Origin of the sequence: Deinococcus malanensis (genome assembly GCF_014647655.1) — a bacterium.
Lineage (GTDB): Bacteria > Deinococcota > Deinococci > Deinococcales > Deinococcaceae > Deinococcus > Deinococcus malanensis.
The window spans coordinates 1-53,804 of sequence record NZ_BMPP01000009.1 but is presented as its reverse complement, the minus strand read 5'-3'; the positions used below and the strand labels follow the sequence as shown (position 1 = coordinate 53,804).

Genomic DNA, 53,804 nt, shown 5'->3' with positions numbered 1-53,804 from the left:
CCGGCTCGCCGTCCAGGCAGAACAGCAGGAATTTGCGGCCACCAGGGGCAATCCGTATAAATAGGTCTTGGCCCAGTTCGAGCTGTTGCGTGCGCTCCAGCCGGGCTGCGCGCTCCTGGGCATAGCGCAGGGCCTGACGGATCGGTACGGTGACCGTGGGATGGCTCATGGGTTTTCTCCGCGCTGGGGGGCCTGCAGGCCCCCCAGCAGCATATCGGCATACTGGTCGGCCACATCGCGCGGCGTCATCTGACCGCCAGGACGGTACCAGGTGTAGGCCCAGTTCACCGCCGACAGGATCAGGTTAGCGGTCATCTTGGGGTCCAGGTCCGCGCGGAACTGGCCCTGTGCTATGCCCTCGGTCACCAGGTCACGGTAGAAGTGATCGATGGTGTCACGCCAGCTGGTCACGCGGGCGTAGGCCTCGGGCGACAGGTGCTTCCACTCGTGGAAAAAGACGGTGGCGCTGTCCATGTTGTCGGCCACCACCCGGATGTGACGGTGCATCGCCTCACGCAGCTTGTCAGCGGCCGGGCGGGGGTCATCGCGCAGGTAAAACAGCGCCGTGTCAAACTGCGACGAGGCCTGATTGACGATCTCGATCAGCAGTTCTTCCTTGCCGCTGATGTGCGCGTACAGGCTGCCCCCCTGCATGCCCAGTTCGCCCGCCAGATCCCGCATGCTGGTGGCGTGATAGCCCCGCTCGGAAAACAGGCGGCTGGCGGAATCGAGAATCTGTTCGCGGCGGGGTTTGCTGGTGTCAGTCATGAGCGGGCTCTGGCCTCGGGCGCCCTGGAGCAGGCTGGAGAAGAGGAGCGCGCCGGGATGGCACGCAGGGTAGCACGATGCCTAACGCTCGTTTGGTGAAGCTGGACGCCTCCGGGCAGCGCTGCGAGCAGGAGTGGTACAACGGACAGCATGACCTCCACGCCTACTCCTCTGCCGGACACGGCTCTGCCCGGCGTGCGCCCGGCTGTGCGCGCCGTACCCGCCTATCCGTTTACCCCAGCTGACGTGCCGATCAAGCTCGACCAGAACGAGAACCCGTACGACTTTCCGGCCGAGCTGAAGGCCGAGGCGGTGCGCCGCATGCTGGAGCGTCCCTGGAACCGGTATCCGGACCTGCACGCCGATACCCTGCGTGCCCGCGTGGCGGCCTACGAGGACTGGGCAGCCGAGGGCGTGGTGCTCACACCCGGCAGCAACGTGCTGATCAAGATCCTGACCGAGCTGGCGGGCATCAACCAGACGGTACTGACGGTCGATCCCACCTTCAGCGTCTATACCCTGGAAGCCTCCCTGCTGGGCGCCAAGCTGGTGCAGGTGCCGCTCAACGAGGACTTTTCGCTGCCTGTCGAAGGGCTTAAAGCTGCCCTGGCCGCGAACCCGCCCGGCGTGTTGTATATCACCCAGCCCCACGCGCCGACCGGATTTGTCGATGGCGCGGACGCTGTGCAGGAACTGGTCGAGGCCGCCCGCGGCTGGGTGGTGGTGGTGGACGAGGCCTACCACGAATACAGCGACACCGACTACCGCACCCTGGTCCGCGCGCATCCCAATGCCCTGAGTCTGCGCACCTTCAGCAAGGCCTGGGGGCTGGCGGGCATCCGCGCCGGCTACGCGCTGACCAGTCCTGCGCTGGCCCAGAACCTCCAGAAGCTGGTCTCCGCCTTCACCATGAACACCCTGACTCAGTGCGCCCTGGAAGTTGCCCTGGAGCAGCCCGCTTACGTGCGTCAGCGCGTGCAGGAAGGCGTGCGCGAGCGCGTGAGGGTCCTGGACGCCCTGCAGGCTCACCCCACCTGTCAGGCGCTGCCCAGCCAGGGCAACTTTTTCCTGCTGCGCACCGCGGACCCGCAAGTAGCTTACGAGACGCTGCTCTCGCATGGCATCGTGATCCGCCGTCAGGACAACCTGCCTGGACTGCGGGGCTGCCTGCGCATTGCCATCGGTACACCGGCCGAGAACGACGCCCTGATCAGGGCCGTGCAGGCCCTGCACTAGGAAGCCATGTCCTGGCCCCAGCGCTTTACCGCCCCGCCGGAGTTTGCCCCGCGCAGCCTGGTTGTGGCGGAATGCACCGCGTGCGGGGCCTGCTGCTCGGCGCCGGACATTCACGCCCTGCAAAAGCCGCTGGGTATCCCGTGTACTCACCTGAGTCCGGAGTGCCTGTGCGCCGTCTATACCGCGCGCCCGGCCGTGTGCCGCAACTACCAGCCCGACTGGGTGTGCGGAGAGGTGGCGCCGCTTCCGACCCTTTCGGCCCGGATACGGCGCTTTCTGGAAATCTACGGTCTAGAAGATGAGTTCCGGGCCACGGAGCGCGCTTCTGAAAGAGCAAGCTGAACGCAGCGCCAAAAATAAGCCCCCGGCTGATACGCCGGGGGTTTTGATGTCAAAGATAGCTCCAGCCGCTCAGTCGTCAGCCGCGGCGCCCTCCCTGCGGGGCACCTCCGGGTTTTCCACGAACTCGGTGGGATCGTACTGGTCAAAGCCGATTTCCTTCTCGTAGTCCTGAATCTTGACGTGCAGGCGCCGCACGTCGCCCTCGACCATGCCGTAGTCGAAGGTGTCCCAGATGGCGGTGGTCTTGAAATTGCCGCCGTCGAAATCCGGGACCTCGCGGGTCTTGCGGATGCCTTCCTCCAGGGCCTTGCGGCTCTCGATGCCCAGATTGCGGAAGGCCACCTGCATTACGTCGCGCTGGAATTCACGGGGCCCATAGACACCAGCGCGGTAGACCGTCTCGAAGAACGCCTCCCAGTCCGGCACGAGATTCGCGGCCGGCATGGAGAACTGCGCGATCACATTCTTGATCGCATTCAGCGTCGCCTCGGGGTAGTAGTAAAGGTACATCCGCACTCCTTCCAGGAAGAAGTTGTAGTGCGCGGCCTCGTCCACCGCAATGATCTGGGACACCCGCGCCAGGACCGGGTCCTCCACGCCGCGCAGATGCGGCTTGTCACTTTTGCCCTGCGCAATTTTCATCATGTTCAGGTAGTTGAGCTGCGTGGCGCGTTCCTGAAACACGGTGTAGACCAGATTGTGGATGGCGTCGGGGAAGGGCAGTTCCCAGGTCTGGGACTTGAGGCGCTCCTTGTACTCGGCTATCCACTGGGGGCTGCGCTGGCCACTGAACAGCACGGCGTTTTCCCAGGTGTCGGCGTGCTTTTCCTCTTCGCTGCCCCACCTGAGCTGGAAGTGGCTGCGGCCGTGGCTGCGCCGGACCAGGTGCACCAGGTGACTGGTGAAGTCCGGGGCGTACTGCTCCACGGCGAAAAAGCCCTGAATCACCGTGATGACATCAGGCGGGAGGTTCTGGTTCATCTGGCGCCAGTCGAAGCTGCGGTCAGGGTTCCAGTTGCGGGTTTCCTGGCTGCGGGCAGTGTACCAGCGGTACAGGCCCAGGAAGCCTCGCTCGATCAGGCGGTCTTTCTCGGCGTTGCTCAGCAGGCCGGGCAACGTCCGGGAACGCTCCAGCATGTCGGGGGGCAGAATGTCGGCCATCAGGACTTCCTCCTTACGCGGTTGTGAACCGGGAGAGACTCCAGCCTACGCGCGATTACAGAGCATTCCGATGAATCTGGACTCAGTGCATGTTCATGCCGGAATGCTGACCAGTACTCGGTCAGCGGCAGGTCTGGTCATCTGGAAACAGCGCAGAGCATCGTTTCCGGGCCCAGACCATGGTGCTGTCCAGGTAGCATCGGCACCCGTGGATCATGGCCGGAGGGCTGGAGGTCGGGAACCCGTGAATCCGGTTGATCTCCTGTACTGGACCCGGCCAGGTTACGGTCGGCTGGCTGAGACACAGGGATCTTTTCCAGGGGGCATAGCCGCTAGACTGGGTCGCATGAGTTTGCTCGGTCAGCCTGCCCCGGACTTCACACTGCCTTCCTCGACGGGTGAGAACATCACGTTGGGCAGTTACCGTGGACACAAGCATGTGGTACTGGTGTTTTATCCCCTGGATTTCAGCCCGGTGTGCAGCATGCAGCTGCCGGAATATTCTGGCCGTCAGGACGATTTTGCCGATGCCGGCGCCGTCATTCTGGGCATTAACCGTGACAGCGTGCATGCCCACAAGGCCTGGGCTGCCGATTACGGCATTGAGGTGCCCCTGCTGGCCGACATGAAGCTGGACGTGGCCCGGCAATACGGTGTGGCTATCGACGAGCGCGGAATCAGTGGCCGGGCCGTCTTCCTGATCGACCGGGACGGTGTGGTCCGCTTTGAGCACGTGGAGGCTAAGCCCAGCGAATACACCATCCGCCCCGAAGTGGTGCTGGGCAAGATCAACGAACTCCAGGGCAGCCGGGTCCCGACCTGACCTTTACAGCGTAGTCGGGTCCACCAGCAGGGCGTCATCGCTTTCAAACGCCTCGGCGTAGCGCACCCGCGCCAGGGTACCCCAGTACATCAGGCGCGCGCGGCGCCGCTCGATCACTTCCGGCGTGACGGTTTCCGAGATGACCTGTCCCGAGAACTGGCTTTTGTGGGCCCGGATGGCCTCCTCCCACACTGGCAGTACCTCCTCGACATCTATCAGCACGCTGGCCTGAATGTCGGCGTTGCCCTGATACAGCAGTACCCGTCCGACCCGGTGCGGCGCGCCTGCCACGTCGGCCTTGCGTAGTCCGGCCAGATGCACCGCCCGCTTGGCCAGGTGATAGGCCCCGAAATGGTCGGGATGCCGATCGCGGTGGTGAGGCACTACCAGAACCCGGGGCCGCACCGCGCGCAGAACCTCAGCCAGGGCGCGGGCTTCGGCGGGGCTGTCCAGCAGGCCGCCGTCCGGTAGCCCCAGCTGGCCGCGCCAGCTCAACCCCATGACCTGCGCGGCAGCCACGCATTCGGCCATACGAACTGTTGCCGAGCCCAGGGTGCCGCCCTCACCCCTGGAAAGCTCTAGAATGCCTACCGCGTGTCCGGCACGGCTCAGGCGGATCAGGGTGCCGCCTGCTCCGATCTCTGCGTCGTCCGGATGCGGCGCGAGACATAACCACTCCAGCGGACCTGCCGTGCCGTACACCGTCTCAAAACTCATGGTGCAGAGCATAGGACCGATTCGCGGTGAAAAGCTCAGAGAGGTATCGGCTTGTGCTGGGAGCCGCCGCCAGGACGTCAAGCAAGGAAACAGGCTGAAGTAGAATCCGCGCCTCCTTACCTTGACACCCCTGGGGCCGCTCCTTATACTTTGCAAGCCTGTTGACGCATGGCAAAAACCAGCCAGTGTAGCTCAGTGGTAGAGCAGCTGATTCGTAATCAGCAGGTCGTCGGTTCAAGTCCGACCCCTGGCTCCAGAAAAAAGCCCCCGCCCAGCGCGGGGTTTTTTGTTTGATGCTTGGGGAACGATGTTCTAAAAGAAATTTCCCCTTCGCACTTTTTTGTAAGCACGAATGACCTGAAAGCCTCCTGCCTCACGGGTTCGTTTTACCGCTGGTCTGTCTGAAATGATGTCCATATTTTTTTAGATTCGGGCAATTTAGAATTTTTGCTGCTCGTAACTTTATGGATCAATCTGTCTGCTTCTCGATAATCTCTTGGGAAGATTCCCAGTTGCGCAATTCGCTATTTGGCCCCAGGATATACAAATACATAGGATAATATCGATGGCGACGCTATATTATTTGGGCAAAATAGTGTACAATAATTGTATGTTGATTTTGAATGGCAAATATCATGTGCAACAAAATAAGCGGCTGACAATTCTGGCAGAAGCAGGGCATCTGCCCAAGGGAACCCTGCAGTCGGACATTGACGCCCTCCACGACGACTGCCAGACGCACGGGCGGTGCGACGTTCAGGTCAATACCCAGCACGGCCTGATGCACGGGACACTGGTGGAGAAGAAGCCTCTGAAGTTCAGTCTGTGGCAGTTTGAAGGCCACCTGTCGTTTCCTGCCCGGGGCTGAAGGACAGTCCGGCCAGAGATCACTGAGTTGGGCCCCTCTTGATAGAAATATAGCCTGCAGCCTTCGGGCTGCTTTTTTGCTTCACGCAGGCTGGTGCGATCAGCTGTCGCCTTCAGGCGATGTGAACGCTGCAAGAGAGCGGACTCGGGATGGCCTGATACGGATTTCGGATGATCTGTTCCGCCCCCTGCGTCATGCCTCGGTGTCCCCACTCCTCTCCGTCACCGTTTTTCCTGCTCCCTTCGGTCAGATGAATCAGTTATGGGACAACCGATTCACCGGAATCCATATGACAGGCACAAGTTCAGCGCTTCGTCCAAAGGTTCTACAGCCGTCGACAGTGTATCGGTGTGCCGGGCCATTCAGCCTTCGTTTGAGGCAGAGCTTCTGATGATCGGCTGGCCTCAGTACGCCAGACCACCGCGTTTGAACATAAATCCCATCTTCTTGAATACCAGCATCACGGTCCGGCCGTCTGCTTTGAAGGTGATCGAGGAATTCAGGGGCCCGGATTTCGTGGAGATGCAACTCGCGTCGACCTGATAGGTTTTGCCCTTTTAAAACGTCGGAAAGCTCTTGACGGTCCCCCGGGGGTTGATGACGCCATTGGTCAGTACCGTGAACTCTCCAAGTTTCCTGGAGCCTTCGGCGAAACGCACCGCCACACCCTGACATGGCGTTGGTTCGTCCATCATGATCATCAGCTGATTAAGCTGCACAGAAGCCGACAATCCTGTTGACATACTTGCCAGTCCCAGGACCGCGAGCCAGCGCCGGCGCTTCGATTTGTGCATAGCTTACAGTTTCCGGGTCCGGCCCAGACAGAGTTCTGACACAGCGCTGCGGAGCAGTGGAGTTGTCTACCCTAACCCGGTCACGCTGCTGATTATTTTTACGGCCCGGGGGCTCCGAATGACGTCGGCATGGCAGCAAAAAAGCCCCGCAGGAAACGGGGCTCTTTGGATGCACTGTATAAGAGCCATTTGGAAGCACAGGTGTAGATCAGGAGGGCAGAGACTCAGGGAGGGCACTGGGCAGATCTCCAGTCCAGCGCAAAGGCGCGGCATGAAGCTGCCGGCGGGTGCGTTCTTCATTCCAGGCGTGAAAAATCAGAATGTCCTCGCCGGCGAGCCGGGTCACGCTGGCATGGCCGGGGCCGGTCAGGTGCCCGGCTGTCCGCAGCACGTTGGCGCCAGGTACCGGCTCGGTCCAGGGGCCCAGCGGATGATCGGCCGTGGCGTGCCCCACTCCATAGCTCTCGTTGGTCCAGGCTCCGCCCGAGTACAGCAGGTGGTAACGGCCGTTGCGGTACAGCACGAAGGGTCCTTCCAGGGTATGCCAGTCGTACACGGCGCCGTACATGGTACGGGCCCGCTGATACACCTGCCAGTCACCGCTGGCCCGCAGGATCGTCTGCGTCTCGCCCAGGCGGGTCATGTCGTGCAGCGGAGCGGCCGACAGCAGGGTGCCGGGGCGGTCTCCAGTCAGGTCATCGCGGGCATAGAACAGCCACCACGACCCGTCCGGAGCCTGAAAGGGGTGGGGGTCGATGGCAAAGGGCTCGTCCGGCGTCAGGTTCAGTCCCTGATCCACGAAGGGGCCCAGGGGATCGGTGGCGGTCGCCACCCGCAGATGATGCCCCGCGTCCCCGTGGCCTACCGAGTAGTACATGTACAGCGTATCGCCGGACCGTGCGACCTCAGGAGCCCAGTAATCCTGGCGCTCAGGACTGAGCGGCTCCAGCACGCCGCCGTGTGATGTCCAGGTCTGGAGGTCAGGTGAGGACAGCACCTCAAAGGCCCTCACGCCTTCCTGACCGTGCAAACCGGTGCCGTAAGCGTAGTACATGCCGCCGAACTCCAGAACAAAAGGGTCGGCGAAGTCCCCGGAGTACAAGGGATGCTGGGGGAGGGTACCGCGCGTGGTCGAATCACTCATCGCAGGAACCTTGCACAGGTCACAGAGGGCTGCCTGCCTGAACCGCCAACGCCACGTGTCATGGCGTGGGCGCCCGCTGGGGTGCCAGTGAGGGGGCAGCGACCTTTACCTTGCCCCCCGCGAAGGTGATGGGGGACAGGTGCAGACTGCGGTAACCCACCGCGTCCCCGATGCGCGCCTCGTCCCAGGCGTGATAGGCCAGCCACGTGCGTCCTGCGCCGTCCTGAACAATGGTCTGATGCCCGGGGCCGGCGACCTTGCCCTTGCTGACCAGAATGGGATTTTCCGGCGCCTTGCGGTAGGGGCCAGTGATCCGCTTCGCCGTGGCGTAGCCGACCGAATAGAGCGTGCTGTCAAACGGCCCGGCCGAGTACAGCAGGTAATACACGCCCCCGGCGCGGTGCAGGGACGGGGCCTCGATAACATTGCCCTCCCACAATTCGAAGTTCTGGATTAGCGAGGTGGCTTTGCCGGTCAGGCGCAGGCCGTCGCTGCTCATCTGCTGGATGTAGATGTTGGTCGCCTGGTTGCAGCAGTTCCCGTCGTTTTTCCAGAGCAGGTACCACTTCCCATCAGCATCCAGAAACGGGTTGGCATCGATACTGCCGCCTTCGCCGAGCTGGCAGACCAGGGGCTTGCTGGACGCGTCACGGAAGGGCCCGGCCGGTGACGTGGCACTGGCCGCGCCGATGCACTGACGTCCACTGTCAGCGTGCTGCGCGGTGTAATACAGCACGTACTTCTTGCCGACCTTAGCGACTTCCGGCGCCCACGTGCGCCCGCCCGCCGCCCAGGTGGGCAGGATGGGCATGGCATCCCCAGCCCGTTCCCACTGCAACAGGTTGCGGCTGGTCGCGTGCGGCACGTTGGCATTGGCGGTGTTGGTGGCGTAGGCGTGGTAGGTCTTGCCCACGCGCAGAATGTGTGGGTCAGGGAAGTTCTCGTCGATCACCGGGTTGCGGAAGGTGGCGGTGCGGGTGGCCGGGGACGCTGCGGGCCGGGCTGCGGGAGTGGGCCCGCCACCGCCAGCCAGGGTGGCCGAATCGGTGAGCAGGGCGCTGAGGGCCAGGGTCAGGGCCAGGCGCGGGGCCGAAAGAAACTGGGCCATGGTTACTCCTTGAGACCGGTGGTGGACAGACCGGCTTCCAGATATCGCTGGGCGATCAGGTAGGCGACCAGCACCGGAACGGCCGCGAGCGTGGTGGCGGCCATGAGCTTGCCGTATTCGGTGACGTAGCGCTGCGAGAAGGTGGTGATGCCGACCGGCAGCGTCATCTTGTCTACCTCGGTCACAGTAAACAGCGGCCACAGGAAGTTGTTCCACGAGCCCATGAACGAAAAGACCGCCAGCGTGATCAGCGAGGGAATGCTCAGTGGCAGAATGATGCGCCACAGAATCTGGAAACTGTTGGCACCGTCCAGACGGGCCGCTTCCTCCAGCTCACGGGGAATGGCGACAAAGAACTGACGCAGCAGAAACACGCCGAACACCCCGCTGATACCGGGCCAGATCAGCGCGTGGTAGCTGTTGATCCAGTTGAACTCCAGCATCATGATGTAGTGCGGAATCAGGGTCACGATGCCTGGGATCATCAGGCTCGACAGGATGAACCAGAACCACGCGTTGCGTCCCGGGAAACTCATGCGGGCCAGCGGGTATGCGGTCAGCGCGCACAGCAGCACATGACCGACCGTGAAGGTAAACGCCACGAACAGCGAGTTCCAGGTCCAGCGCAGGATGTTCCCGTCCGGGGAGGTCAGAACCTCCTTGTAGTTTTCCAGTGTGGGGTTCTTCGGCCACCACTGCACCGGTGAGGCAATGGCATCGGCCTCGAACTTCAGTGAGGTCGTGAGCATCCAGTACAGCGGGGCCAGGAACAGCACCGACAGCACACACAGAAGCAGGAAACGGCCCAGGTCGCGCGGCACCCGGCGGCGCTGGTAGGTGGCAGGGGTGGAAGTCTGAACGGTCATTTCTGCTCCCCGGCCTGTACGTCGCGCGCCATGATGCGGAACTGGGCGGCCGTCAGCACCAGCATGAACAGCCCGAATACGAAGCCCATGGCCGCGGCGCTGGAGTACTGCGAGTTGGTGAAGGCCTCTTCAGTGATGTACTGCGTCACGCTCTGGGTGCTGCGGCTGGGTCCACCGTTGGTGATGACCAGCGACTGGCCGAACAGCTGGAACGAGGCCAGCGCGGTCGTGACGGTCACGAACAGCGTAATCGGCCCCAGCATGGGCCAGGTGATGTACCGGAACTGCTGCCCGGACGTGGCGCCGTCGAGCGACGCGGCCTCGTACAGGCTCTGGGACACGTTGCTCAGCGCGGCCAGATACAGCGTCATATTGAAGCCCACGGTCCACCACACGGTCCCCACCACGATGGGAATCCAGGCCAGGCCCTCGGTGGACAACCAGGGGATCGGCCCGGCGCCGGTCATCAGGGCGCGCGCGGCATTGACCAGACCGATCTGGTTGTCGAACATCCAGCGCCACAGGATGCCCATCACCGAAACGGTCAGGATGCCGGGCATGAAAAAGACGGCCCGGAAAAAAGCCCGCCCGAAGATCGGGCGGTGCAGCAGGACAGCCAGCCCAAGAGAAGAGGCCACCAGCAGCGGCACCGTGACCACCGTAAAGAAGGCCGTGTTGATCAGGGTGCGCCAGAAAAATTCGAACTGTGGAGAGCCCGGGGTAAACAGGTTGCGGAAATACTCCGAGCCCACAAACGCCTGGGTCTCGGCCAGCAGATCCCAGCGGTGCGTGGCGATATAGATGCCGTAGCCCACCGGATAGACCGTGAAGACGAAGAACAGCAGAGCGTGCGGCAGCAGATACAGGTACGGTTCCAGATTAAGCCGGGGGCGCGGTGCAGGCGCCTGCGCGGTGGTGGTCTTACCTGGGGCTTGCGTGATGGTCATAGGTGGGGCACCTCGCGCGTCATGCCGGAAAAAACCGAAGGAAACTGAAATAAAGAGGAGCGGCCCGGCGTTCAGACCACGCCGGGGCGGAGGTCGGAAGCTCGGGCCGCTTGCCCCTCCGGGCCGCGGTTACCTGAAGTTCTTGCGGGCCTGCTCAATCTGCTTGTTGGACTCGCGGACCCCGTCGTTCAGGGCCTGCGAAACCGACTTCTTGCCCAGATAGGCCGCTTCCCAGGCCTGGTCGAAGGGCGCCATGACCTGGCCGACCCAGGGGTAGCCGCTGGTGGCATACACGCTGTTCAGGCGGTCAAAGATGCCGCTGATGGGCGCCTTGGCAAACTGCGTGTTCCTGGCCACGGCGGCCTGGGTGGGCAGGCTGCCAGTGCTGGTCCAGGTCAGGTTCTGTGCAGGCTGGGCCATCCAGGACATGAAGGCCAGGGCGGCGCGGCGCTTGTTGGCGTCATAGCCGGCGCGCTGCTTGGGCAGCGTCAGGTGGCTTGAACCGCCCCAGGCTGCGTCACGGACCGTGCCACCGATGCGCGGCATGAAGGTCACGCCGAAGTTCATCTTCTGCTTCTCAAAGCGGTCGAGATACCACTGGCCGCTGGGGAACATGCAGACCTTGCCCTGGCTGAAGGCCGCGAGCTCGGCTTCCTCGGTGCTGTTGGGGCGCGCCACGCGGTGCTTCTGGACCAGGTCCACCAGGAACTGCACGGCACTGACCGCCTGCGGCGTGTTGAAGGCAGCATTCTGGTTCTTGTCGACCATGGCTCCGCCGTTTTGCAGGATGGCGGCGTAGGCGGCGCGGGCGCCCACCCAGTTGTTGTAGAGGCTGACGCCCCAGGTATCCAGGTTCTTGGGATCAAATCCGGCCTGCGTGGCGTTCTTGCCGCTCTTATCCACGGTGCACAACTGCGCGGCCCGCAGGAACTCTTCGCGGGTGCGGGGAGGCTTGTTGGGATCAAGCCCGACCTTCTTCATCAGGTCCTTGTTGTAGAACATGGCGTAGGCCACGCTGGAAATCGGCAGGCCATAGGACTGGCCCTTGTAGTCGGCGGTCTGGAACAGCGGACCGAAGAAGCGGGTCTTGTCGATGCCTGCCGCCTTCATTTCGGCGGCGGTCAGCGGGGACACAGCGCCACGTGCAATAAAGCCGGTGATCTGGTCCTCGTTGATGACAACGACGTCAGCCGCGCGGCCCGAGGCCACCAGCGAGGGCAGCTGCTGCCAGGTGGTGCCCCAGGGCTGGGCCTGGGCGCGGACCTGAATATTGGGGTGGGTATCGTTGAACTTCTTGACCAGCGCTTCCATGACGGGCCGGTCAGGACCGGTAAAACCGTGAAGAAAGGTCAGGGCGACCTTGGGACCAGTGTAGGTCTGAGCCTCAGCCATGCCGAGGGTCAGAGAGGCCAGAAGTACGGTGGATGCCAGAAAAGACTTACGTGACATAGAAAACCTCCTGCGAAGAGCATTGATCACCCGGTCCATACAGCTGTTGGGGCAACTATAGATCGGAAGAAAGCGATGGACCTGCTGTGCTCATTGTTCGTTCAGAGACAGCCTACACCCGCACACGACAGCGTCAACCGGACCCGCACTACAGTTCGACCACGAAATTCTCACATTCTGATCTCGGTACAGCCTCCGGAAACGTATTGGTGTGGACAGCCGCTGTTCTCTGTATATATGAACAACTGTTCATATATACTGTGGCCATGCCATCTCGTGTGGAGCCGGGTGCCACGGAACTGTCCTACTTCGTGGAGGGCATGGACTGTGCCTCCTGCGTGCAGAAGGTGGAGCGCATGGTGGAGCGGCTGCCCGGCACCGCGGAGGTTAGAACCAGTTTTGCCCGGCAGAGCCTGCAGTTGCAGCTTGACGAGTCGCGCACGCCGCGTGGCACGCTGGAAGCCAGCCTGCGTTCGCTGGGGTACCAGCCCTCGGTTCTGAAGCCGGCCATGCCTGCCCAGCCTGGGATGGTGCACGATCATGGGCAGCCCCGCGAACCGCACAATCCAGATGCCGACCTGCACCGTGCCGCGGTGGCATCCAGCCCGGCGTGGTATGCCACCGGACAGGGCCGCGTCGTCGCGACGGCGGGTCTGCTGCTGCTGCTGGCCTGGGGGGTGGGGTTCGTGGCCCCGGCCTGGGGCACCGCTGGGTACATCGCCGCAACCCTGCTGGGGGTCTGGCCGCTGCTGCGCCGGGCCGTGGCCAGCGCGCACCTGGGTGACCCGTTCAGCATCTACACGCTGGTCAGCCTCGCGGCGCTGGGGGCCCTGGGCATCGGTGAGGCGGCCGAGGGGGCTGTGGTGGTGTTTCTGTTCGCGATCGGGGAACTGCTGGAGGGACTGGCTGCCGGACGGGCACGCGCCGGGATTGCGGCACTGGCCGCCCTGGCCCCCCGGACCGCTCTGCTGGTCAGCGCAGATGGCCTGCGTGAGGTGGCCGCTGCGACCCTTTCCCCCGGTCAGACAGTTCAGGTCAATCCCGGAGCGCGGGTACCGGCCGACGGCACCATCCTGGGTGGCCGTTCCAGCCTGGACGACAGCCCGGTCACGGGCGAAAGCGTCCCCATCGACAAGGAGGTGGGCGACCACGTCTATGCCGGCAGCATCAATACCAGCGGCACGCTGACCGTGCGGGTAGACCGCGAGGCCGCCGACAACACCATTGCCCGGATCATCCACCTGGTGCAGGAGGCTGAGGCTAGCCGGGCGCCCACCGCGCGTTTTATCGACCGCTTCAGCCGCGTGTATACGCCGGGTGTGGTGCTGGTCTCGGCCCTGGTGGCCACCGTGCCGCCGCTGCTGGGTCAGGCCTGGGAGCCGTGGTTGTACCGCGCAATCAGTCTGCTGCTGATCGGCTGCCCCTGCGCGCTGGTGCTCAGCGTGCCGGCGGCCATCACCAGCGGCATCAGCGCCGGGGCCCGCCGTGGTCTGCTGATCAAGGGCGGCGCGGCGCTGGAGGCCATCGGCCGGGTCAGGACCGTCGCGTTCGACAAGACTGGCACCCTCACTGTGGGGCGGCCCAGGGTGACCAACGTGCAAGGACACGGTCTTTCTGAACAGGAGGTTCTGCGTCTGGCGGCGGCCGTGGAATCGGGCAGCAGCCATCCGCTGGCACGCGCCATCCTCGACGCAGCCAGGGCGGGAGGGGTGAGCCTGCCCGACGCTGCGGACGGACGGGCCCTGGCTGGCCTGGGAGTCAGCGCCACGGTGGAAGGCCGCCTGATCACGGTCGCGTCACCACGCTTTGCCGCAGAGCAGCAGGACCTGCCCGAGGAGTTTATGCAGACGGTCGAGAGGTACGAGGCCCAGGGACAGACTGTGGTCGTGGTTCTGGACAGCACTGCCCCGGTGGGCGTCATCGCCCTGCGTGACGAGCCGCGCGCGGACGCCCAGCAGGCGATCGCAGGGCTGAGGCGCCTGGGGATAAGCCCGGTCATGTTGACTGGCGACAACGCCCGCGCTGCACAGGGGATCGCCAGGGAACTGGGCCTGGAAGTCCATGCGGCACTGCTGCCGGACGACAAACTTCGTCTGATCGGTCAGCTGCCAGGCCCGGTCGCCATGGTCGGTGACGGCATCAACGACGCGCCGGCGCTGGCCCGCGCCGACGTGGGGATCGCCATGAGCGGCGGCACCGACGTGGCTCTGGAAACAGCCGGTGCAGCGCTGCTGAATAACCGGGTAGGCGGTGTGGCCGATCTGGTCAGCCTGTCCCGGGCGACCCTGCGCAACATTCAGCAGAACGTTGCGTTTGCACTGGGCCTCAAGGCGATTTTTCTGGTCACCACCCTGCTGGGCTTTACCAGCCTGTGGATGGCGGTACTGGCAGATACCGGCGCCACTGTGCTGGTGACCGCCAATGCGCTGCGGCTGCTGCGCTGGAAGGGGAGGGGACAGTGAAGGCTGCCCTGCCTGCCTCCCTGCTGGAAGAGGGGGCCTGTGACGTCACCTGCGTGCACCCGCAGGCGGTGCAGGCCGCGCGCGAGGCGCTGCCGGACACCAGCTGTGTGGAGCGGGCCAGCGACTTTCTGAAACTGGTGGGCGACCCCACCCGGTTGCGGATTCTGAGTGCCCTGAGCGCCCGGGAACTGTGTGTGTGCGACCTGGCCGCTGCCGTGGGCAGCAGTGAGAGTGCCGTCAGCCATCAGCTGCGGCTGCTGCGAGCCGGACGGGTCGTGGCCTTCCGGAAGGTGGGCCGGGTGGCCTACTACCGTCTGCTGGACGCCCATGTCACCACACTGATCGACAATGCCCTGGCCCACGCCCGCGAGTAAATGTGGTCAGGGCTGGTGAGAGGGGGCTGGTTCGGGATACACTGTGGGGCTGAGAAGCCTGCGCTTAGGTGCGGCGAGGAGGGTCGTATGGCCGAGAAGGATATTGACAAGTTGCTTTCCATGACCGACAGCAAGTACCGCCTGTCGGTCGTGACGGCAAAACGTGCACTGCAGCTGCGCTCCGGCGCTCCCAGCGTCCTGCCGGTCGAAACGCGCGTGCGTACGCGCAATCTGGTAACCCAGGCGATGCGTGAACTGGCCACCGGCAAACTGACGGTGGGCACCAGCCTGCTCGACGAGCAGCGCTTTCATCAGGACTACGTGCGTCAGCGCCAGGCCCAGATTCAGGCTCAGCTCAACGCCGAGCGCGAACGCGAACGCGACTGAAGCAGGGCAGATCAGGAAGGGGGACAGCTGTTACGGCTGTTCCCCTTGCTTTTGGAGCGTGTGCGTTCAGGAGGGAGTTCAGCGGCCCTTCCCGTTGCCTTTGTTTTTGTCCTTCTTGCCTTTCTTGTTCTTGCCTTTGTCGTCGCGGTCGTCCTCATCTCTGTCGTCCGCCTGCTGGGCTGACCCGGAGACCGACGTCGGCCCCGAGACTGCTGTTCCGACCGAATACCGGTTGTCCTCTCCGGTGTTGCTGATCCTGGGAGCCTGCGTCTGCTGGCTGGCCGTGACTACATTGTCGTTACCCCTCAACCAGATGTCTTTCAGCGTGACGGCCATGACAGTATTGCTGTTGCCGTAAATCACGAGGTTCTCGCACACGCCCGTCAGGGTCACGATGTTGTTATAGCCCCGCACGGAAATAACGTCATTCGTGCCTGAGCAGGCAATCCGGTAGGTGCGGTTGTTGTCCTGGATGATCTGGCTCCCCTGCGTCTGGGCCGCAGCGACGCCACTGAACAGCAGGCCGATCAGAAGGAAACGTTTCATACTGGCCACTGTGCGCCTGCCGGCCTGACGGGGTGTGAGCATCCAGCAAACACCCAGCGGGCTGGCCTTGTCACAACGAAGAGCTGTCCTTCGGGGGCGCAGCTTCTGCGGGCAGCTCACCGTAGATGGCGCAGAGGCCTGGTTTTACATCACCCAGACACGCCAGCAATAGCGAGCCCCGGCCTGAACAGGCCGGGGCTCGCTTGAGGCACTGAGGGTGTGCCGATTCCCTTCCCGAGCTTACTTCTCGACCAGATACGCGGTTTCGATCACGTCAGGCGTGCCGCCCATGCCCGGCTGAATCCGGGTGATGCGGTCCAGCACATCCAGACCCTCGACCACTTTGCCGAACACGGTGTGACGGCCGTCCAGGTGCGGGGTGGCCACGAAGGTGATGAAAAACTGCGAGCCGTTGGTGTTCGGGCCGCGGTTGGCCATGCTCAGGACGCCCTTGCCGGTGTGGCGCTGGTTGTTGGGCTCGTCCTCGAAGTCATAGCCGGGGCCGCCGGCGCCGGTGCCGGTGGGGTCACCCGTCTGGGCCATGAACCCTTCGAGTACGCGGTGGAACTTGATGCCGTCGTAGTAGTGGTGACGCAGCAGGTAAGCGAACGAGTTCACGGTCATGGGGGCGTCGTCAGGGAACAGTTCCACCACGATCCGGCCCTTGCTGGTTTCCAGCACGGCGCGGTACTGCTTGCCGGGCTCGATGCCCGCACCCAGTTCCGGCGCCTGCGAGAAGCGGGTCTGGCGCTCGGCGCTCAGCTCAGGCGTGGGCGTGAAACCGTCATTGCTGTAAAGGTCGCTCATGGCCGGCATTCTACCCTCTGTGTCGGCAGGCGCCTTCTGAGTGAGGTGGGAATGGGGTCTGCCCTTCTCTGAGCCTTTTCAGATCACCCATTCACCACCGCGCATCAACGGCTCGCGCTCGCCGCTGGCCATGACACCATCCACGTCGGTTCCGGGCGTGCCGATCATCCAGTCCACGTGTATCAGGCTGTCGTTGCCACCCGCAGCGCGCAGTGCCTCGGGGTTCTCGCCGTGCTGCACGTTGGTGGGGTAGCAGCGTCCTAGGGCGATGTGCGAGGCGGCATTCTCGTCGAACAGCGTGTTCAGGAACAGGGTGCCGGTCCGGGCAACCGGCGCGGAGGCCTTGACCAGTGCCAGTTCGCCCAGGTGCGCGGCGCCCTCGTCGGTCTCGATCAGCTTGCGCAGCGTTTCCTCGCCCTGCCGGGCCGTGACTTCCACCGCCCGGCCGTTCTCGAAACGGACCCGGATGCCGTCCAGTAACTGGCCCCGCACACTCAGGGGTTTGCTGGCCACGGCCCAGCCGTCCACGCGGCCGCGGTGCGGAGCGGTGAAGACCTCGTCGGTGGGCAGGTTGGGCACGCCGCGAATACCGTTGCGCGCAGTCTCGGCGCCGCCCTGCCAGATGTGCCCGTCAGCCAGCCCCACCGTCAGATCGGTGCCCAGTTCAGACTTCAGGTGGATGGCGGCGTACTGTTTTTCGGTCAGCAGGGCCGTCAGGCGTTCCAGTTCGCCCAGGTGGGTGTTCCAGGCCGCCACCGGGTCCGGCTGGTCGGCGCGGGTGACCGTAAAGATGTCGTCCCACAGGCGCGAGACGGCTTCGTCCGGGCTCAGGTCCGGGTAGACCCGCGTGGCCCAGGCGGGCGTGCTCATGGCCGCCACGCACCAGTTCACCGCGAAGCCTCCCACGGCCTCGGACACGGCCTTCATGGCCTGGGCCTGCAGTTTGCTGCGCAGGGCCACCCGGTCCGGGTTGACCCCGGACAGCAGGTTGGGATCGTCCCCGGCGATGCTCAGGCGGGCGTAGCCGTCCTCGACAGCCTTCTCGGCCTCCAGCGCCACCCATTCGGGCAAGAAGGCCACCGCGGCGTCCGAGCCGTCCTCGAACAGGGCCAGCGACAGCATCTGGTCGGTGTAGTTGACCTTCACGTGCACGGCGCCGGCGCGGTAGGCGGCGCGTGTGACCCGCTGAACCAGCGCCGCCGCCTCCAGGGGGGCGGTGACCAGCAGCTTTCCACCCTCGGGAAGGTTCACGCCAGTGTGAACCAGCAGTTCGGCGTAGCGCGCGAGCTTCGTCTCAAAGTCAGAAGTTGTCATTCTCCTTACTCTACGCGCTGCCCTTTCTCTAGCAGTCGGGGCACAGCCTCCGGTTCTGCGGGCTCGCCAGCGCCCATCCCTGGCTGCCGAACCTCAAAGCAGGTGGCCCGTGCGGCTCAGCAGTTCCAGCAGGGCCGGCGCCGGCAGGGGACGCGCGAAGTGAAAGCCCTGCGCGTACCGGCACCCGATGGCCCGCAGCGCCTCCCGCTCCTCGGGGGTCTCCACTCCTTCTGCCACGCAGTTGAGGTTCAGGTGCTGTGCCAGTCCCAGGATCGCCTGGACCACCGACCGGGACGTCGTGTTCACCTCCAGGCCCTGCACGAACGCCCGGTCGATCTTGAGGACATTGAGCGGCAGGCGCTGCAGGTAACTGAGGCTGGAGTAGCCGGTTCCGAAATCGTCCACCGCGACCGACACGCCCAGCGCACGCAGGCGTTCCATACGCTCCACCGCGCCGTGAACGTCCTGCATCACGGCGCTCTCGGTGAGCTCCACCTCCAGCTGGTCGGCAGGCAGACCGGTGGCGTGCAGCGTGGCCGACACCGTGTCCACGAAATCGGGTCTGGCAAACTGCAGCGCGGAAACGTTCACGGCGACACGCAGCCCACTGTGTCCGTGTGCTGCCCAGTCGGCTGCCTGCCGGCACGCCTCGTTCAACACCCATATGCCCAGCGGCACGATCAGGCCGGTGCTCTCTGCCACTGGAATGAACTGCCCCGGGGGCACCAGACCCAGATGTGGGTGTCGCCAGCGCACCAGTGCCTCGGCGCCGACCACCTGCCCGTCTTCCAGGCGCACCTGCGGCTGGTAATGCAGCTCCAGTTGCGTATGGGGGGCCTCCAGCGCCAGCCGCAGGTCCGTGGCGAGCTGCAGGCGAAGCTGCGCCTGCTGATTCATGGCCGCTTCGAACACGGCAATACCGCTTTTCTGGTCCTTGGCGCGGTACATGGCCAGGTCTGCATGCCGGTGCAGGGTATCGCCGTCGTGCCCACCATGCGGGGAGACGCTGATCCCGATGGATGCTCCTAGATGGAAGGAGCGTCCCTGGACCTCGAACGGACGGGCCAGCTCGTTCAGAATGCGCTGCGCGACTGCGGTGGCATGCGCTTCCTCCGCGAACGGCAGAACCAGGGTGAACTCATCACCGCCCACGCGGGCGACCACGTCACCGCGCCGGGCACAGGCCTGCAGACGCCCGGCAACCGCCTGCAGCACCTGGTCGCCGATGTGATGTCCGACCGTATCGTTCACGCCCTTGAAATCGTCGAGATCCACGAACAGCAGCGCCGTGGAGGACCGGGCGCGTTCCGACTGACCCAGCGCGTCGGCGAGCCGCTCGGTAAACAGGGTCCGGTTCGGCAGGCCTGTGAGGGCGTCGTGATGCGCCTGGTGGCGAAGCTGCGCTGTCAGCTGATGGTGCTTGATCGCCAGAGCAGCCAGATCGCGGGCGTGGAACAGCGTGTCCAGGTGCCCGGTGGCTCCGCTGGCCACGCTGCGTTCGTACAGGGCAAGGGTGCCGAGCACATGTCCCTGCTCATCCAGGACCGGCAGGGACACACAGCTGCGCAGGCCGTGCAACTGCAGGATCCCCAGGTAAGGCGCGCAGCGCGGATCGTCGTTGATGTCATGCGCAACGACCGCCTGACGTGTGAAGGCCGCCGTACCGCAGGCGCCCTGCCCGGCACCGATCTGAAGCCCGTCAATCGCGCGGCTGTAGGTGTCCGGCAAGGAGGGTGCCGCCGCCGTGAACAGCCGATCGCCCTGCCTCAGCAGCACGGAGCACAGCACCCCGGGGCGCTGCTGCTCGACCAGCACGGCGACTTCATGCAGAAGCTGCTCCAGGGGGGTGCCCTGCAAGGTCAGTTCCAGAATGCGGCTGCGCTGCTGCTCGGCGCGCTCCGCCGCCTTGCGCGCGCCAATGTCCTGGAACGTCACTGACAGGCCGCGCGCAGAGGGGTACAGATGCGCTTCCGCCCACAGCTCCAGGGGTTCGTAGTACACCTCGAACTTCTGGGGAAGCCCGCTGCGCACGGCCTCGCGGTACTGCGTGCCCACCAGATTGTTGGTGGACTCCGGAAAGACGTCCCACTTCACCTGTCCGATCAGCTCGTCTGCGGATTTCCCCAGCAGGTGTTGCGCCTGGGCATTCACATACACGAAGCGCCAGTCGCGGTCCAGGACATAGAAGGCGTCAGTGATGCTCTCCAGGAGATCGGCGCGTTCCTGCGTCCGTGCCCGCAGCTCTGCCTGAATGCGCACCGCTTCCGTGACGTCCCTTACCGCCAGAAGATACGCACCCACGTCCGGGTGGTGCAGCAGATTGACAACCGTGCCCTCCAGCCACTGCCAGTGACCGTTCAGGTGCCGTACCCGGTAGGGCAGCAGGTCCGAGCGGCCATCGGGCGGGGTCTGCTGGACCTGCTGTTCCACGGCAGGCCAGTCTGCCGAGTGCACCAGATCCCGGACATGTCCAGGCACCTCACGACCGGGCGCGCCGCCGTATCCCAAGTGGGCATGGATCGACGGGCTGGAGTACAGCACCTGTCCATGCTCACCCAGCAGGGTGATCAGGTCCGTGCTGTGCTCGATCAGCAGGCGGTAGAAGTTTCCGTTCCTTTCAACCGGGTTGTTAACCGCAGACCCATTCTTGTCGGTCATGGCAGCATCCCTGGCGGGTGAGTGTGGGTGGCCATAGCGTTCGGACCACACGATATGGCAAGCGGCGTCACATGGCCCTGACAGCCGGTCGGCCCCGTGTTTCCGTGATCCACCCCCGGGCCTACCAGCCTTCGATCTGGCGCCCGGCCTCGAACGCCGCCACGCCAGCCGCAACCGCCAGATTCAGGCTGCGGCCTCCACCCGGCTGAGGCAACTTCAGCTTCGGCAGGGCGTCGCGCAGCCAGACCGGCAGCCCGCGTGACTCCGGGCCAAACAGCAGGTAGTCGCCCCGTTGAAAGCCGGCCCGGGTGTAGAGGTCGCTGGCGTGGGTGGAAAAGGCGAACACGCGGGCCTCGGCCCTCAGGCTGGTCTGAAACGCCGTCCAGCTGGCATGCTCGTGCAGCGTGACACCTTCCAGGTAGTCCATGACAGCGCGGCGGAACTCGCGGTCATGCAAGCGGAACCCAAAGGGGCGGATCAGATGCAACTCAGCGCCCAGGACCGAGCAGGTGCGCGCCACGTTGCCCACGTTGCCGGCCTTCTCGGGCTCAAACAGGACCAGATGCAGCATCGGTCCGGGAGCGGCGGCCCCACTCCCCCCTGTCTCAGTCACCGGTGCGCCCCAGCAGGACTGTCACGCGGGTCTGCACGTGGTCGGGCGCCAGCCCCTCGGAGGTCTTGAAGCTCACCCCGACCTCCGAGGCCGGCAGGTCCAGCAGCCCGGCCACCGTCCGGGCGATATCACTGCGCAGCGGCCCCAGCTTGGGGCGGTCCAGGGTCACGACCAGCGCCACGTTCACCGGCGCGTAGCTGCGTGCCCGGACCAGCACCAGGGCCCGGTCGAGGATGATGCGCGAGTCCATTTCCCTGTACTCGGTGGCCGTATCGGGAAAATAGTGCCCGATATCGCCCAGGGCCAGTCCCGAGAGCAGCGCGTCTGCCACGGCGTGCAGCACAGCGTCTCCATCGCTGTGGGCCACGGCGCCTTTTTCGGCGTTCGGAATGGGGACCCCGCCCAGGATCAGTGGAAGGCCGGGCGCCAGGCGGTGGGCGTCCTCACCGTACCCGATCCGGTAGGGCAGGGCAGAAGAAAGGGACTTGGCCGTCATCCCCGGAAGTCTAGAGGCTGGCCGGGACCCAGGGACAGTGCCCAGTTGAGGGCCCAGTTCAGGCTGGGGCAGCCCGGGTGCGCCGGCGGGTCACGGCCGGTTCGAGGCGCCAGTACATCAGCGCGGCCAGAAAGGCCAGGCCAGCCACGCTGATCCAGAGCGGTCCGGCGCCGAAGCGGGCCAGGATCACCCCACCCAGCAGCGGCGCCAGCAGGGTCGCCAGACCGGCCATGCTCCCCACCAGCCCGATGTAGCTGCCGCGCTGCTCGGGCGGGCCCAGTTCGGCAATGATGCTTTTGCTGATGCTGTAGGCCACGACCTCTCCCAGGGACCAGACGAAGATGGCGGCCAGATGCACCCCAAAGGTCTGGGCAAAGGCGTGGATCAGGAACCCGGCCCCCAGCAGCAGGGCACCGGCCGCCTGCCAGCGCGGATGGTTGCTCAGCGAAATCGCGTGCCCCAAAGGCAGGCCCAGCAGCACAACGATCAGGCCGTTGACCGACAGGGCCTGCCCGTACTGAACGGCACTGAACCCCTGCTGCGCGAACACCAGCGCCAGCAGCTTGTAGCTCTGGTAGGTCATCCCGAACAGCAGCGAGGCCAGGCAGAAACTCCACAGCAGCGGATCGCGCGGCAACAGGGTTGCTTTGTGTTCCCTGCTTCTGGCCGGCCGCCTGGTCTTGCGGTGCGCCAGTCCCAGCAGCAGGGCGTATACAGCCATGGTGGCCGCGTCCAGGTAGAACAGCAGCCGGAAGGATATGCCCGAGAGCCAGCCGCCCAGCGCCGGAGCGACCGACGCCCCGACGTTGATGGCCCAGTACAGCAGGTTGTAGGCCCGCGTGCGCTGGGCGCCCGACGTGAGTTCGGCCACGGCGCTGCTGGCGGCCGGCTTGTACAGCGCCGTGAACAGCGAGAACAGCAGCGTCCCCAGCAGGACACCCGGAAAGCTGGTGGCGGTCGAGAGGCCCAGCAGCATCACCGCGCCGCCACTCAGGGCCAGAATCATGGTCGCGCCGGTGCCCAGCCGGTCGCTGAGCGTGCCTCCCAGTCCCTCCGCCACGAAGCGCCCCACGCCCAGGACACCCAGGACCAGACTGACCTGAACGGTGCTCATGTCCAGCGCCGACACGAGGTAAAAGCCCAGCAGGGGCACCACGAACTCGCCCAGGCGGTTGATCAGTGTGCCCACCCACAGCACCCAGAACTGTGAGGGATAAGCGCGGTAGACGGCGCTCAGGTTGGCCATGGACAGCTGCACGGCGCTGAGTGTAGGGAAGAAAGGGGCGCGTGACCTGATGAGCGCGGGCTCACGCCGGGCTGACTTCCGCCACTTCCGCCGCGCCGCGCGTGGCGTCGCGCAGGGCCTGCGTGAAGGCCTGGACGTCCTCAGGGAACAGTTCCACCGGCAGCGTGACGCCCTGGGCGGTGTAGTCCTCCTCCCCGCGTACCGTGTCGAACAGGCCCAGCTGGTGGTACAGCGTGCTGAGGTGATCGAAGCCCACGCTGACCCGCAGCGCCTGCCGGGGCCGGACCTCGAACTTTGCCGCTGTCCGCAGGCATTCGGCCGCGCCGCCCCCGTAGGCGCGCACCAGCCCGCCGGTACCCAGCTTCACGCCGCCGTAGAAGCGCACGACGACCACCATGACGTGGTCCACGCCCTGGCCCTCGATGGCTTTCAGGATCGGGGCGCCCGCCGTGCCTCCGGGCTCGCCATCATCGTTGAAGCGGTACGCCGCCCCGATCCGGTAGGCCCAGCAGTGATGGGTCGCGTCCGGGTAGCGTGCCCGCAGCGCCGCAAGCTGGGCCACGGCCTGCTCGGGGGTATCGGCACGCTCCGCGAAGGTCAGGAACTCGCTGTTCTCGATGACCGCGTCATGGCGGTGGGGGCCAGCCAGGGTCGTGAAGGGGCGGGGAAGCTCACTCATCGGTGTCCTGGCACCTCACAGCAGCCCGCGCTCCTGCAAGGGCCGCCGGGCGTGCCACAGGGTCAGGCTGCTGGGACCGTCCTGAATCTCGCCGGCGTCGAGCATGCGGTAGGCCTCGGTGATCGGCAGGACACACCGCTCGATGGTCTCGGTCTCCTCGTGCGCCGTCTCGCCCAGCGTCACGCCCAGGGCCAGCAGCGGATAGAAGGTTACGCCGCTGATGCTGGGTTGCGGGTAGAAGCCGGGCAGCGCCTGCCACTCACGCGCCGTGCCGCCCACCTCCTCCTTCAGTTCGCGCTCGGCGGCCGCCAGAAGATCCTCGCCCCGTTCCACGCCGCCCGCCACAACTTCCACGATGCTGGCCCGCAGGGGATAGCGGTACTGCCGGATCAGCACCGCCTCACCCGAGTCGGTCACCGGCAGCACGAACACCGCCCGGGGTCCCCGCGGCCGGTACTGGTAGATCGCCTCCGAACCGCCTGAGACCTCCACCCGGTCTTCGAGCACCACCCGGAAGCCGTCGACCAGCACGCGCGAGGACAGGGTTTTCCAGGGCTGCTCACGGTCCTCGGTCAGGGTGGCCCAGTTGGGGTGCGTGTTCATGGTCTGCAGGCTAGCGCGGCGCGTGCAGGAGGCTGCCGGGGCCCGCGCTCATCTCCGGCAGAAGCCGAGCAGCGGTCACGGTACGCTTTTTTCATGACCAGCCAGACCACCCCCGAAAGCGAGGTGCTGCGCCGCGCCACCCGCGCCCTGCTGCAGCGGGATCCGGAGGCCTTCGATGCCGTGTGCGCGCCGTACTTCCAGGGTCAGGCACCGCGCCTGCTGGCCGCGCTGGACGAGGAACGCCCCAGCGAGGACGAGGAGTTCGCGTTTCCGACGCGCTATGTCATGCACCTGGACAACCTGGAAGCCTCCCTCGAGGAGAAGCTGCACAACCTCAGGCACGATCAGTGCGAGGGAGAGGTTCATCCGGTGCACCTGATCTCGGGCGAGGTGACGCCCGAGAGTCTGGTCGGTTTTGCCAGTGTCGAGGTATACGGCCGATACAACCACGACTACGACCATGCCCATCAGGCCGAGCTGATCTTTACCCTGGCGACCGTGGAGGGTGAAGTTCGCGTGGCCCACTGCTGGGTCAACAACTATGACGGAGACGACACCTACGATTCACTGGAAGACGGGACCTATGGAGCACGCACAGCGTATGAGGACCTTGACTGAAGCCCGACCCGGCTGACTGGCTCTACCGTCCCTGGCCCAGCGCCGACGCGTTCAGGGCCGCCTTAAGCGAACCTGTCGCGGCGGCCGTCACCGCCAGGGCGTCCGGCCTGACCTGAAGGCCCGTGAGCTGCAAGGTTCCCACCTTGCCGGACAGGGTGACCCCGGGGGTGGGCGAATAGGGCAGGCGGCCCTGTAACTGGGCCTGTGCCTGCGTCAGCTTCGGCCCCAGGTCAAAGCGGGCCATGCGGCTCACGAAGGCCTGTGCCCGGGCGTCGGCCAGCCAGCCGATCACGCGGCCGGTCAGGCCCTCGCGGCGGGTCCGTACGGTCACGTTCCGCAGCGTGACGATCCGTCCACCCGGCCCCAGCACGGGCGTGCCGGTCACGTCCACCGTCGCCGGCACCCGCAGACCCAGCGGTCCATCTACCCGTACGGCCACCGTGACACCCAGCGCGCTCCCGGCAGGCTTCACGCTCACGCCGGTAATCCGCAGGGTCGGAGAGGTCGGCACCGGCAGGGGAAAGGTCTGCGTGGCGGCATATTTCGTGGCGGCTGCCGACAGCTCCGGATAGGGAAGGCGCACCGGCACGCTCAGGTCCACGCGGTCGGTCAGCGTGGAGGCGACGTTCAGGGCCGGGAGGGGGCGGGCCGTGACGGCAGGCGCGCGGCCCAGGCCGGCCTTCAGGTCAAACGCGGCGCCCAGGGTGACTTTCAGGGCGTCCGGCGTGAAGCGGAAGGGAGTGACGCTCAAGGTGCGGGGCTGCACCAGTGCGTAGGCGCTTTCCGGGGTGGGCAGTGTCCAGGGCTGCTGGGCGCGGACCCACAGCACGCCGGCCCTGTCTTTCAGGTCTGCTCCCTCACGCACCGCACGCTCCACCTCGGCCGTGACTTTGGCCAGCTGGGCGCGCACCTGGCTATCCACCAGCGACTGCACGCTGACCCGCACGCCCCCTCCCAGGTCCACGCTGAGCGGATCGGTCCAGGCGTAGTCACCACTGACTTTGACGCCCGCCTCCCAGTCCGGTTGCACGAACGGTGTGACCGTCAGGCTGACGGTGGCCTCGCCACCAAAATCCCGTGCCAGGACCGACCCGGCGCCTCCGGGCTCGGCACGGAAGGCCGCGCGGATCGGCACGCGGATCAGCAGCGACTGGCCGTCCTGGGAGGGACTGACCCTGACGTGTCCGGTGCGTGTCACGGTGCCACGCAGGGCCACGCTGACCAGCCCGCCCAGAAAAGAGCGTGTCTCGTTCACCCGGGCAAACTCAGCTGGCACGCGCGCATTGGCCGCTTTCTGCACCCCGCTGAGGGGCACGCTGACCGGCACATTCAGGGTGGAGACAGCCTCGGCCGGGGCAGACATGAAGCCAGTCAACAACGCAGGCATGAGAAGGCGGCGCATACCGGCCCAGGCTAGGGCAGCTGCATGAGCGCCGCGTCCCTAGAATGGTGGATATGAGGACGCGGGCGTGAACATGCGGCGTGGCCGGGTGCATGCCCTGCACGGCTTTATCGGCAGCGGAAAGAGCACCCTGGCGCGGCAGCTGGAGCGCGAGTTGCCTGCCCTGCGCTTTTCCCCGGACGAATGGACGCGCGCCCTGCTGGGCGCCGATCCCCCGGAGGAACTCTACCGACCAGCGCTGGCGGGGCTGCTCCGGCTGTTTCAGGCGCAGTGGGTGCAGGCGGCCTGCCTGGGGACCGATGTGGTGCTCGACTATGGCTTCTGGTTGCGCCGTGAACGGGACGAGCTGCGCACGCTGTGTGCCGGTCATGGGCTGAACCTGCGGCTGTACCGCCTGCAGGTGCCTGACGAGGTGCTGTGGAGCCGGGTCGAGGCACGTAACGCACGCGTCTCGGCCGGGCAGGAGAGCGGCAGTGTCTGGATCAATTCCTGGGATTTCCAGCAGTTCCAGAAGCACTTTCAGCCCCTGGACCCGGACGAGGCGTACTTCAGCCCGTTAGGGTGAGAACATGTGGGCCCAACACGAGCTGACCCTGCGCGCCTCGCCGCGTGGCTTTCACCTGATCACCCGCGAGGTCGTGCAGGCGGTGCCGGAACTGACCCGGGTGCGGGCCGGACTGCTGCATGTCTTCATGCGGCACACCAGTGCCAGCCTGACCATCAACGAGAACGCCTCACCCGACGTGCGCCGGGATTTCGAGCGGTACTTCAATCACGCGGTGCCGCAGGACTGGCAGGAATGGGAACATACCCTGGAAGGCCCGGACGACATGCCCGCGCACATCAAGGCCAGTGTGCTGGGGCCCAGCCTGACGGTTCCTGTACAAGATGGCCGCCTGGCGCTGGGCACCTGGCAGGGCCTGTACCTGTGCGAGCACCGTGATCAGGGAGGACCGCGCCGGCTGCTGCTGACGCTTACAGGTGAGGGAACCCACTGAGCATTCAGGACTGTTCTGAAGACCGAACGTTTCTGGGAAACGTGATTTCAAAAAACGGGTATTCCGGTTGCGGGCAGCTCACGCCTTTGTAACCCAGCCGCTCGTAGAACGGCACAGCAGCCGGGCTGGCATACCACTCCAGCCACGTGGCGCCCCCGGTCTCGGCCCAGCCGACGACGCCCTGAAACAGAGCATGTCCGATGCCTTGCCGTCGCCATTCCGGCAACACCTGCAGCGTGGAGCAGCGAATCTGTTTGCGACCGCTCATCAGGTACTCGTCCCACTCGTGAGCCATAGCGACGCCAACCAGCGTTCCGTTCTTTACAGCGACAAGGACACAGTGCAGTTCCGAGTTCGGCCGGCGCAGAAACCTCGCGTGTGCTGCTTCCATGGAGTCAAGCGGGCGGTCCGTCTCCAGAAAAGGGTGCAAAACACTCCAGTCGGATGGGAGGGCAGGGCGGATTTCGAGGCTCATGGCGGCAGTGCAGCATGTGTGCCTGGTGGGGTGCATCGGCCAGATGGCGAAGCCGTCCGGGGCAGACCTCTTACCGGGTAAACAGGTCCGTCTCTCCGGCGCTTCCCGAACCTCCACAGACAGAAGAGGCAGACAGGACCGGACAGCAAAGCGTGGTGTCGTTTACACTGAGGTACGGTGCTGCGCGCCGTGTTTTTTTTGCCCCAAAGGGTACGAAAGGCAAGTCTGAGCGTGTGGCTGGAGGCTGAAATGCCCGGAATTGCAATTGTTGGGGCCCAGTGGGGCGATGAAGGTAAGGGGAAGATCACGGACTTCCTGGCTCCCGAGGCCGAGTTCGTGGTGCGCTACCAGGGCGGTGCCAACGCCGGTCACACGGTCACGGCCAAGGGACAGACCTTCAAGCTGAACCTGCTGCCCAGCGGCGTGCTGCACGAAGGCACGGTGTCGGTGCTGGGCGACGGCATGGTGATCGACGCCGACAAGTTCATGGAAGAGCGGCGCAACCTGCTGGAGGGCGGCCTGAACCCGGAGCTGCGCATCTCGGACCGCGCCCACCTCGTGCTGCCGCACCACAAGTACGTGGACGGCCGCAAGGACTTCGTGGGCACCACCGGGCGCGGCATCGGCCCGGCCTATGCGGACCGCGCCCGGCGTGTGGGTGTGCGCTTCGGTGATCTGGCCGACGACGCCGTGCTGCGCGAGCGCCTGGAGCGCCTGCTGGAGGCCAAGCCCAACAGCACCCGCGACGCCGGCTGGACCAGCGTGGACGTGGCCATGGACGCCCTGGCCCCCACCCGCGAGGCGCTGCTGCCCTTCGTGCAGGACACCGGGTCACAGCTGCGCGCGGCCATCACCGAGGGCCGCAACGTGCTGTTCGAGGGCGCCCAGGCCACCCTGCTGGACCTGAACTACGGCACCTACCCTTTCGTGACCAGCAGCCACCCCACGGTGGGCGGCATTCTGGTCGGCGCAGGCGTGAACCACAAGGCGATTCACAAGGTCTACGGCGTGGCCAAGGCCTTCAACACCCGCGTGGGCCACGGCCCTTTCGTGACCGAGGTCACCGGGGATGAGGAAATTCTGCGCCTGCGCGGCGACGGCTCCAAGCCATGGGACGAGTTCGGGACCACGACGGGCCGCGCCCGCCGGGTTGGCTGGCTGGACCTGCACCTGCTGAAATACGCCGTGGAGGTCAACGGCCTCGACGGGCTGGTCATCAACAAGATGGACATTCTGAGCGGCATGGACAGCATCCCCGTGTGCGTGGGCTATGACGCGGATGGCCAGCCGGTCTATAAGCACATGAAAGGCTGGGCCACCACCGACGGTGCCGACAGCCGCGCCACCCTGGCGCGCGAGGCCCAGGCCTACCTGGATCTGATCGAGGAAACCGTGGGCTGCCCGGTCGTCATTTTCAGTGCCGGCCCCGCCCGCGAGCAGACCTACGGCTCGGTCAGCTGGACCTGAGGCTTAGCAGCCCGCCACGGCATAACTCAGCAAAGGGGGTGGAGACAGGCGCCTGTCTCCACCCCCACTCTTGCGCCGCCGCGTTTCCCCGATACTGGTTTCAGAAAGGAAGGCCCCGTTTTGACCCAATTTGATACCGAACACCACCACGTCCAGCAGGAGAAACAGGAACTGCCCGGCCTGAGCGAGCTGACCGCCCAGTGGCTGAGCGCTGTCGGGGAGGACCCGGAGCGCGAGGGCCTGCTCAAGACGCCGCACCGCGTGGCCAAGGCCTGGAACTTCCTGACCGACGGCTACCGCCTGACACTGGACGACGCTGTGGGCGACGCCGTGTTCGCCGCCGAGGGCAGCGAGATGGTGATCGTCAAGGACATCGAGTTCTACTCCATGTGCGAGCACCACATGCTGCCGTTCTTCGGCCGCGCCCACGTGGCCTACATTCCGGACGGCAGGATTCTGGGCCTCAGCAAGTTTGCGCGCATCGTGGACCTGTACTCACGCCGGCTGCAGGTGCAGGAACGGATCACCACCCAGGTGGCGGACGCCGTGCAGGACCTGCTGGCCCCCAAAGGCGTGGCGGTCCTGATGGAAGGTGTGCACCTGTGCATGGCCATGCGCGGCGTGCAGAAGCAGAATTCTTCCACCACCACCAGTGCCATGCGGGGCCTGTTCCGCAGCGACCCGCGCACCCGCGCCGAGTTCATGAGCGCGGTTCAGGGCACCCTGCGCGGCCGATAAACGGTGCAGGATGCCCTGAACGAAGAACACGGGGTCAGGTGTTCGGCAGCGTCAGCCGCAGGGCAGCGGCGTGCAGCATACGCACGCCGGTTTCCAGGCTGCGCTCGTCGATGGTGAAGCGTGGGTGGTGGTGCGGCCAGTGGCTGTCGGCCTCGTCGCTGCCGGCACCGACGTTGAAATAGGCCCCCGGCGCTTTTTCCAGGTAGGCGCTGAAGTCCTCGCCGCCCATGGTGGGCCTGGCGTCCTGGTAGTGCTCGGGTCCCACGGTTTCCAGGGCAATTTCGCGCAGCTGCTCGGCCACCCAGTCGGTGTTGATCACCGGACGGTAGCCGAACTGGTAGCGCAGGTCGTAGGTCGCCCCGTGGGCCTCACACACGCCCTTGATGATCCGTTCGATCAGTTGCGGGGCCTTCTGGCGCAGCGCCGGATCGAAGGTGCGGACCGTGCCCATCATCTCGGCGGTGTCGGGAATGACGTTGTGGGTGGTGCCGCTGTGGAACGAGGTGATGCTGACCACCAGGGCGTCCAGGGCTGCCACCTGCCGGCTGACCACGTGCTGCAGGTTGGCCACCACCTGCGCGCCCACCGCGATGGGGTCCACGGTTTCTTCCGGATGGGCGCCGTGGCCGCCCCGGCCCTTGATGGTCAGTTCGATCATGTCGGGCGCGGCCATGAAGGCCCCGGGCTTGACGGCGACCATGCCGGCGGGCAGCTGGCTGTTCAGGTGCAGGCCGGTCACGACGTCCACGCCGGTCATCAGCTCGGTCTGCATGGCCAGTTCCTCGGCGCCGCCTGGGCCGATTTCCTCGGCGTGCTGGAAGATCATGCGGATCTCGCCGGGTACCTCCTCGGGGTGTGCCGAGAGCAGCCGCGCCACGCCCAGCAGGATCGCGGTGTGGCCGTCATGGCCGCAGGCGTGCATGACCCCGGGGGTCTGCGAGGCGAACTCGAACTGGTTTTCCTCGTGAATGGGCAGCGCGTCGATATCGGCCCGCAGCAGCAGGGTGCGCCCCGGCTGACCGCCGCGCAGCACCGCCAGCACGCTGGTCTCGGTAGGGCGGGTCACGGTCAGGCCCGGCATGCTTTTCAGTTCTGCCTCGATAAACGCGGCCGTTTTATGCTCCTGAAAGCCCACCTCAGGGTTCATGTGCAGGTGCCGGCGCCACTTGAGCAGCTGCTCGCTAAGTTCCGAAATTCGGTCCTGGGTTGTGGTCATGTCTCAGGGTAGCGCGCAGCGGCGGACTGTGAATGCCCCTGAGGATACCCTCAGCAACCATGCGGGCCAATCCCGCGTAATAGGCAGCATGAAAAGCTCCCGTTTCGGCAAAGGCAGCAGCAAACTCAGCAAGTTCATGGTGCTGGCCCCGGTGGCCCTGGAAGTGCTGAGCCTGATCCGCCAGCAGCAGCGCAAGACCGGCAAATACGTCAAGGCCCGCAAGCGCGACAAGGCCGTGGACTTTCTGCTGGGGCAGGCCCAGCGCAAGCTGGGTGGCAAGCCCAGCCGGCGCCGCTGGTTCTGAGTCTCCCTGGACTGCCGCAGGGCCCCAGCCCAGGCCACTGTCCTGGGGCAGTCCCCATCCCACCGCGTCCATAACGGCCCCATGTTCAGCAATTCTTAAGGTTTAGCTCACAGCATACCGAAACCAGCTTAATTGCCCCAGACCTTTGTTCCATCTGCGGTGCCGGCCCTGGGTTCATACTTGAAATCCGAAAAAGGGAAGGGAGACGTCCACCTTCTAAAAAACGGACGTACGAGCGGGGCAGAAGACGGCCCCTGGACTGGTTCGAGGCCAGTCACCCGCACCCTAAACATCGGAGGAAGCCTGCGTGGGCTTCCTCCGGTTCTCTGTTCCGGGTCTTCCTGGCGGCTGGTGTGGTGTGCTCGGCGTGCCGGCTGACGGGGCGCGGCTTCTGTGCCGCTGGTCTGTACCACTGGTCTGGGCCGCTGGCGGGTCAGCTGCGGTCAGGAGTGTCTGATCCGGTACCCACTTCACCTGTCTCCTCGTCGTGGATGGCCCCTGAGCCTTCCTGGGCCAGGTGCTGAAGCATGGGCGTGACGTCCTCGCCCCACAGCAGCAGTTCGGACCGGTCATCGTGGGTGCTGATCAGACGGGCGTTGAGCTTGACGATCCGCCGGCCCTGCCCGGGAAGGTCCATGGTCATCATGAAGTCGCGCACCTCGTCTTCGCCCAGGGACATGGCGCGCAGCTGGGCAGTCAGCACGGGGTTGTCAAACTGCCCGCTGCCCAGGTCAAAGAGCCGCACCTCCTGCGCCTGCTCCGGGTCCATATGCAGCATGTCCAGCAGGGCCTGGTTGTGCGACAGCACCCGCAGGTTGTGATCCAGCACCATCACCGGGTCACCCAGGCTGTTAAGCACGGCTTCGTTGTAGTGCCGGGCCTCGCGCAGCTGATCGTGGAGCAGCCTGACGGTATCGATATTGGTAAAGACCACCACGGCGCCGTCAATGGTGTTTTCGAAGGTGCGGTAGGGCGAGATCCGCATCAGGAACCAGCGGCCATCCTTGGCCTGGACCTCGGCTTCATGGGGAACCAGGGTCTGGATCACGCGCTGGATGTCCTCGGCCAGAATGTCGTAGCGCAGGTTCGAGGCGATGTCGGTGATCGGACGGCCCAGGTCCACCGACATCAGGCTGATCACCTCGGTAATGCGGGGCGTAAACCGCTTGACCCGCAGGTTGTTGTCCAGGAAGACCGTGGCAATGCCCACCGAGTCCAGCAGGTTCTTCATGTCGTCGTTGGCCTGCTGAAGGTCGGTGATGATCACGTGGTGCTCGGCGTTGATGGTGCTGAGCTCCTCGTTGAGGGACTGCAGTTCCTCCTTGGAGGTCATCAGTTCCTCGATGCTGCTCTGAAGCTCCTCGTTGGCGGTCTGGAGCTCCTCGTTGGTGCTCTTGCGTTCCTCGAGCGCCACTTCCGTTTCCTCGATGGTGGCCTGCAGGTATTCCCGGGTGCGCTGGAGTTCGCGTTCCAGCTGGGACGCCCGGTTGCCGTTCTCGGGGGAGGCGCTGACCGGACCGTGCCGCGGCGCCGGTCCACGGTCCAGAAAGACGATCAGAAACAGGTTGTGGGCCAGACCCGGATGACGGATGGGGCTGACCACCAGTTCCACGTGATGCGGGACCCCGTGAACGGTGACACCCAGGGCGGGCGAGCGGACTTCCTGCTCTCTGGTCACCGCCTCGCGCAGGGCAAGGCTCAGTTCGTAGCGCAGCTCGGGAAGCGCCATGTCAATCACGTTGTTGTTGGGGGCGCCGTGCGGCAGTTCCAGGTACGCCCCGGTGCGGCCACTGACATAGGCCACGTTGCCCTGGGCGTCCACCGCGACGGCGGGTGGCGTCCATTCGGCCAGCAGCAGGGCCTGTACGCTGCTGGACACCCCGATCTCGCGCGTGCGGGAGGCGGGAAAGGTGACCGGACGCTCCGGGGTGGGCCGGTAAGACTCGAAAGGCAACGGCGACTGGCTCACGTTGGCCAGTGCCAGCGCTCCGATGGGCCGGAAGCCCTCGCGGCGGTAGAGCTTCCAGCGGTTGTCCAGGGTGCCGAACAGTTCCCGGTTGGGGCCCAGCGTCTCGGAGGGCCCCAGAAACAGCAGGCCGCCGGGTTTCAGCGCAAAGTGAAACAGCGGCAGCACCTCCTTTTGCAGTTCGGGGCTGAAATAGATCAGCATGTTGCGGCACGACACCAGATCCAGGCGCGTAAACGGCGCGTCCCGGAAAACGTTGTGCCGGGCAAACACGATCATCTCGCGCAGCTCGCTCTTGACCTGATAGCCGCCGTCACGGGGGTTGAAAAAACGTCCCAGCCGCTCTGGCGAGACCCCCGCCATGGCCTGAGAGGTATACAGGCCCAGACGCGCCGTGTCCACGGCGTCCTGATCGAGGTCGGTGGCAAACACCTGCACCTGGATGGCCGGCAGATCCTCGGCTTCGTCCAGCACTTCGCGCAGCAGCATGGCCAGCGAGTAGGCTTCCTCGCCGGTCGAACAGCCTGCCACCCAGACCCGGAAGCTGCCCGAGCCGGCGTGCTCACGGACGTAGGTGCGCAGGTGGGCCGCCACGGCCTCGAAGGCCTGGGGGTCACGGAAAAAGCTGGTCACGTTGATCAGGAAGTCCCGGAACAGCGCCTCGACCTCGTCGGGATTGTCCTTCAGGATGCGGGCGTAGGCTTCCAGGTCGGAAATCTGCTGACTTTTCATGCGCCGGTCGATGCGGCGCACCAGGGTATTGAGCTTGTACTGGGAAAAGTCGTGCGACGTGCGGGCACGGACCTGACCCAGCACCTTCTGCAGCGCGGCCGAAGCGCGGCCGTCACCGGTAAAGGCCTCCGGGTAGCGCAGGGCCTGGGTGCGGGTCACCTGGGCAAACAGTTCGGCGGCCAGTTCCTCGGCGGGCAGCACGTGATCGGCGGTGCCGGTGGCCACGGCACTTTGCGGCATGCTGGCGTACTGCGCGGTGGCCGGGTCCTGCACATACACCAGCCCCAGGTTCTGCTTGATGGCCTGCACACCACGGCTGCCATCAATGCCCATGCCGGACAGCACCACGGCCACGGCGCGCTCGCCCTGATCGGCGGCGAGGCTGGCAAAAAAGGTATCGATCGGCAGGTGCGGCTGCGGATCGGGGGTCAGTTGCAGCGTGCCGCGCAGCAGGGTCACGGTGTGTGCGGGCGGGGCGACATAGACGTGTTCGGCGGCGGCTTCCAGGCCGTCGGTGATCTCCACGACAGGCAGGGAAGTGCAGCGGGAGAGCAGTTCCGGCATCAGGCTGCTGGTCTGGGGGTCCAGGTGTGGCACCACCACAAAGGCCATTCCACTGCCGGTGGGCAGGGCCGTAAACATCCGCTCGTAACCGTCGAGCGCGCCAGCCGAGCCGCCGATCCCGACAATGGCCGTCGGCGTTTTGAAGGCTGTCTCGGCCGGCACACTGGGAAAGTCGGTGGTGGTCCGGGCGTCTTCGGTCATAGGTGGGCTCCAGGGCAGAGACCGCTCAGCATATGGCAGTCGGCACTCCGCGGCGCTGGCAGTCCGGCAGAGGGCCGCAGCGCACAGCACCGCAGTCTATGACCCGGGGCCCTGGCCATGTGTGCATCAGGACGGTCCGGGGCGCCGGTCTAGGGGAGCTGGCCGTTGGCTCGGGCGGCGCCGTTGCGCAGCGCTTTCTTTCTGGCACCTTCTTTCAGGACCGTCGTTTCAGTCCTGGTAACGGCGCGGCGCTATAGTGGCTGGTATATCCGCATAGTGGCTGGTATATCCGCATAGTGGCTGGTATATCCGCATAGTGGCTGGTATATCCGCATAGTGGCTGGTATATCCGCATAGTGGCTGGTATATCCGCACGCTGCACGCTAGCTTCTTCGGTTGCTGGCCTCATCCCCAGGTGAATAGACATTGGTGCGGCCTGTCGCCACTGGAGCATTGAACGACACATGAGCGAGAAGGCCCCTTCCAATTCAACAGCTTCCAGATCGAAAGCGCGCGAACAGGCAGAACAGAAGCTGCGCGATTCCCCACGCACGGTGCAGACCGCCGTGCAGGACCCGGCGCTGCTGCTGCACGAATTACAGGTGCATCAGGTGGAACTTGAGCACCAGAACGAGGAACTGCGGCGCGCCCTGCAGGAGACGGAAGAAGCCCACCGCAGGTACCTGGAACTGTTTGATTTCGCGCCGATCGGGTATCTCACCGTGGACCGCATGGGCCTGGTCCAGGAAGCGAACCAGGCTATCAGCGGCATGCTGAGCGTGCAGCCTTCGCGCCTGACCGGGCGGCAGTTCGGCACCCATCTGGCGTCGGAATACCGGGGTCACTTCACGGCGCTGCTCAAACGCATTTTCGAGTCCCTGGACAAACGGGTCACGGAGGTCATGCTGACGCGTTCGGACGGCACCACCTTCTGGGCGCAGCTCGAAGGCGCGGCCATCAGTGAAAACGGGCAGCCCGGCGACTGGTGCCGGATTGCGGTCGTGGATATCGACGTGCAAAAGCAGGTGCAGCAGGAAGTCATGCACCTCAACCAGACCCTCGAACAGCGCGTTGAGGCCCGCAGTGCCAGGGTCCGCGAACTCAGCGAGGAACTCGAGCGCTTTACCTACGACGTGGCGGTTGACCTGCAGGGGCCGCTGCGGCATATCGAGACCTTTGTGGACAAGCTCAAGAAACACGGGCAGCACGACGAGGAGTCCCGGCGCTACATCGAGCACATCCAGAGCTCCGGCAACCGCATGACCGTCCTGACCGCGGCGCTGCTGAGTTTTTCCCGGGCCAGCCGCATGCGCATGCGCTCGGTGCCGCTGTCGCTGGATCAGGTGTTCAAGGATGTCCAGCGCAAGATGCGCCCCCAGCTCAAGGAGCGGGAGGTGCGTCTGACCTGCGACCCCCTGCCGATGGTGCATGGAGACAGCGGCGCGATGCAGCTGGTTCTCAGGGAACTGCTGGACAACGCCCTGAAATTTACAAGGGATCAGCCTGAACCCCGCATTCACGTGTTTGCCCAGGATCTGCCGCGCGAGCACGTCATGGCGGTGCGCGACAACGGAGCGGGCTTCAACATGCGCTACCGCGACCGGCTGTTCAACGTCTTTCAGCGCCTGCACAACGAGCGTGACTTCGACGGCGCCGGTGTGGGGCTGGCTACCGTGCGCCGCGTGGTCTCGCGCCAGGGCGGGCGGGTGTGGGCCGAGGGCCATGTCGGTGAAGGAGCCACCTTCTACGTGGCTTTGCCCAAACAGCCGAGTGAACTGGACTGAGCACCCGCCCGGTCCCTGCGCTGGGGCTGACCTGCGCAGATCCAGGGCACGCTGCCCAGCAACCCGCGAATAAGGACTCCACACAAGTCCCTGCACAGCGGCGCAGAGCATTCATGTTTCTGGAACATTGCGCTGGGGGCGCTGGGAGAGAATAGGCGTTATGGCGCCTCCCCAAGTCGTGGTTATTGGTGCGTCGGCTGGCGGAGTGGAAAGCCTGATGCAACTGACGGCCTCGCTTCCCGCCGATTTTCCCCTGCCCATCCTGGTGGCCCAGCATGTGGCTCCCGGGCACAGCAGCATGCTGCCCCAGATCCTGCAACGCTCCGGTCCGCTTCCCGCCACGCCTGCGGTCGATGGCCAGCCACTGGCACCCGGGCATATCTATGTCGCGGTGCCTGACCACCACCTGCTGGTCGAGGACGGGTACATGATCGTCGCGCGCGGTCCCAAGGAAAACCGGTTCCGGCCGTCCGCCGACGCGCTGTTCCGCTCGGCGGCGTATGCCTACGGCCCGGGGGTGATCGCGGTGATACTTTCCGGCATGCTGGATGACGGAGCCTCCGGATTGTGGACCGTCAAGCGGCGCGGGGGCATTGCGGTGGTGCAGGACCCCGGCGACGCCATGTTCGATGAAATGCCGCGCAACGCGCTGGGGCAGGTCAACGTGGACCACGTGGTGTCACTTTCCGGGCTGGCATCCTTGCTGACCAGGCTTGCGCAGGACCCGGCACACCGGGAAGGGGAAGATCACATGAGCGACAACGAAGAGCAGCGCCTGGCCACCGAACTCCGCGTCACTGCCGGGGACCGGTTGCCGCTCAGTGAGTAGCTCAAGCTGGGGGAGCCTTCGACCCTGACCTGCCCGGAATGCCACGGAGCCCTTTTGAAGGTTCAGGAGGGCATGCAGACACGCTTCCGCTGTCATACCGGACATGCGTTCAACGAGAACAGCCTGCTGTCGTACGTGACCGAGAGCATCGAGGACAGCCTCTGGAATGCCCTGCGTGCCATGGACGAGAGCCAGATGCTGCTGCGGCACATGGCCGAGCATTACGCCGATATGGGTGATACCAGGACCGCCGAGGTCTTCCTGGACCGGGCGCAGGAAGCCCAGGACCGCGCCAGTCAGGTCCGCGCTCTGGTGGTGCAGCGCAACGGACGGAAAGGGGCTGCCGGGCCTCTCGCTGGGCCGGCGCCCCAGGATGTCGGCCAGCGCTGATCCTTGCGGGCCTCGCTTTTCATCCGGCACTACATCCTGCGGGTTCAGACCTTTTTGGGCAATACAGCAGACCACTCCAGAGCCCTGCAGGAGACACCCAAGACCCTGTCAGCTAGGCGTCGTTGCGTAGCTTTATGCGTCATACGGTGCCGGTTCGGGGCCTGAGTGGCCCAGGATGGGTATAAAGGCGATTTTTCTGCGTCGGACGGCCAAAATTCCAGACCAGCTGTCGGGCGTGCGGGTACCGCTTTGCAAGGTGGCTGCAGGAAGAAGGCTGAGCGCACAGACGGGCTGAGCTCCGGCCATTTCTGGGTCGGGTCAGGCTGGTGTCCGTCACTTCCGGGACCAGGAATGGCGGCTTTCCGGTCCTGAGGCCGCGACGGCCATACCGTCGCCAGCCAGGAAGGCACAACAAAAAACCCCGGCATGGCCGGGGTCTGGTCTGGTGGATCGTGTAGGAATCGAACCTACAACCCGCTGATTAAGAGTCAGCTGCTCTGCCAATTGAGCTAACGATCCAGAGCGGCATGAAGTATAGGGGCCGCCCCTGGATCTGTCAAGCTGGGGTTTCCTTTCCTGGCGCGCTCAATATGGCCGTGCGGGCCAGTCCTGCCAGATACAGGCTGCCGGTCACCAGCAGGGTGCCGCCCGGCGGCGTGTGTCGTAGTGCCTGTGCCAGGGCCTCGTGCGGGTTGGTAAAGGCCAGTCCCCCGTATTGCGCGGCCAGTTCCTCGGGCGGGGTGGCCAGCTCGCCGGGCGCCGTGAACAAACGATTGCCGCTCAGGGAAAGCAGGGGCGCCAGGGTCGCGTGCGTGTCCTTGCGCGCCAGGTTTCCGAACAGCACGGCGTCCACCCGTCCCAGGCTGGCCGCCAGAGCGCGGGTGGCGTGCGGGTTGTGGGCGCCGTCCACCAGCACCACCCGCCCCTGGGCCTCAAAGCGTTCCAGCCGGCCAGGGTGAGTGGCCTTCAGGGCACTGTCCACACCCTGGCCGTGGCCCAGCGTCCGCAGGGTGGCGGCGGCCAGGGACGCATTGAGCCGCTGGTGTTCGCCCTGCATGGCTGGCGGAAAGGGCAGGGCAAACAGGCCCGGATGACTCTGGGGAGTCAGCAGCGGTGCGCCAGTCCTGTTGGCCACCTGCTCGACGGTGCGCAGGGCCTCACCAAAAGCAGTGGTCAGCAGGGGCACCCCGGGCCGGGCTGCGCCGGCCTTATCAGCGGCAATTTCGGCCACTGTTTCGCCCAGGACCGTCGTGTGGTCCAGGTCCACATTGGTCAGGGCGACAGCGCGCACGTCGGGCAGGGTCTGCGTGGCGTCGCTGCGCCCGCCCACGCCGGCTTCCATCACGGCAAGCGCCACCCCACTCTCGGCAAAAGCCTGACAGGCCAGGGCCAGCGTCAGGTCAAAAAATGCAGCGTCGGGGGCATGAACGCGGGCCCATTCGATGAAGGCGGCGGTGCGCTCCGGGGTCAGGTTCTGGCCGTCTATGCGGACGCGTTCCTCGTAGTCCTGCAGATGGGGACTGGTAAAGCGGCCCACCCTGACGCCGCAGGCCAGCAGGCCGGCTTCCAGCATGGCGCAGGTGCTGCCCTTGCCGTTGGTTCCCACCACCCGCACGCTGCCGAAGTGACGGTCGGGGGCGCCCAGGGCGTCGAGCAGTGCGCGCGCCGGCTGCGGACCACGCGCCCGGCCGGACCGGGTGCGGGTGAACAGCCACTCGTAGTCCGGCGGGCCAGGGTCCGGACCTGTCACGGGGCCCAGCCGTTTTCAAGCAGCGCGCGGGTTTCGGCCACCGCCTGCGCCCAGATGCGCGCCATGTCCTCGTCGGGGCGCACGTGCAGCCCGGCGTAATTCCCGTCTCCCAGCAGGGCGCGGGCCTCACGGGGACCCAGCTGTTTCAGGCGTCCTATGTCCACGGCGGGCTTGCGTTCTGCGGGTGCAGCTACGCCCTCCAGGCGGGTCCAGGGAAAGTTTTCCATCCAGCTGGCGTGGCTGGCCAGTTCGTCGGTGGCCTGCACGGCGGCCCAGGTGCGCGGTGCGTTCCACCAGTTGTGCCACTGCACACGGGTATCTGGGTGCGCCGAGAGCCATTCGCCCAGCCAGCCCTGCCCGGGAACATTGCCCCCGTGGCCATTGACCACCAGAATCCGCCGGAAGCCGTGGGTGTGCAGGCTGCCCAGCAGGTCCTCCAGCACGCTGAGATAGGTGCGGGTGCGCAGGCTCAGGGTGCCCGGGTAGGCCATGAACGTCGGGGTGATGCCGTAGGACAGCACCGGGAATACCGGCACTCCCAGCGGTGCGGCGGCCTCCAGGGAGACCCGCTCGGCCAGCAGCGAATCGGTGGCCAGACTCAGGGTGGCGTGCTGCTCGGTACAGCCCAGCGGCAGCACGCAGCGGTCATCCGTCCGCAGCCAGGCTTCGACCATTTCCCAGTTCATGTCCTGAACACGCATAGGGGCAGGGTAGCGCTCCCGCTGCGGGCCGGCAGGCGGCGGGCTACGATACGGCCCGTGATGAACGACACGGGACGGCCACGCGTGGGCGTGGTGATGGGCAGCCGCAGCGATTTCGAGACCATGCAGGGGGCGCTGGAAGTGCTGCGTCAACTGGAAGTCGCCTATGAGGTCCGGGTGCTCTCGGCCCACCGCACGCCGCATCTGCTGCCCAGCTACGCGGCCCGCGCCGAGCGCCTGAACCTGAGCTGCATCATCGCTGGGGCCGGCGGCGCGGCGCACCTGCCCGGCATGCTGGCGGCCTTCACACGGGTGCCGGTGCTGGGCGTGCCGGTGCAGTCGCGCGCCCTGAGCGGCAACGACAGCCTGCTGAGCATCGTGCAGATGCCGGCCGGCGTTCCGGTGGCCACGTTTGCCATCGGGGCCGCCGGGGCGAAGAACGCTGCCCTGTTCGCCGCTGCCATGCTGGCCACCACCGACGAGGCCGTGCGCGCCCGCCTCGACGCCTACCGGGACGCCCAGACCCGCGCGGTGCTAGATGACCCTTTCTTCGACGGCCATGCCCAGGCAGGCGCCGAATGACCCTGGGCCGTGAGCGTCCGCTGACCCTGGGCATCCTGGGTGGCGGCCAGCTGGCGCAGATGCTGGCCCTGGCCGCCCTGCCGCTGGGCGTGCGGGTCAAGGTGCTGGAGCCTGACCCGCAGGCTCCCGCGCGGCTGTGCGCTGAGCACCTGCGGGCCCCCTACACCGACCCGGCAGGCCTGGACGCCCTGGCCGGGTGTGACGCGGTCACCCTGGAGTTCGAGAACGTGCCGGTGCAGGCCCTCTCGGCCCTGGAAGACCGGATGCCGGTGCGTCCGGCGGGGACGCTTCTGGCCCGCAGCAAGCACCGCGCATTCGAAAAGGAAGCTTTGCACGCGGCCGGGGCGGGCACGGCACCGTTCGTGCGGCTGGAGACGCCGGCTGATCTGGACGGCGCCCTGGAGCGGGTCGGTGGTCAGGGCCTGCTGAAAACCAGTGAGCTGGGCTATGACGGCAAGGGACAGGTCCGGGTGCGCAGCGCTTCCGAACTTCAGGCTGCCTGGGAAGGGCTGGGCAGGGTGCCGTGTGTGCTCGAAGGTCTGGTGCCGTTCGAACGCGAAGTCAGCCTGGCGGTGGCGAGGAGCGCCTCCGGGCAGGTGGCCTTCGGGCCGCTGGTCGAGAACGTGCACCGCAGCGGCATCCTACGCACCAGCGTGTACCCGGCGGCTGTTCCTTCAGCCACCGAGGCCCGGGCCCGGGAACTGGCACATGCGGTGGCCGAAAACTGGGCCTTAGAAGGCCTGATTACCCTGGAATTCTTCCTGTTGCCCGGCGGCGAACTGCTGGTCAATGAAGTCGCGCCTCGGGTCCACAACAGCGGGCACCTGACCCAGGACGGCGGCGGGGTCAGCCAGTTCGAGGCTCAGGTGCGGGCTGTTCTGGACCTGCCGCTGGCCGACTGGCGGCCCCTGCATTCCTGCGCCATGGTCAACGTGGTGGGCGTGGAGGACGAAAGTGGTCAGGCGCGACATCCCGACTGGGCAGGCATCGATGCCCTGGAGGGCACCCGGGTGCACCTGTACCATAAGGACTGGCGTGCCGGGCGCAAGCTGGGGCACGTGAACCTGGTTGCCTCCGATCAGATCACGCTGGGTCCACGTCTGAAGCAGCTTGAAGCTTTGATTCCCTGAAGAGCTACGCCTTGGGTGAAGGCCAGCGAAAAGCGCTTTAAATGTCCCACCAGCGCGGCCTCACGGCGCGTCAGATGCCTGCACCTAGCCTGAGGTATGAAGCGTTATTTGCTGCCCCTCCTGACGCTGGCCCTGGCAGTGCCGGCACAGGCAGCCCAGTCCGGTAAATCCCAGCCCTTCAAGCTGATTCTCAAAACCAGTGAGCAGAAGATCCAGAAAGGCAGAGTCACCGAGCACCCGATCGTCAAATCCTGGACCGTGCCGGCTGCCGGCATCGCGGCCAGTAAAAAGCACCGTAAGCTCAGCACGACCCTGGTCCCGCTTCTCAACCGTATCGAAAAGCAGGTCAACGCCCGCAAGCCCGAGCCCGCCGTTTTCCGCAACGTGAGCGGCCGCTGGATTGCCACCGACCAGACCGGCTGGCTTTTTGACCGGGACCGCACCAAGGCCAATCTGCTCATGGCTATCCGCAGTGGCAAGGGACAGGCCCAGGTCGCGTTCAAGGAAATCCGGCCCAGGCGCAGTGTGGCCCTGCTGGCAAAGCGCGGTGTGCGAACCCACGTGGCCACCGGCAGCAGCAGCTATGCCGGCAGCCCCAGCTTCCGTGAGAAAAACATTCTGGTGGGGGCCAGCAAGCTGGACAACTTCTTTATCGCCCCGGGCCACGAATTCAACTTCAACGAGGAAATCGGGCAGATCGATGCCAGCACCGGTTTCGTCAAGGGGTTTGTCATCACCGGCGGGACCCTGGAAAAAGAGGACGGCGGCGGCATCTGTCAGGTCAGCACCACCATTTTCCGGGCACTGTACAAGGCCGGCCTGCCCATCACCGAGCGCCACGAACACAGCCACCGCGTCAAGTACTACGACCCGGTCGGCTTCGAGGCCACCGTGTACGCCCCCGCCAAGAACCTGCGCATGAAAAACGACACCGGCGCCTACCTGATGATCCAGGCTGGCTGGGACACGGCTGCCAAGACGGTGCGGTTTGATGTCTTCGGGGCCAATACCGGGCGTACGGTAAACATCAGCAAACCCTCGATCACCAGATTCAAGGCGCCGAAAAATCCCAGCTATACGGCTGATCCCAATGTGGCGCGGGGTGCACGCCGCCTGCTGGACACTCCGGCGCAGGGGATGACCAGCGTGCTGCGGCGGACCATCAAGGTTAAGGGGAAGGTCATCAGCCGGCATACCCTGAAAAGCACGTATGAGCCCTGGGGCGCGGTGTATGGCGTCAACCCCAAGGACAGGCGCCTGAAATCCAGATCCTGAATCCTGCTGAGTTCTTCTCGACTGACTCCACCGAGCCCTGTCCGGCCCTCTGGCCTGGCAGGGTCTCGCCATGGTCCGGCTTCTGCCCGGTTGACCTGTAAGCGGTTCAGTTGCAGTTCCAGACAATGTGGCGCCCAGGTAAAGTGCGGCATGCTTTCGTCCGCCTCTTTTCATGAGCTGCCCCCGGTTCCCAGCGAACTGCGCACGCCCAGGCTGCTGCTGCGCGCCCCGCGTCCGGAAGATGCGTCTGCGGTCCATGCAGCCATTCAGGCGTCGCTGCCAGAATTACGCGAATGGATGGTCTGGGCCCAGAACCCGCTGGACCTGGCCGGGACCGTGGACAACCTGACCCAGGCGGCCCAGGCCTACGCCTCACGCGAGAATCTGCGTCTGCTGGTCTGGACCGCTGACGGCACGGAACTGGTGGGCAGCAGCGGGTTTCACGCCCTGGACTGGCGCGTGCCCAAAGGGGAGATCGGCTACTGGATCTCCACGCCACACACCGGGCGCGGCTACGCCCTGGAGGTAACGCGCGCCCTGACCGATCTGGCCCTGGAGACCCTGGGCCTGCGCCGCCTGGAGATCCGCTGCGACGCCCGCAACGAGCGAAGTGCCCGTATTCCACGGGCGTTGGGGTATCAGCTCGACGGCTGCTTGCGTCATGACGCCGTGGCGGCGAACGACCCCTCCCAGCTGCGTGACACGCTGGTGTTCAGCGTGGTGCGCTGACCGGCACACCCCGGCAGTTCTAATCCACGGCCTACGGAAGAATCCGGGTGCCGGCCTCTCCCCGTGCGGCGGCGGCCAGGACGCCAGCACGCATGCCGCTGGCAATCGTAGCGAAGGGGGCGCCCCGGTCCAGGGCGTCCAGAGCGGCGCGGACCTTGGGGATCATGCCGCCGGCAATCCAGCCCTCTGAAATCCCGGCTTCGACCTCGGCGCGCCTCAGCAGGGAGGCGCGGCTCTGTGGGTCGGGAAACGAGCGGTACACCCCGTCCACATCAGTCAGGAAGATGATGCCTTCGTTCAGGGCGCCGGCCACTGCACCTGCGGCGGTATCGGCGTTGACATTCAGGGCCTCGCCGTCCGGGCCCAGGGCGACGCAGCCCACCACCGGCGTCAACCCGGCGCCCAGCAGGGTGCGCAGCAGGTCGGCGTTCACAGCGGTAACCCGCCCCACCCGGCCCAGCGCAGGGTCCAGAACCTCGGCGCGCAGCAACCCGCAGTCGCGGCCCATCAGACCCACGGCCTGCCCCACATCCTGACTCAGCTGCTTGTTCAGCTGGCACAGCGCCATCTCCACCACATCCATGGCGTCCGGCGTGGTGACCCGCAGTCCATCCCGGAATTCACTGGGAAGCTGCCGGGCCGCAAGTTCGCGCTCGATCACCGGGCCGCCCCCATGCACTACCACGACCATCAGGTCACGGCGCAGTGCAGCGATCTCGGAAGCCACCGCGCGTCGCAACTCCAGGCTTTTCATGGCATTCCCGCCGTACTTGACGATCACGCCGGCAGTGTAGGGCATGGCTGGTCTGGACTTCCTGCCCCCCGCTGTTGATGGTCAGAAAGCCGACCTGCCCAGGCTGGTCGGCCCTCTTCAGTGAGGCACGTAGCTCAGATTGGGGGTTCCGGCAGGGTCCCGGGGGCTGGTGTCCTCCGGCGTACTGGAAGCAGGTGAACTGGGCTGCAGAGTCTTGGCGTACCAGGACATGACCGGCCGGGCGTCAAGCGTGAAGGTAAATCCCTGCCGTTCCCAGAAGCGTGCTCCGCGCGGATTGTCGCCCAGCACGCTTGCCAGAAGCCGGGTGGTCCCGCGCGGCAGCCGGGTTTCCAGATTGCGGATGGCCTGCTCGCCCAGGCGCTGTGACTGGCGGCCCTCTGTGATGAGCAGCAGGTTGATGGTGAGATCTCCAGGCTCGGGGAAATCCAGTTTGTAGTCCAGGCTACCCACCAGCTCCCCATGGTCATCGTGCAGCAGTTCCAGGCGGCGGCGGGGGTCAAGCAGGGCAATCTCCACATCCCGCTCGACCTCTTTCTGGGAGGGCACGCGGGTGCCCAGTAACGTGAAATATCCGGGAGCCTCGGTGTACAGCCTGTAAAGCAGCGGCGCATGGTGGAGCGCCAGCGGCGTGGAGTTCAAGGTAAAGCCTCCCGTCCGGCGAGGCGGGTCAGTAGCTGAGAAGTATGGACTGCCGGACTGCCCTGAGCATACCTGTCGCGCAACCTGGGCGGCAGTATCTGCGATATCAGGCGCATTGAGCTACATTTCACGCTGTGGAGGGGGGTATACGCTACCCTGGCTGGATGACCCCGCTGTTCTCTGCCCGCCCGGGCTTTTACCGTTCCCGCCTGGGCTTACCCGGCGCCGTCCTGGCGCCTATGGCGGGGTACAGCGACGCGCCGCTGCGGCAACTCGCTGCGGAACAGGGGGCGCTGTGGACCGTCAGTGAGATGATCAGCGCGCGTGGGCTGGTGATGGGCGGCGACTCTGAGAACCTGTCGCTGGGTCGTCCCTTCGAAGGTGAAACCAACCGGGTCGTGCAGCTGTTCGGGGCCGAAAGTGAGCTGCTGGCGCGCGCCGTACAGAAGGTCGAGGCCTGGTTTACCCCGGCGGCCATTGACCTGAACATGGGCTGCCCGGTGCCCAAGATTCGCGGCAAGGGCGGGGCCTGTCTGTTGCAGACACCGGAAGTGGCCTTCGAACTGGTGCAGGCCATGAAAGCCGCCACCACCCTGGACGTCAGCGCCAAGATCCGGCTGGGCTGGGATCATGACCGCAGTGTCGAAGTCGCCCAGGGGCTGGCCGCCGCCGGGGTAAACCTGATTACCGTACACGGACGCACCAGTGCCCAGCGCTATACCGGCGAGGCCGACTGGGAGGCCATTGCCCGGGTGGCTGCATCGGTGGACGTGCCCGTGGTGGGCAGCGGGGACATCCGCAGCGCGGCCCAGGCGCGCTCGCGTCAGGCGATGGGCGTGGCGGCCGTCATGATCGGGCGCGGCGCCGTGGGCAACCCCTGGCTGTTCCGGGCGCTGGCCACCGGAAACGACCACTTTCCCTCCGCTCAGGAGCGGGCCCGAACAGCGCTACGCCACGCCGAGTTGCAGACCCGGTTTTATGACGACGATACCGTCCGCCTGACCCTGCGTCCCCTGCGTAAGGTGCTGCCCCAGTATCTGCCGGACCGCCCCGAGCTGCGCGACGATCTGGTGCAGGTGGTGACCCTGGCCGACGTCGAGCGGGCCCTGGCACCGCTGCTGGCCCCCCCCGGTGGGGCGGTAGCGCCCGGTCACAGTGCAGCGGTGCCCGGCGGGGAGTATGCTGGGTAACGCCCATGAACGCCCACGAGTACTACGCCTATCTGTCCGCTGCCCGTGAGCAGCTGTGGAACTTTCTGCGGGCGTTGCCGGCCGAGGAGCTGGGCCGCGACCTGATGCCTGAGGGTGACCGCTTTCACAACATCAAGGATCTGCTGCTGCACATCGCAGATGTGGAAGACCACTGGGTCCATACCATTGCCCGCGGCGACGGGGTGGACCGTGACGGACAGTATGCGCACGACTGGGTGATCCCGCGCGCCGAGCAGTACGACCTGGGCTGGATCATCGCCTATGGCCGTGAGGTCGGGGCCCGGACCCACACCTTTCTGGGCAGTGAGCCTGATCTGCACCGCAGCGTGAAGCTGGTTCAGGACGATCCGCACAGCGACACCGTGACGCTTGACCAGCTGATGTGGCACGTGATGACCCACGAGGTCCGCCACACGGCCCAGATCGCGCTGATGATCCGCCAGCTGGGCCACACCCCGCCGTGGCTGGACTACATGCGCTTCGCGCGCCCGCAGGTGACGGCGGCGCAGAGCGGCGGCCTGGAACCGGACGCCGACTTCCCCGAGCAGGACGACCTCTGAGATCAGGGGCTGCATAACGGACGCCGGGCAAACTCGCCCGGCGTCTTCATTGTGGGGATTCCCGCAGGCGGCCAAGAGCAGCCTTAGAAACGGAGTCACTGGCCACGTGTAACCCCCTGATGCCTCTGTTTCTGGCCCGTCAGGTCAAGCGCGGGCCTGCGGCGCGGACTGCAGCCGCGGGCCGTTTACAGGATGCGCTGACCCAGCAGGCTGGCGGCCATACCCACCATCACTTCTGCCGTCTGGTTGTGGGTATCAAGCACCGGATTTACCTCCACGATATCCATGCTGGTCACGCGGCCGGACTCGCACAGCAGCTCCATCAGCAGGTGGCCCTCGCGGTAGGTCAGCCCTCCCGGTACCGGCGTACCGACCCCGGGAGCCACCGACGGGTCCAGGGCGTCGGCATCGAAGGACACGTGCACGCGCTCCACGCCCGAAAGGCGTTCCATGGTCTCGGCGTGGATACGGGTCATGCCCAGCTGATCCACGTCCTTCATGGTGTAGGCCTTGATGCCGGCCTCGCGCAGCAGTTCGCGCTCCAGGCTGTCCACGCTTCGGATGCCGACCATCACAATGTCTTCGGCCCGCAGCTGCCACGCCCCGCCCAAGCCGCACAGCACCGGATCTCCCAGCCCGGTCAGGTGCGCCACGGGCATGCCGTGAATGTTGCCACTGGGACTGCTCTGCGGGGTGTTGTAGTCGCTGTGGGCATCCACCCAGATCACGCCGGTGCGCACGCCCTCCGGCTGGCCGCGCAGGGCGTTGCCGGTCACGGTACCCATACTGATGCTGTGGTCGCCGCCCAGGGTGATGGGAAAGACGTCTGCGCCCAGAGCCGCTACGCGCTGGGTGGTGAGCTGCGAGGTGTGCTGAATCTGTTCCAGAAATACCAGTCCACCGGTGAGGTGCTTGTCCACCGTCTCAGGAATAGGAACTGGCATGTCTCCCAGGTCCGTCACAGTGTGCCCCAGCCGGCGCAGGTGGGCGGCAAGGTGAGCGTTCCGGAGTGCGGATGGGCCCATGTCCACCCCACGGCGTCCGGCGCCCAGGTCCATCGGAATGCCCAGAATCGAAATATTCACCCGTGCAGCATAGATGCCGAATAACGCTATGCCTTAGCGCTGCAACATTATTTTCGGCGAAGGGTGGCTGGCTGCTCCTGCCGAGTATTCAGGTGAATATTCATGCTCCGGAAGCGCTGGACTGCTGCGGAGGCGCATGATCAGTCAGGCGTGCTGAGGCTGATGGGGTCGGCCTTCCGATGGACCTGGGCAATGTCAGATGGGCTCCTGCGACTCCCCCGGAGCGCTTTGGGCTGACAGGGAAAGGTCGTGCAGGAAGGTCGCCAATGAATCCTCCTGCCCGCACAGGCCTGAGGAAAGCGGTGACGCATGGGGCAGCCAGCTGGTAGAGCCGCAAGGCAAAAAGCGTTGGTCTGCAGAACCGCCGATTTTCCTGCACAGTCCCCAGAACCCGTGGTGGTGTTGCCCGACTGTTGTTCATTTTTCGCCGAAGGCAGCCGGGGTGCCTGAGCTTTCCAGGCGGCCCCGTAGGGTAGTCTGGGCCGATAGCTTCGCTCCAACTGCCAGATGACCGATCTGCCTCTCTCTGTCTCCCGCCCGCTGCGCCGCCTGCTCCTGGTCGCAGATTATGTGCATCCCTTCGTCTACCGGGAGGGCTTTCCGCAGGGTCTGCCGCCGGTGGACGCGGTGCTGGCTGCGGGAGACCTGCCGGGCGACTATCTGGAATTCCTGGCCAGCAAACTGCCGGTGCCGGTGGTGTATGTCCACGGGAATCACGCCAACGAGTTCGTCTATGAAGGCGAGGAACGTGTGGCGCCGCGCGGTGTCATCGCCGCCCACGGCCGGGTGGTGACCGTCGCGGGCCTCCGGATAGCCGGCTGGGGTGGGGTTCCCCACTACCGTGACAAAGGCAGTGGGCAGTACTCCCCCCGCCAGGCCCGCTGGGGCTTAAGACGTTTGGGCTGGCAGGCCCGGCGGAACCTGGACGTCCTGCTGACCCATGCCCCACCGGAAGGACCGCATGCCGGCCAGGATTTTGCCCACCGGGGCTGCCCGGAACTTTCGCGTTTTCTGACCGGCCAGCGTCCACGCCTGATGGTGCACGGCCATATTCACGAGTACGAGGGCCGCAAGGCCGAATACACCGACCTGACCACAGGAACCCGGGTGATCAATGCCTACGGCTACCGCGTGGTCGACCTTTGAAAGGGGTTAGACCTCCAACTTGTGGAGACCCCAGAGCTCGCCGTTGAAGAAATTTCGTGTTGCATCGCTGCAGCTCAGCCAGCTGGCTTAAGGATTGCTGTGCGTCTGGCACATGTGAGCCCACGCTTTTCAGGAGATACTTGCCCACGGCTTTCGGAGTTGCCCGCTGCGGCACGAGCGGCTTAGCGGCGAGGCCTGGAGGGAGACGCCCACCTCCACAAACAACGGGCGTGCGAGCGGGTTACCGTCGGCCGCAGGAGGGTTCGAGTCCCCCCACCCGCCACTCACAGTTTCATGACCACGCGACCGGACTCCTGAGGAATCCGGTCGCGCTGTTGTCGCCAGGAATATGGTCCTGAGCCGGCGCAGAAGCATGGATCAGCACATCGAACCTCAACCCCGTTCAGGCGGGATCGAATGTCTCCCACGGCCATGGGCTGCGGTAGCCTGAGCCCATGCGTCGTCTCGTGGTTCTTGGGCTGTGGTGCGCCGCTGCGTCTGGTGCGCTGGCCACTCCTGTGGTGCCGTTGCAGGCTGGCAGCGTCCAGACCGTGGCGGTCCATCTCAGGCTCAGTGACTGGCTGCTGAGCCGTGAAACACCCAATGAAGTCAGAGTGCACACGCCCTGAGGAACGCTCCAGGGCATTCCACATGGAGATCCCCACGATCAGCGCCCTGCCTATTTCGGTGAACTGCGTCCCCTGGCTTTGCGGCTGAACGTTCCTGTGCATGCCTCGGTGGGTCGTCATGCGGCCCGCCTGGAAGCGACGCTGTATGTCTGCCGGAAACAGCAGCGAGTGTGCTCCAGGCAGCAGCTGAGCCTGCAGGTTTCGGCGCGTGCCTCTGCAGCGCCTGCCCTGACCATCACCGACGAGCATCTGCGCCGGACATCCACGTGGCTGCCCGGAACCGGGCTCCGGGCCCGCTAGCATCCATGGGTGTCGTCTACATTCCTCTCCAATGCCCGGCGGCTGCGTGCCTTTCATGAGGCGCTGGGCTTATGCCTGCCGGATCGCCCTCAGGTGCCCACTTCAGATGTTCTGACACTGCGACGCACCCTGATTGATGAAGAGTACGCCGAGGTCACGCAGGAGTTTGCAGCCCTTACAGCCCACCTGTCGCGCGGCGAGGTACCCGCGGGCGCCGATCTGAGCGCACTGGTCCATGAACTGGTGGATCTGCTGTACGTAACCTATGGCGCGTTGGATGTCCTGGGTGTCGATGCCGACGCAGCCTTCGCCGAGGTGCATCAGGCGAATCTGGCCAAGACCAGTGGCCCTAAACGCGAAGATGGCAAGCAGCTCAAGCCCGAAGGCTGGCAGCCTGCCAACATGCGCGCCGTGCTGGAGCGCCAGTTAGAGCGGTAACCGGGTCAAGGCGAGAACGGGTCGACTCAGCTCAGAACGGAGTGTCGTCGTCGGCGACAGCCACCGGAGCAGGTCGGGCCGCGGTGTGGGCCTGCACGCGCGCCGGTGCGGGGCGGGCAGGCTGCGATGCGGGACGGGCCCCGCCTGGAACGGCATACCGCTCCTGGCGTTTTCCACCACGGAAGATGGCCAGGGTGACGTACTCGAATTCACCGTCGGCCTTCTCGCGCAGATGCTCGGGGTCGGTGCTCTTGGCACCACGCGAGAACTTGACGGCGGCGGGCAGTTTCATCTTGCGGCTGTCGACCGCTTCCAGCTCGCGGCGGCGGTAGGCATGCCCCTTATGAATAATCAGGTCCTCGCCGTCGGGGCTGGTCCATTTGCGGGCGCCGATCAGGCTCCAGTCGAAGTCAGTCTCGTTGTCCAGCGGAAACTGATATCCGCCGGTGGGAACGGCCCCGCTGGTCCAGCCCAGACGGCCGTAATGGCGCTGGACATCCAGCAGCTGGTTCTCGTGTTCGACGTCCACGGTGACTTTGGCCCCCAGGTCGGTCAGGAATTCAATATGCAGCATTCAGTGTGCCTCCTTACGTAAATAACATAACACATGCAAGGAGGCTTGCGGGAGAGGGGCGCCGTAGATACCCCTCCCAAAGCGGGCTCAGGGCTGTTCGGCCTGGGTCAGAACATAAAAGGCACGGTCGGCCTCCCGTGCCAGATCCGTGACGGTATACCCGCGGGCCATGTGGCTGGTCACGCACTCACGCAGGGCCAGTCGCCAGGCCAGGCGGGTAGAACGCTCCAGGGTTTCGCTCTGCACCGGAACCTCGGCCAGAACCTGGACAGCTGTGGCCGGCTGGTCACGCAGCCGGGGCTGACCGCCGACTTCTTCCAGCACACGCGGATCCTGTGGCTCCGGCGCAGCGTGGCCCACTCCTGGGCTGTTCAGGTCCCATTCGATCAGGAACCGGTCGGCTGGAAACGCGGTGGTCCGGTTGTCCTCCAGGGCGTACCAGTCCGGCAGGTACTGCGTGGCCCGCGCTCCCAGCTTGCCCAGGTTCAATCGGGCGTTGCGGGCCACCAGGGGATCAAAGGTCCAGGTCATGCGGCTCAGCCCCTGCGCCAAGGCACGTTCACGCTGGGCCTGCTTGAGGGCCACAGCCATTCCGGTGCCGCGCCACTGCGGCCGAATAGCCAGCAGATGGGAGTGATGCCACTGTTCGTGTGCATTCACGGCTGGAAAGCCGTAGGCGAGTCCGACCGGGACCTGCGCGTCCGGACCGCCGTCCGGGTAGGCCGCCAGCACAATGCCACCCGTTACCGCACTGACCCGGAACAGGGTGCCCGGGGTGACCTCCCGGTCGTGGTAGCCCCAGGCAGCCACCTGCACGTCTTCCAGGTCACGGAAGGCCCAGGGGTCGGACACGTCCCGGATCACAAAGCGGCGTGTTGTTTCTGTGGTCACTGCGCCCGGTGCTCCTCATACAACTCCGAGACACGTGCCACGAACTCCCGGTTGAGGGTGACGCCGGTTCCAGGGCCCTGGGGGACGGGCATCAGCCCGTTGACCGCTTCCAGGGGTTCGTTGATCACATCTGTCTCCCAGTAGCGGCTGGCGCTGCTGGTGTCTCCGGGCAGGGTGAAGTTCGGCAGGGTAGACAGGTGGATGTTGTGGGCACGGCCAATTCCGCTTTCGAGCATGCCTCCGCACCATACCGGCGCGCCAAAAGCCTGGGCCACGTCGTGAACCCTGCGGGCCTCGGCATGCCCGCCCACGCGCGAGACCTTCACGTTGATCACGCCGCCTGCGCCTAGTGCCAGGCCTTTGCGGGCATCCTGAGCGCTGGCCACCGACTCGTCCAGGCACAGTGGGGTGGTCAGCCGCGCTTGCAGGGTGGCATGGTCAACCACATCGTCCCAGGCCAGAGGCTGCTCGATATAGGTCAGTCCATATTTATCCAGCGCTCGCAGTTTTCCGGTATCCGCCAGGGTGTAGGCACTGTTGGCGTCCACGGTCAGGCGGATATCTGGAAAAGCCTCGCGCGTGGCCCGCACTGGCTCAAGGTCCCATCCGGGTTTGATCTTCAGCTTGATCCGGCGGTAGCCCTGCTCCACATGGCGGCGCACAACATCGACTGTTGCTGCTTCATCGGCCTGAATGCCCAGGCTGACCCCCACCTCGACCTGCGTCTTATGCCCTCCAAGCAGACTTCCCAGCGGAGCCCCCAGGGTCCGGGCCCACAGATCCCAGGCGGCCATCTCGACCATCGCGCGGGCCATACGGTTGCCACGGAAGCCTCCCAGGGCTGCCTCGAGCGCTTCCGGATTGGCAAAGGACTTGCCCAGAATGCGCGGCAGAAACACTTCGCGCAGCAGATGCAGTCCGCCCGCGATCGTCTCCTCGCGGTACATCGGTGCAAACTCCATGGTGCCCTCAGATACCCCCTGCAGGCCGTCGCCATGCAGCACCAGCAGCGGAACCAGCTTTTCGGTCTGAACCCCGAAACTGGTCTCGAAGCGGAACTTCAGAGGCAGGCGCACAAGCAGGATTTCGGCAGCTTCAATTCGCAGCATGTGCCGAGTATGGACTGTGCTGGCTGGCCTGCGCTGAACCCCGACCAATCAAAACAGACAGCGTCCCAGCCAACATTTTCAAACATCAAGAAGTAGGGAGGGGAGAGGAGTTGACAAGTTGAGGATGGGCCTGTATCTTTTCTGAGCCTCAAGCGAGGCGGGTTGCATGACAAGGTGAAGAGAGAACG

The 53,804-nt window shown here is 65.4% G+C and carries 56 protein-coding genes and 2 tRNA genes (1 of these 58 running past the window's edge); 26 read left to right on the top strand and 32 right to left on the bottom strand.

Going from position 1 to position 53,804, the window contains the following annotated elements:
* Positions 1 to 169 carry the 5' portion of a hypothetical protein gene (locus IEY49_RS11650; protein WP_189008632.1) on the bottom strand. 152 nt of this gene lie to the left of the window's left edge, so the window shows 169 of its 321 coding nt (coding positions 1–169); it begins with the start codon at positions 167 to 169; the stop codon falls past the left edge of the window.
* Entirely contained in the window at positions 166 to 768 is a 603-nt protein-coding gene (locus IEY49_RS11645) for a TetR/AcrR family transcriptional regulator (RefSeq protein ID WP_189008629.1), read from the bottom strand. The genes IEY49_RS11650 and IEY49_RS11645 overlap by 4 nt, the downstream gene beginning before the upstream one ends.
* A 150-nt stretch (positions 769 to 918) precedes the next feature.
* On the opposite strand from IEY49_RS11645, the gene IEY49_RS11640 reads away from it, so the two are divergent.
* Positions 919 to 2,004, top strand: coding sequence for a pyridoxal phosphate-dependent aminotransferase (locus IEY49_RS11640; protein ID WP_189008626.1), 1,086 nt, complete (start codon positions 919 to 921; stop codon positions 2,002 to 2,004).
* Between the two features lie 6 nt (positions 2,005 to 2,010).
* A complete protein-coding gene (locus tag IEY49_RS11635) occupies positions 2,011 to 2,346 on the top strand; it encodes a YkgJ family cysteine cluster protein (RefSeq protein WP_189008622.1) in 336 nt (111 codons plus the stop codon).
* 69 nt (positions 2,347 to 2,415) lie between these two features.
* Here the strand turns inward: IEY49_RS11635 and IEY49_RS11630 are convergent, their stop codons facing one another.
* A complete protein-coding gene (locus IEY49_RS11630) occupies positions 2,416 to 3,507 on the bottom strand; it encodes an acyl-ACP desaturase (RefSeq protein WP_189008619.1) in 1,092 nt (363 codons plus the stop codon).
* Positions 3,508 to 3,853: 346 nt separating this feature from the next.
* Between IEY49_RS11630 and IEY49_RS11625 the strand changes: the two genes are divergently transcribed.
* Positions 3,854 to 4,330 (top strand): peroxiredoxin, encoded by a 477-nt coding sequence (locus IEY49_RS11625; RefSeq protein ID WP_189008616.1) that lies wholly within the window; start codon positions 3,854 to 3,856, stop codon positions 4,328 to 4,330.
* A 3-nt stretch (positions 4,331 to 4,333) separates the two neighbouring features.
* Here IEY49_RS11625 and bshB1 read toward each other — a convergent pair whose 3' ends face one another.
* A complete protein-coding gene (gene bshB1 / locus IEY49_RS11620) occupies positions 4,334 to 5,047 on the bottom strand; it encodes a bacillithiol biosynthesis deacetylase BshB1 (RefSeq protein WP_229780756.1) in 714 nt (237 codons plus the stop codon).
* 181 nt (positions 5,048 to 5,228) lie between these two features.
* Between bshB1 and IEY49_RS11615 the strand changes: the two genes are divergently transcribed.
* Both IEY49_RS11615 and IEY49_RS11610 read left to right on the top strand, forming a co-directional pair.
* Positions 5,229 to 5,303: transfer RNA gene (locus IEY49_RS11615), tRNA-Thr, on the top strand.
* A gap of 354 nt (positions 5,304 to 5,657) precedes the next feature.
* Complete coding sequence (locus IEY49_RS11610) at positions 5,658 to 5,915, top strand: hypothetical protein (protein ID WP_189008609.1); 258 nt, start codon at positions 5,658 to 5,660, stop codon at positions 5,913 to 5,915.
* A 557-nt stretch (positions 5,916 to 6,472) separates the two neighbouring features.
* On the opposite strand, the gene IEY49_RS11605 is transcribed toward IEY49_RS11610, so the two are convergent.
* From IEY49_RS11605 to IEY49_RS11580, 6 genes are all read right to left on the bottom strand, one after another.
* Positions 6,473 to 6,610, bottom strand: a complete 138-nt coding sequence (locus IEY49_RS11605; RefSeq protein WP_189008606.1) for a hypothetical protein — start codon at positions 6,608 to 6,610, stop codon at positions 6,473 to 6,475.
* Positions 6,611 to 6,917: 307 nt separating this feature from the next.
* Positions 6,918 to 7,853 (bottom strand): glycoside hydrolase family 43 protein, encoded by a 936-nt coding sequence (locus tag IEY49_RS11600; RefSeq protein ID WP_189008603.1) that lies wholly within the window; start codon positions 7,851 to 7,853, stop codon positions 6,918 to 6,920.
* A 58-nt stretch (positions 7,854 to 7,911) separates the two neighbouring features.
* Positions 7,912 to 8,961 (bottom strand): glycoside hydrolase family 43 protein, encoded by a 1,050-nt coding sequence (locus IEY49_RS11595; RefSeq protein WP_189008600.1) that lies wholly within the window; start codon positions 8,959 to 8,961, stop codon positions 7,912 to 7,914.
* Between the two features lie 2 nt (positions 8,962 to 8,963).
* The gene (locus tag IEY49_RS11590; RefSeq protein ID WP_189008597.1) at positions 8,964 to 9,827 is read right to left on the bottom strand and encodes a carbohydrate ABC transporter permease; all 864 of its coding nucleotides are present in this window, start codon (positions 9,825 to 9,827) and stop codon (positions 8,964 to 8,966) included.
* Complete coding sequence (locus tag IEY49_RS11585) at positions 9,824 to 10,774, bottom strand: carbohydrate ABC transporter permease (protein ID WP_189008594.1); 951 nt, start codon at positions 10,772 to 10,774, stop codon at positions 9,824 to 9,826. The genes IEY49_RS11590 and IEY49_RS11585 overlap by 4 nt, the downstream gene beginning before the upstream one ends.
* Positions 10,775 to 10,903: 129 nt before the next feature.
* The gene (locus tag IEY49_RS11580) at positions 10,904 to 12,223 is read right to left on the bottom strand and encodes an ABC transporter substrate-binding protein (protein ID WP_189008591.1); all 1,320 of its coding nucleotides are present in this window, start codon (positions 12,221 to 12,223) and stop codon (positions 10,904 to 10,906) included.
* A 266-nt stretch (positions 12,224 to 12,489) separates the two neighbouring features.
* Here IEY49_RS11580 and IEY49_RS11575 point away from each other — a divergent pair, with 266 nt between their 5' ends.
* From IEY49_RS11575 to rpoZ, 3 genes are all read left to right on the top strand, one after another.
* On the top strand, positions 12,490 to 14,685 hold the full coding sequence (locus IEY49_RS11575; RefSeq protein WP_189008588.1) for a heavy metal translocating P-type ATPase: 2,196 nt from the start codon (positions 12,490 to 12,492) through the stop codon (positions 14,683 to 14,685).
* Positions 14,682 to 15,059 (top strand): ArsR/SmtB family transcription factor, encoded by a 378-nt coding sequence (locus IEY49_RS11570; RefSeq protein ID WP_229780755.1) that lies wholly within the window; start codon positions 14,682 to 14,684, stop codon positions 15,057 to 15,059. The genes IEY49_RS11575 and IEY49_RS11570 overlap by 4 nt, the downstream gene beginning before the upstream one ends.
* An 87-nt stretch (positions 15,060 to 15,146) precedes the next feature.
* Positions 15,147 to 15,446, top strand: a complete 300-nt coding sequence (gene rpoZ, locus IEY49_RS11565; RefSeq protein WP_189008585.1) for a DNA-directed RNA polymerase subunit omega — start codon at positions 15,147 to 15,149, stop codon at positions 15,444 to 15,446.
* Positions 15,447 to 15,524: 78 nt separating this feature from the next.
* Here rpoZ and IEY49_RS11560 read toward each other — a convergent pair whose 3' ends face one another.
* The 9 genes from IEY49_RS11560 to IEY49_RS11520 form a co-directional block, all read right to left on the bottom strand.
* A complete protein-coding gene (locus IEY49_RS11560; protein WP_229780754.1) occupies positions 15,525 to 15,992 on the bottom strand; it encodes a DUF3060 domain-containing protein in 468 nt (155 codons plus the stop codon).
* A 240-nt stretch (positions 15,993 to 16,232) separates the two neighbouring features.
* Positions 16,233 to 16,799: a peptidylprolyl isomerase gene (locus tag IEY49_RS11555; RefSeq protein WP_189008582.1), complete on the bottom strand. Its 567-nt coding sequence runs from the start codon at positions 16,797 to 16,799 to the stop codon at positions 16,233 to 16,235.
* A 78-nt stretch (positions 16,800 to 16,877) separates the two neighbouring features.
* Positions 16,878 to 18,113, bottom strand: a complete 1,236-nt coding sequence (locus tag IEY49_RS11550; RefSeq protein WP_189008579.1) for an aminopeptidase — start codon at positions 18,111 to 18,113, stop codon at positions 16,878 to 16,880.
* A gap of 93 nt (positions 18,114 to 18,206) precedes the next feature.
* A complete protein-coding gene (locus tag IEY49_RS11545) occupies positions 18,207 to 20,771 on the bottom strand; it encodes a sensor domain-containing protein (protein WP_189008576.1) in 2,565 nt (854 codons plus the stop codon).
* 121 nt (positions 20,772 to 20,892) lie between these two features.
* A complete protein-coding gene (locus IEY49_RS11540) occupies positions 20,893 to 21,342 on the bottom strand; it encodes a tRNA (cytidine(34)-2'-O)-methyltransferase (protein ID WP_189008963.1) in 450 nt (149 codons plus the stop codon).
* Between the two features lie 34 nt (positions 21,343 to 21,376).
* Entirely contained in the window at positions 21,377 to 21,880 is a 504-nt protein-coding gene (gene ispF / locus IEY49_RS11535) for a 2-C-methyl-D-erythritol 2,4-cyclodiphosphate synthase (RefSeq protein ID WP_189008573.1), read from the bottom strand.
* Positions 21,881 to 21,938: 58 nt separating this feature from the next.
* Positions 21,939 to 23,138, bottom strand: a complete 1,200-nt coding sequence (locus IEY49_RS11530) for an MFS transporter (protein WP_189008570.1) — start codon at positions 23,136 to 23,138, stop codon at positions 21,939 to 21,941.
* A 49-nt stretch (positions 23,139 to 23,187) separates the two neighbouring features.
* Positions 23,188 to 23,805, bottom strand: a complete 618-nt coding sequence (locus IEY49_RS11525; RefSeq protein WP_189008567.1) for an IMPACT family protein — start codon at positions 23,803 to 23,805, stop codon at positions 23,188 to 23,190.
* 15 nt (positions 23,806 to 23,820) lie between these two features.
* On the bottom strand, positions 23,821 to 24,408 hold the full coding sequence (locus IEY49_RS11520) for an NUDIX domain-containing protein (RefSeq protein WP_189008564.1): 588 nt from the start codon (positions 24,406 to 24,408) through the stop codon (positions 23,821 to 23,823).
* Positions 24,409 to 24,501: 93 nt separating this feature from the next.
* Here IEY49_RS11520 and IEY49_RS11515 point away from each other — a divergent pair, with 93 nt between their 5' ends.
* Complete coding sequence (locus IEY49_RS11515; RefSeq protein WP_189008561.1) at positions 24,502 to 25,026, top strand: hypothetical protein; 525 nt, start codon at positions 24,502 to 24,504, stop codon at positions 25,024 to 25,026.
* Between the two features lie 22 nt (positions 25,027 to 25,048).
* On the opposite strand, the gene IEY49_RS11510 is transcribed toward IEY49_RS11515, so the two are convergent.
* Positions 25,049 to 26,389, bottom strand: coding sequence for a DUF4403 family protein (locus IEY49_RS11510; RefSeq protein ID WP_308424659.1), 1,341 nt, complete (start codon positions 26,387 to 26,389; stop codon positions 25,049 to 25,051).
* A gap of 112 nt (positions 26,390 to 26,501) precedes the next feature.
* Between IEY49_RS11510 and IEY49_RS11505 the strand changes: the two genes are divergently transcribed.
* The gene (locus IEY49_RS11505) at positions 26,502 to 26,993 is read left to right on the top strand and encodes a P-loop nucleotide/nucleoside kinase family protein (protein ID WP_229780771.1); all 492 of its coding nucleotides are present in this window, start codon (positions 26,502 to 26,504) and stop codon (positions 26,991 to 26,993) included.
* A 4-nt stretch (positions 26,994 to 26,997) separates the two neighbouring features.
* Positions 26,998 to 27,426, top strand: a complete 429-nt coding sequence (locus tag IEY49_RS11500) for a secondary thiamine-phosphate synthase enzyme YjbQ (RefSeq protein ID WP_189008552.1) — start codon at positions 26,998 to 27,000, stop codon at positions 27,424 to 27,426.
* 4 nt (positions 27,427 to 27,430) lie between these two features.
* On the opposite strand, the gene IEY49_RS11495 is transcribed toward IEY49_RS11500, so the two are convergent.
* The gene (locus IEY49_RS11495; protein WP_189008549.1) at positions 27,431 to 27,901 is read right to left on the bottom strand and encodes a GNAT family N-acetyltransferase; all 471 of its coding nucleotides are present in this window, start codon (positions 27,899 to 27,901) and stop codon (positions 27,431 to 27,433) included.
* A gap of 249 nt (positions 27,902 to 28,150) precedes the next feature.
* On the opposite strand from IEY49_RS11495, the gene IEY49_RS11490 reads away from it, so the two are divergent.
* Complete coding sequence (locus IEY49_RS11490) at positions 28,151 to 29,368, top strand: adenylosuccinate synthase (protein ID WP_189008546.1); 1,218 nt, start codon at positions 28,151 to 28,153, stop codon at positions 29,366 to 29,368.
* 120 nt (positions 29,369 to 29,488) lie between these two features.
* Positions 29,489 to 30,106: a GTP cyclohydrolase I FolE gene (gene folE, locus IEY49_RS11485; protein ID WP_189008543.1), complete on the top strand. Its 618-nt coding sequence runs from the start codon at positions 29,489 to 29,491 to the stop codon at positions 30,104 to 30,106.
* 34 nt (positions 30,107 to 30,140) lie between these two features.
* On the opposite strand, the gene IEY49_RS11480 is transcribed toward folE, so the two are convergent.
* Positions 30,141 to 31,322: a M20 family metallopeptidase gene (locus IEY49_RS11480; protein ID WP_189008540.1), complete on the bottom strand. Its 1,182-nt coding sequence runs from the start codon at positions 31,320 to 31,322 to the stop codon at positions 30,141 to 30,143.
* Positions 31,323 to 31,410: 88 nt separating this feature from the next.
* Between IEY49_RS11480 and IEY49_RS11475 the strand changes: the two genes are divergently transcribed.
* On the top strand, positions 31,411 to 31,626 hold the full coding sequence (locus IEY49_RS11475) for a hypothetical protein (protein WP_189008537.1): 216 nt from the start codon (positions 31,411 to 31,413) through the stop codon (positions 31,624 to 31,626).
* Positions 31,627 to 32,059: 433 nt separating this feature from the next.
* Here the strand turns inward: IEY49_RS11475 and IEY49_RS11470 are convergent, their stop codons facing one another.
* Complete coding sequence (locus tag IEY49_RS11470) at positions 32,060 to 35,089, bottom strand: CheR family methyltransferase (RefSeq protein ID WP_189008534.1); 3,030 nt, start codon at positions 35,087 to 35,089, stop codon at positions 32,060 to 32,062.
* Positions 35,090 to 35,553: 464 nt separating this feature from the next.
* Here IEY49_RS11470 and IEY49_RS11465 point away from each other — a divergent pair, with 464 nt between their 5' ends.
* The 3 genes from IEY49_RS11465 to IEY49_RS21435 all read left to right on the top strand — a co-directional run bounded on the left by IEY49_RS11465 (position 35,554) and on the right by IEY49_RS21435 (position 38,092).
* On the top strand, positions 35,554 to 36,873 hold the full coding sequence (locus IEY49_RS11465) for a sensor histidine kinase (RefSeq protein WP_189008532.1): 1,320 nt from the start codon (positions 35,554 to 35,556) through the stop codon (positions 36,871 to 36,873).
* A 160-nt stretch (positions 36,874 to 37,033) separates the two neighbouring features.
* Entirely contained in the window at positions 37,034 to 37,702 is a 669-nt protein-coding gene (locus IEY49_RS21440; protein ID WP_229780753.1) for a chemotaxis protein CheB, read from the top strand.
* A 72-nt stretch (positions 37,703 to 37,774) separates the two neighbouring features.
* Entirely contained in the window at positions 37,775 to 38,092 is a 318-nt protein-coding gene (locus IEY49_RS21435) for a hypothetical protein (protein ID WP_229780752.1), read from the top strand.
* A 443-nt stretch (positions 38,093 to 38,535) separates the two neighbouring features.
* On the opposite strand, the gene IEY49_RS11455 is transcribed toward IEY49_RS21435, so the two are convergent.
* From IEY49_RS11455 to IEY49_RS11445, 3 genes are all read right to left on the bottom strand, one after another.
* A tRNA-Lys gene (locus IEY49_RS11455) sits at positions 38,536 to 38,611 on the bottom strand.
* 37 nt (positions 38,612 to 38,648) lie between these two features.
* Entirely contained in the window at positions 38,649 to 39,842 is a 1,194-nt protein-coding gene (locus tag IEY49_RS11450) for a bifunctional folylpolyglutamate synthase/dihydrofolate synthase (RefSeq protein WP_189008529.1), read from the bottom strand.
* Complete coding sequence (locus IEY49_RS11445) at positions 39,839 to 40,543, bottom strand: creatininase family protein (protein WP_189008526.1); 705 nt, start codon at positions 40,541 to 40,543, stop codon at positions 39,839 to 39,841. Before IEY49_RS11445 ends, IEY49_RS11450 begins: the two co-directional genes overlap by 4 nt.
* A gap of 60 nt (positions 40,544 to 40,603) precedes the next feature.
* Here IEY49_RS11445 and purE point away from each other — a divergent pair, with 60 nt between their 5' ends.
* The 4 genes from purE (at position 40,604) to IEY49_RS11425 (ending at position 44,259) form a co-directional block, all read left to right on the top strand.
* Positions 40,604 to 41,125 (top strand): 5-(carboxyamino)imidazole ribonucleotide mutase, encoded by a 522-nt coding sequence (purE, locus tag IEY49_RS11440; RefSeq protein ID WP_189008960.1) that lies wholly within the window; start codon positions 40,604 to 40,606, stop codon positions 41,123 to 41,125.
* A complete protein-coding gene (purK, locus tag IEY49_RS11435; protein WP_189008523.1) occupies positions 41,122 to 42,255 on the top strand; it encodes a 5-(carboxyamino)imidazole ribonucleotide synthase in 1,134 nt (377 codons plus the stop codon). The genes purE and purK overlap by 4 nt, the downstream gene beginning before the upstream one ends.
* Positions 42,256 to 42,351: 96 nt before the next feature.
* Positions 42,352 to 43,530, top strand: coding sequence for a VanW family protein (locus tag IEY49_RS11430; RefSeq protein WP_189008520.1), 1,179 nt, complete (start codon positions 42,352 to 42,354; stop codon positions 43,528 to 43,530).
* Positions 43,531 to 43,680: 150 nt separating this feature from the next.
* On the top strand, positions 43,681 to 44,259 hold the full coding sequence (locus IEY49_RS11425; RefSeq protein WP_189008517.1) for a GNAT family N-acetyltransferase: 579 nt from the start codon (positions 43,681 to 43,683) through the stop codon (positions 44,257 to 44,259).
* A gap of 31 nt (positions 44,260 to 44,290) precedes the next feature.
* Here IEY49_RS11425 and argB read toward each other — a convergent pair whose 3' ends face one another.
* Both argB and IEY49_RS11415 read right to left on the bottom strand, forming a co-directional pair.
* Positions 44,291 to 45,040 (bottom strand): acetylglutamate kinase, encoded by a 750-nt coding sequence (gene argB, locus IEY49_RS11420; RefSeq protein ID WP_189008957.1) that lies wholly within the window; start codon positions 45,038 to 45,040, stop codon positions 44,291 to 44,293.
* Between the two features lie 90 nt (positions 45,041 to 45,130).
* The gene (locus tag IEY49_RS11415; RefSeq protein ID WP_189008514.1) at positions 45,131 to 45,673 is read right to left on the bottom strand and encodes a GNAT family N-acetyltransferase; all 543 of its coding nucleotides are present in this window, start codon (positions 45,671 to 45,673) and stop codon (positions 45,131 to 45,133) included.
* Between the two features lie 164 nt (positions 45,674 to 45,837).
* On the opposite strand from IEY49_RS11415, the gene IEY49_RS11410 reads away from it, so the two are divergent.
* Both IEY49_RS11410 and IEY49_RS11405 read left to right on the top strand, forming a co-directional pair.
* Complete coding sequence (locus IEY49_RS11410) at positions 45,838 to 46,863, top strand: tRNA dihydrouridine synthase (RefSeq protein WP_189008511.1); 1,026 nt, start codon at positions 45,838 to 45,840, stop codon at positions 46,861 to 46,863.
* 5 nt (positions 46,864 to 46,868) lie between these two features.
* A complete protein-coding gene (locus tag IEY49_RS11405; RefSeq protein ID WP_189008508.1) occupies positions 46,869 to 47,444 on the top strand; it encodes a DinB family protein in 576 nt (191 codons plus the stop codon).
* Between the two features lie 185 nt (positions 47,445 to 47,629).
* Here the strand turns inward: IEY49_RS11405 and rocF are convergent, their stop codons facing one another.
* Positions 47,630 to 48,529, bottom strand: a complete 900-nt coding sequence (rocF, locus tag IEY49_RS11400) for an arginase (RefSeq protein ID WP_189008505.1) — start codon at positions 48,527 to 48,529, stop codon at positions 47,630 to 47,632.
* A gap of 507 nt (positions 48,530 to 49,036) precedes the next feature.
* Here rocF and IEY49_RS11395 point away from each other — a divergent pair.
* From IEY49_RS11395 to IEY49_RS11385, 3 genes are all read left to right on the top strand, one after another.
* The gene (locus tag IEY49_RS11395) at positions 49,037 to 49,675 is read left to right on the top strand and encodes a metallophosphoesterase family protein (RefSeq protein WP_189008501.1); all 639 of its coding nucleotides are present in this window, start codon (positions 49,037 to 49,039) and stop codon (positions 49,673 to 49,675) included.
* Between the two features lie 455 nt (positions 49,676 to 50,130).
* The gene (locus IEY49_RS11390) at positions 50,131 to 50,304 is read left to right on the top strand and encodes a hypothetical protein (protein ID WP_189008498.1); all 174 of its coding nucleotides are present in this window, start codon (positions 50,131 to 50,133) and stop codon (positions 50,302 to 50,304) included.
* A gap of 309 nt (positions 50,305 to 50,613) precedes the next feature.
* The gene (locus tag IEY49_RS11385; RefSeq protein WP_189008495.1) at positions 50,614 to 51,042 is read left to right on the top strand and encodes a pyrophosphohydrolase domain-containing protein; all 429 of its coding nucleotides are present in this window, start codon (positions 50,614 to 50,616) and stop codon (positions 51,040 to 51,042) included.
* A 31-nt stretch (positions 51,043 to 51,073) separates the two neighbouring features.
* Here IEY49_RS11385 and IEY49_RS11380 read toward each other — a convergent pair whose 3' ends face one another.
* The 3 genes from IEY49_RS11380 to menC all read right to left on the bottom strand — a co-directional run bounded on the left by IEY49_RS11380 (position 51,074) and on the right by menC (position 53,616).
* Positions 51,074 to 51,616: a single-stranded DNA-binding protein gene (locus tag IEY49_RS11380; RefSeq protein ID WP_189008492.1), complete on the bottom strand. Its 543-nt coding sequence runs from the start codon at positions 51,614 to 51,616 to the stop codon at positions 51,074 to 51,076.
* Positions 51,617 to 51,703: 87 nt separating this feature from the next.
* The gene (locus IEY49_RS11375) at positions 51,704 to 52,507 is read right to left on the bottom strand and encodes an acyl-CoA acyltransferase (protein ID WP_189008489.1); all 804 of its coding nucleotides are present in this window, start codon (positions 52,505 to 52,507) and stop codon (positions 51,704 to 51,706) included.
* Complete coding sequence (menC, locus tag IEY49_RS11370) at positions 52,504 to 53,616, bottom strand: o-succinylbenzoate synthase (protein WP_189008486.1); 1,113 nt, start codon at positions 53,614 to 53,616, stop codon at positions 52,504 to 52,506. The genes IEY49_RS11375 and menC overlap by 4 nt, the downstream gene beginning before the upstream one ends.
* Positions 53,617 to 53,804: the final 188 nt, after the last annotated feature.

What these genes read in the sequence shown, in the direction of transcription:
- IEY49_RS11595 (WP_189008600.1), bottom strand. Translation starts at nt 8,961, where the DNA reads ATGGCCCAGTTTCTTTCGGCCCCGCGCCTGGCCCTGACCCTGGCCCTC.
- IEY49_RS11525 (WP_189008567.1), bottom strand. Translation starts at nt 23,805, where the DNA reads ATGAGTGAGCTTCCCCGCCCCTTCACGACCCTGGCTGGCCCCCACCGC.
- IEY49_RS11545 (WP_189008576.1), bottom strand. Translation starts at nt 20,771, where the DNA reads ATGACCGACAAGAATGGGTCTGCGGTTAACAACCCGGTTGAAAGGAAC.
- IEY49_RS11380 (WP_189008492.1), bottom strand. Translation starts at nt 51,616, where the DNA reads ATGCTGCATATTGAATTCCTGACCGACCTGGGGGCCAAAGTCACCGTG.
- IEY49_RS11475 (WP_189008537.1), top strand. Translation starts at nt 31,411, where the DNA reads ATGAAAAGCTCCCGTTTCGGCAAAGGCAGCAGCAAACTCAGCAAGTTC.
- bshB1 (WP_229780756.1), bottom strand. Translation starts at nt 5,047, where the DNA reads ATGAGTTTTGAGACGGTGTACGGCACGGCAGGTCCGCTGGAGTGGTTA.
- purE (WP_189008960.1), top strand. Translation starts at nt 40,604, where the DNA reads ATGAACGACACGGGACGGCCACGCGTGGGCGTGGTGATGGGCAGCCGC.
- IEY49_RS11445 (WP_189008526.1), bottom strand. Translation starts at nt 40,543, where the DNA reads ATGCGTGTTCAGGACATGAACTGGGAAATGGTCGAAGCCTGGCTGCGG.
- purK (WP_189008523.1), top strand. Translation starts at nt 41,122, where the DNA reads ATGACCCTGGGCCGTGAGCGTCCGCTGACCCTGGGCATCCTGGGTGGC.
- IEY49_RS11625 (WP_189008616.1), top strand. Translation starts at nt 3,854, where the DNA reads ATGAGTTTGCTCGGTCAGCCTGCCCCGGACTTCACACTGCCTTCCTCG.
- IEY49_RS11585 (WP_189008594.1), bottom strand. Translation starts at nt 10,774, where the DNA reads ATGACCATCACGCAAGCCCCAGGTAAGACCACCACCGCGCAGGCGCCT.
- IEY49_RS11600 (WP_189008603.1), bottom strand. Translation starts at nt 7,853, where the DNA reads ATGAGTGATTCGACCACGCGCGGTACCCTCCCCCAGCATCCCTTGTAC.
- menC (WP_189008486.1), bottom strand. Translation starts at nt 53,616, where the DNA reads ATGCTGCGAATTGAAGCTGCCGAAATCCTGCTTGTGCGCCTGCCTCTG.
- IEY49_RS11515 (WP_189008561.1), top strand. Translation starts at nt 24,502, where the DNA reads ATGACCAGCCAGACCACCCCCGAAAGCGAGGTGCTGCGCCGCGCCACC.
- IEY49_RS21440 (WP_229780753.1), top strand. Translation starts at nt 37,034, where the DNA reads ATGGCGCCTCCCCAAGTCGTGGTTATTGGTGCGTCGGCTGGCGGAGTG.
- IEY49_RS11510 (WP_308424659.1), bottom strand. Translation starts at nt 26,389, where the DNA reads ATGTCTGCCCCGGCCGAGGCTGTCTCCACCCTGAATGTGCCGGTCAGC.
- IEY49_RS11590 (WP_189008597.1), bottom strand. Translation starts at nt 9,827, where the DNA reads ATGACCGTTCAGACTTCCACCCCTGCCACCTACCAGCGCCGCCGGGTG.
- IEY49_RS11605 (WP_189008606.1), bottom strand. Translation starts at nt 6,610, where the DNA reads ATGATGGACGAACCAACGCCATGTCAGGGTGTGGCGGTGCGTTTCGCC.
- IEY49_RS11610 (WP_189008609.1), top strand. Translation starts at nt 5,658, where the DNA reads ATGTTGATTTTGAATGGCAAATATCATGTGCAACAAAATAAGCGGCTG.
- IEY49_RS11425 (WP_189008517.1), top strand. Translation starts at nt 43,681, where the DNA reads ATGCTTTCGTCCGCCTCTTTTCATGAGCTGCCCCCGGTTCCCAGCGAA.
- IEY49_RS11465 (WP_189008532.1), top strand. Translation starts at nt 35,554, where the DNA reads ATGAGCGAGAAGGCCCCTTCCAATTCAACAGCTTCCAGATCGAAAGCG.
- IEY49_RS11555 (WP_189008582.1), bottom strand. Translation starts at nt 16,799, where the DNA reads ATGAGCGACCTTTACAGCAATGACGGTTTCACGCCCACGCCTGAGCTG.
- IEY49_RS11490 (WP_189008546.1), top strand. Translation starts at nt 28,151, where the DNA reads ATGCCCGGAATTGCAATTGTTGGGGCCCAGTGGGGCGATGAAGGTAAG.
- ispF (WP_189008573.1), bottom strand. Translation starts at nt 21,880, where the DNA reads ATGACGGCCAAGTCCCTTTCTTCTGCCCTGCCCTACCGGATCGGGTAC.
- IEY49_RS11470 (WP_189008534.1), bottom strand. Translation starts at nt 35,089, where the DNA reads ATGACCGAAGACGCCCGGACCACCACCGACTTTCCCAGTGTGCCGGCC.
- IEY49_RS11575 (WP_189008588.1), top strand. Translation starts at nt 12,490, where the DNA reads ATGCCATCTCGTGTGGAGCCGGGTGCCACGGAACTGTCCTACTTCGTG.
- rpoZ (WP_189008585.1), top strand. Translation starts at nt 15,147, where the DNA reads ATGGCCGAGAAGGATATTGACAAGTTGCTTTCCATGACCGACAGCAAG.
- IEY49_RS11635 (WP_189008622.1), top strand. Translation starts at nt 2,011, where the DNA reads ATGTCCTGGCCCCAGCGCTTTACCGCCCCGCCGGAGTTTGCCCCGCGC.
- IEY49_RS11430 (WP_189008520.1), top strand. Translation starts at nt 42,352, where the DNA reads ATGAAGCGTTATTTGCTGCCCCTCCTGACGCTGGCCCTGGCAGTGCCG.
- IEY49_RS11405 (WP_189008508.1), top strand. Translation starts at nt 46,869, where the DNA reads ATGAACGCCCACGAGTACTACGCCTATCTGTCCGCTGCCCGTGAGCAG.
- IEY49_RS21435 (WP_229780752.1), top strand. Translation starts at nt 37,775, where the DNA reads ATGCAGACACGCTTCCGCTGTCATACCGGACATGCGTTCAACGAGAAC.
- IEY49_RS11560 (WP_229780754.1), bottom strand. Translation starts at nt 15,992, where the DNA reads ATGAAACGTTTCCTTCTGATCGGCCTGCTGTTCAGTGGCGTCGCTGCG.
- IEY49_RS11410 (WP_189008511.1), top strand. Translation starts at nt 45,838, where the DNA reads ATGACCCCGCTGTTCTCTGCCCGCCCGGGCTTTTACCGTTCCCGCCTG.
- IEY49_RS11540 (WP_189008963.1), bottom strand. Translation starts at nt 21,342, where the DNA reads ATGCTGCATCTGGTCCTGTTTGAGCCCGAGAAGGCCGGCAACGTGGGC.
- IEY49_RS11505 (WP_229780771.1), top strand. Translation starts at nt 26,502, where the DNA reads ATGCGGCGTGGCCGGGTGCATGCCCTGCACGGCTTTATCGGCAGCGGA.
- IEY49_RS11390 (WP_189008498.1), top strand. Translation starts at nt 50,131, where the DNA reads ATGCGTCGTCTCGTGGTTCTTGGGCTGTGGTGCGCCGCTGCGTCTGGT.
- IEY49_RS11550 (WP_189008579.1), bottom strand. Translation starts at nt 18,113, where the DNA reads ATGACAACTTCTGACTTTGAGACGAAGCTCGCGCGCTACGCCGAACTG.
- IEY49_RS11640 (WP_189008626.1), top strand. Translation starts at nt 919, where the DNA reads ATGACCTCCACGCCTACTCCTCTGCCGGACACGGCTCTGCCCGGCGTG.
- IEY49_RS11500 (WP_189008552.1), top strand. Translation starts at nt 26,998, where the DNA reads ATGTGGGCCCAACACGAGCTGACCCTGCGCGCCTCGCCGCGTGGCTTT.
- IEY49_RS11630 (WP_189008619.1), bottom strand. Translation starts at nt 3,507, where the DNA reads ATGGCCGACATTCTGCCCCCCGACATGCTGGAGCGTTCCCGGACGTTG.
- IEY49_RS11395 (WP_189008501.1), top strand. Translation starts at nt 49,037, where the DNA reads ATGACCGATCTGCCTCTCTCTGTCTCCCGCCCGCTGCGCCGCCTGCTC.
- IEY49_RS11645 (WP_189008629.1), bottom strand. Translation starts at nt 768, where the DNA reads ATGACTGACACCAGCAAACCCCGCCGCGAACAGATTCTCGATTCCGCC.
- IEY49_RS11480 (WP_189008540.1), bottom strand. Translation starts at nt 31,322, where the DNA reads ATGACCACAACCCAGGACCGAATTTCGGAACTTAGCGAGCAGCTGCTC.
- IEY49_RS11495 (WP_189008549.1), bottom strand. Translation starts at nt 27,901, where the DNA reads ATGAGCCTCGAAATCCGCCCTGCCCTCCCATCCGACTGGAGTGTTTTG.
- IEY49_RS11520 (WP_189008564.1), bottom strand. Translation starts at nt 24,408, where the DNA reads ATGAACACGCACCCCAACTGGGCCACCCTGACCGAGGACCGTGAGCAG.
- IEY49_RS11580 (WP_189008591.1), bottom strand. Translation starts at nt 12,223, where the DNA reads ATGTCACGTAAGTCTTTTCTGGCATCCACCGTACTTCTGGCCTCTCTG.